The 57,671-nt window shown below is 60.0% G+C and carries 48 protein-coding genes and 8 tRNA genes (2 of these 56 cut by a window edge); 11 read left to right on the top strand and 45 right to left on the bottom strand.

Annotation, left to right across the window (positions count from 1 at the left end; genetic code table 11):
* The 3 genes from ACYZT6_RS08930 to ACYZT6_RS08920 all read right to left on the bottom strand — a co-directional run.
* A protein-coding gene (locus tag ACYZT6_RS08930) for a sugar ABC transporter ATP-binding protein (RefSeq protein ID WP_462026557.1) crosses the window boundary here: on the bottom strand, positions 1 to 620 show its start. Its footprint begins 934 nt before the window's first position; 620 of the gene's 1,554 nt are visible here — the first part of the coding sequence; it begins with the start codon at positions 618 to 620; its stop codon lies off the left edge, out of view.
* Positions 621 to 675: 55 nt separating this feature from the next.
* Complete coding sequence (locus ACYZT6_RS08925; protein WP_462026556.1) at positions 676 to 1,632, bottom strand: substrate-binding domain-containing protein; 957 nt, start codon at positions 1,630 to 1,632, stop codon at positions 676 to 678.
* 188 nt (positions 1,633 to 1,820) lie between these two features.
* Positions 1,821 to 2,258 (bottom strand): hypothetical protein, encoded by a 438-nt coding sequence (locus ACYZT6_RS08920; RefSeq protein WP_462026555.1) that lies wholly within the window; start codon positions 2,256 to 2,258, stop codon positions 1,821 to 1,823.
* A 349-nt stretch (positions 2,259 to 2,607) separates the two neighbouring features.
* Here ACYZT6_RS08920 and ACYZT6_RS08915 point away from each other — a divergent pair, with 349 nt between their 5' ends.
* The 3 genes from ACYZT6_RS08915 (at position 2,608) to ACYZT6_RS08905 (ending at position 4,850) form a co-directional block, all read left to right on the top strand.
* The gene (locus ACYZT6_RS08915) at positions 2,608 to 3,696 is read left to right on the top strand and encodes an asparaginase (RefSeq protein ID WP_462026554.1); all 1,089 of its coding nucleotides are present in this window, start codon (positions 2,608 to 2,610) and stop codon (positions 3,694 to 3,696) included.
* A 169-nt stretch (positions 3,697 to 3,865) separates the two neighbouring features.
* Positions 3,866 to 4,156 (top strand): DUF1654 domain-containing protein, encoded by a 291-nt coding sequence (locus tag ACYZT6_RS08910; RefSeq protein ID WP_017337660.1) that lies wholly within the window; start codon positions 3,866 to 3,868, stop codon positions 4,154 to 4,156.
* 4 nt (positions 4,157 to 4,160) lie between these two features.
* On the top strand, positions 4,161 to 4,850 hold the full coding sequence (locus ACYZT6_RS08905) for an endonuclease (protein WP_462026553.1): 690 nt from the start codon (positions 4,161 to 4,163) through the stop codon (positions 4,848 to 4,850).
* Positions 4,851 to 4,908: 58 nt separating this feature from the next.
* Here ACYZT6_RS08905 and ACYZT6_RS08900 read toward each other — a convergent pair whose 3' ends face one another.
* Together ACYZT6_RS08900 and ACYZT6_RS08895 are read right to left on the bottom strand one after the other, a co-directional pair.
* Positions 4,909 to 5,820, bottom strand: a complete 912-nt coding sequence (locus ACYZT6_RS08900) for a siderophore-interacting protein (RefSeq protein WP_462026552.1) — start codon at positions 5,818 to 5,820, stop codon at positions 4,909 to 4,911.
* Positions 5,821 to 5,921: 101 nt separating this feature from the next.
* Positions 5,922 to 6,287: an SPOR domain-containing protein gene (locus tag ACYZT6_RS08895; protein ID WP_462026551.1), complete on the bottom strand. Its 366-nt coding sequence runs from the start codon at positions 6,285 to 6,287 to the stop codon at positions 5,922 to 5,924.
* Positions 6,288 to 6,538: 251 nt separating this feature from the next.
* Between ACYZT6_RS08895 and csrA the strand changes: the two genes are divergently transcribed.
* A complete protein-coding gene (csrA, locus tag ACYZT6_RS08890) occupies positions 6,539 to 6,733 on the top strand; it encodes a carbon storage regulator CsrA (protein ID WP_007938114.1) in 195 nt (64 codons plus the stop codon).
* Between the two features lie 194 nt (positions 6,734 to 6,927).
* On the opposite strand, the gene ACYZT6_RS08885 is transcribed toward csrA, so the two are convergent.
* Complete coding sequence (locus tag ACYZT6_RS08885) at positions 6,928 to 7,383, bottom strand: DUF2214 family protein (RefSeq protein ID WP_462026550.1); 456 nt, start codon at positions 7,381 to 7,383, stop codon at positions 6,928 to 6,930.
* 107 nt (positions 7,384 to 7,490) lie between these two features.
* Here ACYZT6_RS08885 and ACYZT6_RS08880 point away from each other — a divergent pair, with 107 nt between their 5' ends.
* On the top strand, positions 7,491 to 8,201 hold the full coding sequence (locus ACYZT6_RS08880) for an alpha/beta fold hydrolase (protein WP_462026549.1): 711 nt from the start codon (positions 7,491 to 7,493) through the stop codon (positions 8,199 to 8,201).
* Positions 8,202 to 8,486: 285 nt separating this feature from the next.
* Here ACYZT6_RS08880 and ACYZT6_RS08875 read toward each other — a convergent pair whose 3' ends face one another.
* Together ACYZT6_RS08875 and ACYZT6_RS08870 are read right to left on the bottom strand one after the other, a co-directional pair.
* Entirely contained in the window at positions 8,487 to 8,681 is a 195-nt protein-coding gene (locus ACYZT6_RS08875) for a hypothetical protein (RefSeq protein ID WP_462026548.1), read from the bottom strand.
* A gap of 718 nt (positions 8,682 to 9,399) precedes the next feature.
* Positions 9,400 to 9,476 (bottom strand) — tRNA-Val (locus ACYZT6_RS08870).
* A 183-nt stretch (positions 9,477 to 9,659) separates the two neighbouring features.
* Between ACYZT6_RS08870 and ACYZT6_RS08865 the strand changes: the two genes are divergently transcribed.
* Positions 9,660 to 10,943: an NAD(P)/FAD-dependent oxidoreductase gene (locus ACYZT6_RS08865; RefSeq protein WP_462026547.1), complete on the top strand. Its 1,284-nt coding sequence runs from the start codon at positions 9,660 to 9,662 to the stop codon at positions 10,941 to 10,943.
* Positions 10,944 to 11,085: 142 nt separating this feature from the next.
* Here the strand turns inward: ACYZT6_RS08865 and ACYZT6_RS08860 are convergent, their stop codons facing one another.
* From ACYZT6_RS08860 to leuC, 26 genes are all read right to left on the bottom strand, one after another.
* Positions 11,086 to 12,057, bottom strand: coding sequence for an XdhC family protein (locus tag ACYZT6_RS08860; protein ID WP_462026546.1), 972 nt, complete (start codon positions 12,055 to 12,057; stop codon positions 11,086 to 11,088).
* A 1-nt stretch (position 12,058) separates the two neighbouring features.
* Positions 12,059 to 13,294: a c-type cytochrome gene (locus ACYZT6_RS08855; RefSeq protein WP_462026545.1), complete on the bottom strand. Its 1,236-nt coding sequence runs from the start codon at positions 13,292 to 13,294 to the stop codon at positions 12,059 to 12,061.
* Between the two features lie 2 nt (positions 13,295 to 13,296).
* On the bottom strand, positions 13,297 to 13,836 hold the full coding sequence (locus ACYZT6_RS08850; RefSeq protein ID WP_010455997.1) for a (2Fe-2S)-binding protein: 540 nt from the start codon (positions 13,834 to 13,836) through the stop codon (positions 13,297 to 13,299).
* The gene (locus ACYZT6_RS08845; RefSeq protein ID WP_462026544.1) at positions 13,829 to 16,660 is read right to left on the bottom strand and encodes a xanthine dehydrogenase family protein molybdopterin-binding subunit; all 2,832 of its coding nucleotides are present in this window, start codon (positions 16,658 to 16,660) and stop codon (positions 13,829 to 13,831) included. Before ACYZT6_RS08845 ends, ACYZT6_RS08850 begins: the two co-directional genes overlap by 8 nt.
* A 427-nt stretch (positions 16,661 to 17,087) precedes the next feature.
* Positions 17,088 to 19,511, bottom strand: coding sequence for a TonB-dependent siderophore receptor (locus ACYZT6_RS08840; protein WP_462026543.1), 2,424 nt, complete (start codon positions 19,509 to 19,511; stop codon positions 17,088 to 17,090).
* A gap of 67 nt (positions 19,512 to 19,578) precedes the next feature.
* The gene (locus tag ACYZT6_RS08835) at positions 19,579 to 20,529 is read right to left on the bottom strand and encodes a FecR domain-containing protein (RefSeq protein WP_462026542.1); all 951 of its coding nucleotides are present in this window, start codon (positions 20,527 to 20,529) and stop codon (positions 19,579 to 19,581) included.
* Positions 20,526 to 21,035, bottom strand: a complete 510-nt coding sequence (locus ACYZT6_RS08830; protein WP_462026541.1) for a sigma-70 family RNA polymerase sigma factor — start codon at positions 21,033 to 21,035, stop codon at positions 20,526 to 20,528. Before ACYZT6_RS08830 ends, ACYZT6_RS08835 begins: the two co-directional genes overlap by 4 nt.
* A 248-nt stretch (positions 21,036 to 21,283) precedes the next feature.
* Positions 21,284 to 21,360 (bottom strand) — tRNA-Asp (locus ACYZT6_RS08825).
* A gap of 105 nt (positions 21,361 to 21,465) precedes the next feature.
* Positions 21,466 to 21,542, bottom strand: a tRNA-Asp gene (locus ACYZT6_RS08820).
* 55 nt (positions 21,543 to 21,597) lie between these two features.
* Positions 21,598 to 21,673: transfer RNA gene (locus ACYZT6_RS08815), tRNA-Val, on the bottom strand.
* A 183-nt stretch (positions 21,674 to 21,856) separates the two neighbouring features.
* Positions 21,857 to 22,630 (bottom strand): SDR family oxidoreductase, encoded by a 774-nt coding sequence (locus tag ACYZT6_RS08810; RefSeq protein WP_462026540.1) that lies wholly within the window; start codon positions 22,628 to 22,630, stop codon positions 21,857 to 21,859.
* Positions 22,627 to 23,838, bottom strand: coding sequence for an O-succinylhomoserine sulfhydrylase (locus tag ACYZT6_RS08805; RefSeq protein WP_462026539.1), 1,212 nt, complete (start codon positions 23,836 to 23,838; stop codon positions 22,627 to 22,629). Before ACYZT6_RS08805 ends, ACYZT6_RS08810 begins: the two co-directional genes overlap by 4 nt.
* A gap of 107 nt (positions 23,839 to 23,945) precedes the next feature.
* The gene (gene purF, locus ACYZT6_RS08800) at positions 23,946 to 25,451 is read right to left on the bottom strand and encodes an amidophosphoribosyltransferase (protein WP_462026538.1); all 1,506 of its coding nucleotides are present in this window, start codon (positions 25,449 to 25,451) and stop codon (positions 23,946 to 23,948) included.
* 41 nt (positions 25,452 to 25,492) lie between these two features.
* Positions 25,493 to 26,053: a CvpA family protein gene (locus ACYZT6_RS08795; RefSeq protein ID WP_109633196.1), complete on the bottom strand. Its 561-nt coding sequence runs from the start codon at positions 26,051 to 26,053 to the stop codon at positions 25,493 to 25,495.
* Between the two features lie 272 nt (positions 26,054 to 26,325).
* Positions 26,326 to 27,009, bottom strand: a complete 684-nt coding sequence (locus tag ACYZT6_RS08790) for an SPOR domain-containing protein (protein WP_462026537.1) — start codon at positions 27,007 to 27,009, stop codon at positions 26,326 to 26,328.
* Entirely contained in the window at positions 26,993 to 28,300 is a 1,308-nt protein-coding gene (gene folC / locus ACYZT6_RS08785; RefSeq protein WP_462026536.1) for a bifunctional tetrahydrofolate synthase/dihydrofolate synthase, read from the bottom strand. The genes ACYZT6_RS08790 and folC overlap by 17 nt, the downstream gene beginning before the upstream one ends.
* Positions 28,297 to 29,217 carry an acetyl-CoA carboxylase, carboxyltransferase subunit beta gene (accD, locus tag ACYZT6_RS08780; RefSeq protein WP_462026535.1) on the bottom strand — a complete coding sequence of 307 codons (921 nt, stop codon included), beginning with the start codon at positions 29,215 to 29,217 and terminating at the stop codon, positions 28,297 to 28,299. The genes folC and accD overlap by 4 nt, the downstream gene beginning before the upstream one ends.
* A 209-nt stretch (positions 29,218 to 29,426) precedes the next feature.
* Positions 29,427 to 30,050: a phosphoribosylanthranilate isomerase gene (locus tag ACYZT6_RS08775; RefSeq protein WP_462026534.1), complete on the bottom strand. Its 624-nt coding sequence runs from the start codon at positions 30,048 to 30,050 to the stop codon at positions 29,427 to 29,429.
* 63 nt (positions 30,051 to 30,113) lie between these two features.
* Entirely contained in the window at positions 30,114 to 30,968 is an 855-nt protein-coding gene (gene truA, locus ACYZT6_RS08770; RefSeq protein ID WP_461958152.1) for a tRNA pseudouridine(38-40) synthase TruA, read from the bottom strand.
* 299 nt (positions 30,969 to 31,267) lie between these two features.
* The gene (locus ACYZT6_RS08765; protein WP_462026533.1) at positions 31,268 to 33,910 is read right to left on the bottom strand and encodes a FimV/HubP family polar landmark protein; all 2,643 of its coding nucleotides are present in this window, start codon (positions 33,908 to 33,910) and stop codon (positions 31,268 to 31,270) included.
* Between the two features lie 208 nt (positions 33,911 to 34,118).
* Complete coding sequence (locus tag ACYZT6_RS08760; RefSeq protein ID WP_462026532.1) at positions 34,119 to 35,129, bottom strand: aspartate-semialdehyde dehydrogenase; 1,011 nt, start codon at positions 35,127 to 35,129, stop codon at positions 34,119 to 34,121.
* A 251-nt stretch (positions 35,130 to 35,380) separates the two neighbouring features.
* Positions 35,381 to 36,493 carry an aspartate-semialdehyde dehydrogenase gene (asd, locus tag ACYZT6_RS08755; RefSeq protein ID WP_462026531.1) on the bottom strand — a complete coding sequence of 371 codons (1,113 nt, stop codon included), beginning with the start codon at positions 36,491 to 36,493 and terminating at the stop codon, positions 35,381 to 35,383.
* A 69-nt stretch (positions 36,494 to 36,562) separates the two neighbouring features.
* Complete coding sequence (leuB, locus tag ACYZT6_RS08750) at positions 36,563 to 37,645, bottom strand: 3-isopropylmalate dehydrogenase (RefSeq protein WP_046047738.1); 1,083 nt, start codon at positions 37,643 to 37,645, stop codon at positions 36,563 to 36,565.
* A 51-nt stretch (positions 37,646 to 37,696) separates the two neighbouring features.
* Positions 37,697 to 38,464 carry a class I SAM-dependent methyltransferase gene (locus ACYZT6_RS08745; RefSeq protein ID WP_462026530.1) on the bottom strand — a complete coding sequence of 256 codons (768 nt, stop codon included), beginning with the start codon at positions 38,462 to 38,464 and terminating at the stop codon, positions 37,697 to 37,699.
* 156 nt (positions 38,465 to 38,620) lie between these two features.
* On the bottom strand, positions 38,621 to 39,265 hold the full coding sequence (leuD, locus tag ACYZT6_RS08740) for a 3-isopropylmalate dehydratase small subunit (RefSeq protein WP_462026529.1): 645 nt from the start codon (positions 39,263 to 39,265) through the stop codon (positions 38,621 to 38,623).
* An 11-nt stretch (positions 39,266 to 39,276) separates the two neighbouring features.
* A complete protein-coding gene (gene leuC, locus ACYZT6_RS08735; RefSeq protein WP_462026528.1) occupies positions 39,277 to 40,695 on the bottom strand; it encodes a 3-isopropylmalate dehydratase large subunit in 1,419 nt (472 codons plus the stop codon).
* Between the two features lie 147 nt (positions 40,696 to 40,842).
* On the opposite strand from leuC, the gene ACYZT6_RS08730 reads away from it, so the two are divergent.
* Together ACYZT6_RS08730 and ACYZT6_RS08725 are read left to right on the top strand one after the other, a co-directional pair.
* Positions 40,843 to 41,733, top strand: coding sequence for a LysR family transcriptional regulator (locus ACYZT6_RS08730; protein WP_462026527.1), 891 nt, complete (start codon positions 40,843 to 40,845; stop codon positions 41,731 to 41,733).
* A gap of 66 nt (positions 41,734 to 41,799) precedes the next feature.
* Positions 41,800 to 45,078 carry a sensor domain-containing protein gene (locus ACYZT6_RS08725; protein WP_462026526.1) on the top strand — a complete coding sequence of 1,093 codons (3,279 nt, stop codon included), beginning with the start codon at positions 41,800 to 41,802 and terminating at the stop codon, positions 45,076 to 45,078.
* 233 nt (positions 45,079 to 45,311) lie between these two features.
* Here the strand turns inward: ACYZT6_RS08725 and ACYZT6_RS08720 are convergent, their stop codons facing one another.
* From ACYZT6_RS08720 to gltX, 10 genes are all read right to left on the bottom strand, one after another.
* Positions 45,312 to 45,755, bottom strand: coding sequence for an Hsp20 family protein (locus ACYZT6_RS08720; protein ID WP_462026525.1), 444 nt, complete (start codon positions 45,753 to 45,755; stop codon positions 45,312 to 45,314).
* 131 nt (positions 45,756 to 45,886) lie between these two features.
* Positions 45,887 to 46,846: a tRNA dihydrouridine synthase gene (locus ACYZT6_RS08715; RefSeq protein ID WP_462026524.1), complete on the bottom strand. Its 960-nt coding sequence runs from the start codon at positions 46,844 to 46,846 to the stop codon at positions 45,887 to 45,889.
* 192 nt (positions 46,847 to 47,038) lie between these two features.
* Positions 47,039 to 47,476, bottom strand: coding sequence for an acyl-CoA thioesterase (locus tag ACYZT6_RS08710; RefSeq protein ID WP_122838202.1), 438 nt, complete (start codon positions 47,474 to 47,476; stop codon positions 47,039 to 47,041).
* Between the two features lie 48 nt (positions 47,477 to 47,524).
* Positions 47,525 to 48,358 (bottom strand): alpha/beta fold hydrolase, encoded by an 834-nt coding sequence (locus ACYZT6_RS08705; protein ID WP_462026523.1) that lies wholly within the window; start codon positions 48,356 to 48,358, stop codon positions 47,525 to 47,527.
* A 31-nt stretch (positions 48,359 to 48,389) separates the two neighbouring features.
* Positions 48,390 to 48,929 carry a TetR/AcrR family transcriptional regulator gene (locus ACYZT6_RS08700; RefSeq protein WP_008028313.1) on the bottom strand — a complete coding sequence of 180 codons (540 nt, stop codon included), beginning with the start codon at positions 48,927 to 48,929 and terminating at the stop codon, positions 48,390 to 48,392.
* A 182-nt stretch (positions 48,930 to 49,111) separates the two neighbouring features.
* Positions 49,112 to 49,187 (bottom strand) — tRNA-Glu (locus ACYZT6_RS08695).
* 80 nt (positions 49,188 to 49,267) lie between these two features.
* Positions 49,268 to 49,343, bottom strand: a tRNA-Ala gene (locus ACYZT6_RS08690).
* A 53-nt stretch (positions 49,344 to 49,396) separates the two neighbouring features.
* Positions 49,397 to 49,472: transfer RNA gene (locus ACYZT6_RS08685), tRNA-Glu, on the bottom strand.
* Positions 49,473 to 49,551: 79 nt separating this feature from the next.
* Positions 49,552 to 49,627, bottom strand: a tRNA-Ala gene (locus ACYZT6_RS08680).
* Positions 49,628 to 49,866: 239 nt separating this feature from the next.
* Complete coding sequence (gene gltX / locus ACYZT6_RS08675; protein WP_462026522.1) at positions 49,867 to 51,348, bottom strand: glutamate--tRNA ligase; 1,482 nt, start codon at positions 51,346 to 51,348, stop codon at positions 49,867 to 49,869.
* A 219-nt stretch (positions 51,349 to 51,567) separates the two neighbouring features.
* On the opposite strand from gltX, the gene ACYZT6_RS08670 reads away from it, so the two are divergent.
* Entirely contained in the window at positions 51,568 to 52,617 is a 1,050-nt protein-coding gene (locus ACYZT6_RS08670) for an HlyD family secretion protein (RefSeq protein WP_462026521.1), read from the top strand.
* Complete coding sequence (locus ACYZT6_RS08665) at positions 52,607 to 54,157, top strand: MDR family MFS transporter (protein ID WP_462026520.1); 1,551 nt, start codon at positions 52,607 to 52,609, stop codon at positions 54,155 to 54,157. Before ACYZT6_RS08670 ends, ACYZT6_RS08665 begins: the two co-directional genes overlap by 11 nt.
* Before the next feature lie 131 nt (positions 54,158 to 54,288).
* Here the strand turns inward: ACYZT6_RS08665 and uvrB are convergent, their stop codons facing one another.
* Positions 54,289 to 56,304, bottom strand: a complete 2,016-nt coding sequence (uvrB, locus tag ACYZT6_RS08660; protein ID WP_462026519.1) for an excinuclease ABC subunit UvrB — start codon at positions 56,302 to 56,304, stop codon at positions 54,289 to 54,291.
* A 351-nt stretch (positions 56,305 to 56,655) separates the two neighbouring features.
* Between uvrB and ACYZT6_RS08655 the strand changes: the two genes are divergently transcribed.
* Positions 56,656 to 57,671, top strand: partial view of an amino acid aminotransferase gene (locus ACYZT6_RS08655; protein WP_462026518.1) — the 5' portion only. The gene runs 181 nt beyond the window's last position; 1,016 of the gene's 1,197 nt are visible here — the first part of the coding sequence; its start codon is at positions 56,656 to 56,658; the stop codon falls past the right edge of the window.

Genomic DNA, 57,671 nt, shown 5'->3' with positions numbered 1-57,671 from the left:
TCTTCGAGGCGGTGGGAAATGTAAATGATCGACACGCCGCGCGCTTGCAGGCGGGTGATTTGTTCGAACAACATTTCGACTTCGCGGGCGGTCAGCATCGCGGTCGGCTCGTCGAGGATCAGCACATGACAATCACCGATCAGGTTGCGCGCGATCTCGACCATTTGTTGGTGACCGATGCCGAGTTCGCCGACCAGGGTGTCCGGGTCGATCGCGTCGAGCCCGACCTGGGCCATGGCCTCGATCGCGGCTTTGCGCAGTTGTTTGCGACTGATCCAGCCGCCATTGCTGGGCAGATTGTCGAGAAACAGGTTTTCCGCCACCGACAGGGTTGGCAACAGATTGAGTTCTTGCATCACCATGCGGATGCCCAGGTCTTCGGCCTGGGTGCGGCTGCCGGGGCGGTAATCCTGCCCCTGGAATTGCATCTGGCCGGTGGTCGGCGTGACCAGTCCGCCAATGATTTTGGACAGCGTGCTTTTGCCGGCGCCGTTCTCGCCGGTCAACGCCAGCACTTCACCGCGCATCAGCGTCAGGTCAATGCCGGTCAGGACGGGTTGGGCGTAGGTCTTGCCGATGCCGCTGACCGAGAGGACAGCGTTCGGGGCGGAAACTGACATAAAACTCTCCATGCGCTCGCCCGGACGGGCGAGCACCGTTGTGTCGCCAGAAGGGTTACTTGGTGACGAGCTCTACCGGAGTTTCGATCACGCCGTTGGTGCCGCTGTCGACCTTCTCACCCTTGATCATTTTCAGCGCAGTCTCGATACCGAACACGGCTTGCCTGGCGGCAAACTGGTCAGCGGTCGCCAGGACCCGGCCGTCTTTCAACATTGGTTTGATGGCGTTGATGTTGTCGTAACCGACCACTTGCACCTTGCCAGCCTTGCCTGCCGCACGCACGGCGGAAACGGCACCGACGGCCATACTGTCGTTACCGGCCAGCAGCGCTTTGACGTCCGGGTATTCGCTAAGAATCGAGGCGGCAACCTTGTTGCCCTTGTCGATCTCCCAGTCACCGGACTGCAACGAGACAACCTTGATCTGCGCCGCTTCCATCGCGTCTTTGAAGCCTGCGGTGCGGGCCTGGGCGTTGGTGGTGGTGGACACGCCTTCAATGATGCCGACTTCGTCACCGGCCTTCAGTTGCTTGGCCAGGTACTCGCCGACCAGACGCGCGCCTTTGCGGTTATCCGGGCCTACGAACGGGACGGTGATGTTTTTGCTTTTGACCACGGCCGGGTCCAGCTGGTTATCGATGTTGATCACGGTGATACCGGCATCGATGGCTTTTTTGATCACCGGAACCATGGCCTTGGAGTCAGCCGGCGCGATGACCAGCGCATTGACCTTGGCCAGAATCATTTGCTCGACGATGCGTGTCTGGCCAGCGGTATCAGTTTCGTCCTTGATGCCGTTGGAGATCAGTTCGAAATCGCCGGAATGGTCTTTTTGATACGCCTTGGCGCCGTCTTCCATGGTCAGGAAGAACTCGTTGGCCAGGGATTTCATGACCAGCGCGACTTTGGGTTTTTCAGGAGTCTCGGCGAAAGCCGAAGAGACAGGCAGCGCGGCGGATGCGGCGGCCAGCATAGCGACAGCAAGAAGACGTCCAGCGAATGGCAGCTTCATGGGTTCACTCCGATCTTATGATTATTGTGAGCAACGCTTGCGCTGGCGTAGGCTTCATTGCGTCCGTCAATGGTTCAAGCCATCGCGAACAGCGCGCAAACGTTTGCGTAGACCGAACTATGCGAACCCTGCTGTGATTTGTCAACGACCTGTTTTGTGTCCGGGTTGGCAAAAACCAACCCTCCACGTTAAGCCGTCGTGCTGACCAGACTGCCAGTGCCGGAGTCTTTCGCCAGTTCCGTCACCAGATTGCCCGCCACCTCGGCCAGCGCGCCATTGGTTTCGCCGATCTGCCCCTGGATCGCCATGACGACTGTGGCTTTGGCTTCCTCGGTTGGATAGGACGCCGCCTGAGCGGCTGCCAATTGCTGCTGCTGTTCGCGCAGTTGCTGTTGCAGTTCCTGCATGCGTTTGAGCAGCATCTTCACCACGATGCTGTGGGTGCTTTGGCTCTCGGAGGTGCTTTCTTCCTGAGCAGCACCACCGGTCCTGACCTGGTTTTCTTCCTTTCCAGTCAGCTGCGTCGACGTCTCTTCCGTCGCTTCATTCAAGGCATTGATCGTCGACGGCGTCTTGCCACCGATGGTGATTGCGCCCGCATTTGGAAAACCGACAGAAAAAGACATGTGAACTCCCGAAAATAAAAAATCCGTTGAAAGAGCATCGACCTGTGCGCGGGTTTCTTTAGCACGGATTTTTTATCTGGCAAGGGGATGTGTTCACCAAAGGTCGTAGGCCTTTTCGGAGAGCCGAACACGAAACCTCAACTTATTCGGAAAGCCGGACACGAGGCTGTTTAACACTGCTCGCCCATTGGATAAATATTGATATAAATCATCATGTTAAAAATTTTTCTCATTCAACGTATGGCTGGTACAGATCCTGCTCTTCACCTATACCCCAAGCGTTCAGATCTGCCTGGGGCGTATCTAGATGAACTTGCATCAGCACCGTCTCACTACTAGAGAGAAAATAATGAAATCTGCCTTCAACACTTTTATTCCGGGCGCTTTGGCCCTCCTGCTGCTCCTGCCTACCGCCCTTCAGGCAAAAGAAGTCGAAACCCAGCAGAAACTGGCCAACGTGGTGATCCTCGCCACGGGCGGCACCATCGCCGGCGCTGGCGCGAGCGCTGCTAACAGTGCGACCTACCAGGCGGCGAAAGTCGGTATCGAGCAACTGATCGCCGGGGTTCCGGAACTCAGCCAATTGGCCAACGTTCGTGGTGAACAGGTCATGCAGATCGCCTCGGAAAGCATCACCAACGACAACCTGCTGCAACTGGGTCGTCGCGTCGCCGAACTGGCCGACAGCAAAGACGTCGATGGCATCGTGATCACCCATGGCACCGACACCCTGGAAGAAACTGCCTACTTCTTGAACCTGGTTGAAAAAACCGACAAGCCGATCATCGTCGTCGGCTCCATGCGCCCGGGCACCGCAATGTCCGCTGACGGCATGCTCAACCTGTACAACGCCGTCGCCGTCGCCAGCAGCAAAGACGCCCGCGGCAAAGGCGTTTTGGTGACCATGAACGATGAGATCCAGTCGGGTCGCGATGTCAGCAAAATGATCAACATCAAAACCGAGGCGTTTAAAAGTGCCTGGGGCCCGCTCGGCATGGTGGTTGAAGGCAAATCCTACTGGTTCCGCCTGCCGGCCAAGCGCCACACCATGGACTCGGAATTCGACATCAAAACCATCAAGAGCCTGCCTGACGTCGAAATTGCCTATTCCTACGGCAACGTCAGCGACACGGCCTACAAGGCACTGGCTCAGTCGGGCGCCAAAGCGATCATCCACGCCGGCACCGGCAACGGTTCGGTTTCCTCGCGTGTGGTCCCTACCCTGCAAGCCCTGCGCAAGGACGGCGTACAAATCATTCGCTCGTCCCACGTCAACGCAGGCGGTTTCGTACTGCGTAACGCTGAACAACCTGACGACAAGTACGATTGGGTCGTGGCACATGACCTGAACCCGCAAAAAGCCCGCATCCTGGCCATGGTCGCGCTGACCAAGACCAACGACAGCAAAGAGCTGCAGCGGATGTTCTGGGAATACTGATTCACCCTCGCCTGACCGGTTCCGGCCGGGCACAGCATTAACCACTCGCCAGCCTTGGCGAGTGGTTCATAGCCCTTCCGATATTCCGCTAAAAATTTTCCCTTCTTCCTACACCAAACGGAAAAAACTGCTGTCAGAGGATTTTCTTGAATTTTAAGCAGTTGCGAAAATGCCTACAGTTAAATACTGTATGCACGTACAGCTTAATAAGGATAATTCCGTGGCCACCACCTCTGCCTCTCCTGACGCCTATGAACGCATGGGTATGCGCGTTCAGAAAATCATCAATTCCCCCACCGCTCAGAAAGCCAAAGCCGCGCTGATCTTCCGTCTACCGGACGAACCTGTGGATGAGTGGGAGCAATTGCTCGAAGAAATCGATGAAAACGACAACGTCACCCTCGCCTATCGCGACGATGGCGGTGTGCAGATTTTCTGGGTTGTGCCGAAGGAAGATTGAGTCAATGAGTGTCCGCTGGTTTGCTTTGCTGTTTCTGTTCATCACTCTTGGCGCCCAGGCTGGCGCCCCACGCACCTTCAACGAAGCCAAGAAAGTCGCCTGGAAGTTGTACGCGCCGCAATCCACCGAGTTCTATTGCGGCTGCAAATACACTGGCAACAAGGTCAACCTCGCCGCGTGTGGGTATGTGCCGCGCAAGAACGCCAAGCGCGCCGCCCGCATTGAGTGGGAGCACATCGTTCCGGCCTGGCAGATCGGCCATCAGCGTCAGTGCTGGCAAGAAGGCGGACGCAAGAACTGCACACGCTACGATCCTGTCTATCAAAAGGCCGAGGCTGATCTGCACAACCTGGTGCCGAGTATCGGCGAGGTGAACGGGGATCGCAGTAACTTCAGTTTTGGTTGGCTGCCGGCCCAATCGGGTCAATACGGCTCGTGCCTGACCCAGGTCGACTTCAAGGCGAAGAAGGTCATGCCCCGCCCTTCCATTCGCGGCATGATCGCCCGGACGTATTTCTACATGAGCAAGCAGTACGGTTTGCGCCTGTCGAAACAGGATCGCCAGCTGTACGACGCATGGGACAAGACCTATCCGGTTGAAGCCTGGGAGCGTCAGCGCAACCAGAGCGTGGCGTGCGTGATGGGTCGCGGCAACGAGTTTGTCGGGCCCGTGGACATGAAAGCCTGCGGCTGATCGACCGCTGAAAAACAAAAAGGCCTCGGGGGTAATACCCGAGGCCTTTTTTTCGTTTCTATCCGCCGCTTTTGTTGTAGCGCCAGTAGCCCATCAGATTGAGTGACTCCCGAGCGATGCCGCGTTCCTTGATCAAGTATTTGCGCAGGTTCATCACGGCCACCGTTTCTCCGGCGATCCAGCCGTAAAAACCGTCACCGGTCGACTCGGACGTTTCCCAGAGAATCTCTTCGTCGACATCGACTTCCGCCAGTTCCACCGTTTCGTGAGCCAGCGAAGCAGTGACCGGTAGCTCCGCCTGACGTACCGCTTCGACCATCAGCGCACCTGCTGCCCTGTCGCTGGAATGTTCCCGGACCAACCACCGCACTGACAGACCCGGCCACTCAGGCACCGGCAATGCGTCTTCGGCGCTGTCCACCTCGAAAAATGCCTGAGTGGCCGGCGGCTCGGCCAAGGCAGCCATCTCGTCCAGAATGCCGAGAGCGGCGGGCAATGCCGTGGCATCGGCCACCAGTAACAGATGCTTGAGTGTGTGTGGCGGCTTCCACTCGAAACCTCCTGCGTCTTGCGCTGAAAACTGCCGATCAGGTGCAACGATCTGGATAGGCTCGCCCGCTACTGCACGGATCGCCCAGCGGGAGGCCGGACCGGTTTCACCGTGCAAAACGAAATCGATGTCCACTTCGCCTTGCTCGGCCCGCAAATGTCGAATGGTGTAAGTGCGCATCGCCGGACGCTGGGCGACCGGCGTTGAACGGTAGCGCGCATACCAATCCGGGTCATGAGCCAGCCTGGCAGGCGACCCATTCTCGGCCGGGAAAAACAGTTTTACCCGCTGATCCGGCGCCCAGGTGGCCATTTCGGTGACCATCGGACCGGCCAGGGTCACTCGCATCAAATGAGGACTGAGGTTTGTTTTGTGCGCAAGGACCGCGTCGAAGATTTTGTAAGGGGTGGCGGAGGCCATGGAGAGCTCCTTCTGGGAATCGACAGTGACTACGCTTAGAGACGAGTCAATGTGGATTCCCTTTAAGGCGCTTCGACAGAAGGCTTGCGTGAAAAGGGCTGTTACTGGACTACGGGACGCTCAAGCACCAGCAATTCGATGTTCTGTTTCTTGGCCCGGACAAGCGCTGCAGCTACCTCGGCCTGTTTGGCGTCGGCCTCGGCTTTCGAATTGAATGGCCCGACCAGAATTCGGGTCTTGCCGTTTTCCTTGACGACGCTGGGCACAAAGCTGTGTTCGATCAGCCAGCCGCTCAGGTCGCTGACAGCCTGTGTTGTTTGGCCTCGCACTTCGAGATCCCATTGCGGCCCGATGGCTGCCGCCGGTGCAGAAACAACTGCCGGCTTAGGCTTTTGAGCGTCAACGCCCGTGCCTGCATCGCACCCAACCAACGCCAGTACTGCGATTACCAAGACCATTTTGCGCACAACGTGTCCCTCTGAATGCTGAAAGCGGCGATTTTACCATTCATGAATACTTCCCGAGTGCCGCAAAATGGGCGCAAAACAACGAGAATGATGGTTGCGGCCTCTGTATAGTTACGCCTTGGGAATTAATGCAGCATCTGCGCGTCAGAAAGAGGCACCCAAACCGTGAGACTTCGCACTAATCTATACATACCACCGACCTCTGCACTGTTCGAATCAGGTGCCCTAATAAAGCAATCAAGGAGAAGACCATGCTGATACTCACCCGCAAAGTCGGTGAAAGCATAAATATCGGTGACGACATTACGATCACCATTCTGGGCGTGAGCGGCCAGCAAGTCCGGATCGGCATCAACGCGCCGAAAGACGTCGCAGTCCATCGCGAAGAAATCTACCAACGCATTCAGGCTGGCCTGACCGCTCCAGACAAGCCACAAACTCCCTGAATCCTGTTGCAGTCAGTAGCCAGCCCGTTCAACCCCGGACAACGGCTGGCTAAAGATTAAAGCGTCGTAATGCCATCCGTTGATTCGTTCGCCTCTTCCTGCCAAAAACGTGACGCCGATATTAACGGCACGTCCTCTGCTCTGACTGTCAGACGTTTCGGATTAATCCCGAGGAAGAGTGTGATCAGACTCGGCTAACCAAACGTCACGCCGCGCGCCATGCCCGTGGCAGCCACGACCATCAGCAACACCAGCAACCCTTCGACATGACTGATCCGTGCAAACAGCTTCGCGCGCCCGGTATCGATCGCCGCGCCACGGCTCAGTGCGATCCGCCATTTGATCAGCGTGATCATCGGCGCAACTTCAAGCAGAAGAATCAGAACGAAAAGCGTCATCTTGAGATGGAACAATGGCTGCTGAAGGTAGTAATCAGTCCCTTTTTCGTACCCGCCGAAAGCACGCATCCCACCAGTTACCAGGAGGATGACGGCAGAGATGCCCCACAGGTTATCGGCCATCAACACACGGCGAGCCTCCCCCGCCCCGGCCGCCAGACGGCTGAATGCCGTGCCCCGCGTCAGTACAGCCCAGAACCCCAAGGCAAAAGCCAGCAGGTGAATTGCCGCAAGCGACCAATGAACCAGCATCGATATACTCCCATCAGACTGAGTTTGAGTTTGGCCAGTCAGTAGTAGACCAAAAAACCGGGGTTCGCCCGATTCGCACAGGTGGCGTTTCGCAAAGGATTGAGTACATGGATCGACCAAAAGCACCCACGCTTGTACTGCTGCCAGGGATGGACGGAACCGGCGAACTCTTCGACCGGTGTTTACCGGCACTGAAAGCGGATTTCGAGATCGTCGTCGTGACCTATCCTTGCGACATCCCCTTGAACTACGCAGAGCTTGAGGCAATCGCCCGCCAGTCGCTGCCAACCGACAGGCCGTTCGTCTTGCTCGGCGAATCGTTCTCGGGCCCTATCGCCATTTCACTGTCGGCGTTGCGTTTGCCGCAACAGGTGGGGCTCGTCCTGTGCAGCACATTTGCGAGCAACCCGCGACCTCTCTTCAGGCACCTGAGTTTTCTGATAGCCGCGATGCCGATCCGGTATCTGCCTGTCGGCTGGATCAGCAACGTTTTACTCGGCGGTTTTTCCTCCAGGGCTTTGCGCACTGCCCTGTGCCAGGCCATCAAGCAAGTCCGCCCCGCAGTGATGCGATCAAGATTAAGCGCGGTTCTCGCCGTCGATGTGTCCGAAAAACTGGCCAGGATCAACGTGCCCACGCTTTATCTTCGCGCCACCCGAGACTGGGTGGTTCCGGAGACTGCGTCGAGACTTGTCTCATCGATCAAGCCAGACGTAAATGTCATCGATGTCCAGGCTCCGCATTGCCTGCTGCAGGTTTCACCCAGAGAAGCAGCACGGCATATCGGCGATTTTTTCAGAGCGCAGGGAAATAGCTGAGGATCTGTGTGATGGTCGAGTGAACCAGGACAAATTCAAGGCAAAAAAAAATCCCAAGCAGCTGATGGAAGCTTGGGACTTAAAAATGCATAAACCGTGGTGGTGAACGCGGGGCGATAATAGCCCAACCGCTCACTTGTAACAATATATTTTCCATCACTGCCTGGTTAAAAAATGTCGTAACCCATTAAATATCCACACTATTTTTATGGATCCTAGACACTCGCGCATCGCCCGTCATTGATGGCCGAATGCGAAGAGCCCAGCGCGATGGCTGGGCTCTGGTTATTTTCGGTTTTTCATCATCTTGTCGGCAAGCGCCTTGGCCCTTTCGATCAACAGGTTCTGCCTGTCTTCGTGAGTAGCCCCTCCTACAACCGGTGCCGTCAGATTGCTTTCCGCAATCAACGCAGCGCAGAAGTATTGATCCCAAACAGCCCTGTCTTCAGATGCCTGTTTGTTCATTTGGTCGGCGATCATATGCGGCTCCTTTTGGTGAGGTAGCACCGCCAGTTTACGCCTGAATTGCAGGTTTCCACGTTTCTGAAAACACCTTGCGGACTGCCGTAAATTTGTTGGCAGGAACAGGCGCCGAAGCCCAGCATCAATGAGAGAGCAGAAACACACGATTGACCAATCTTATTTTTTGACCCAGTAAGACGCAGAAACGACAAGCCCGTCTACCTGGAGATTGTCATGGGCCAAGCACTCGGGAAGTGGTCATGGAGTGCATGCGGTCGCCTGTCGTCTGCCCGTACCTGATCCATTATTCACCTAAGGCGCGCAAGCGGACCCAGCTCGACGTGAAGTTGCACTGGAACTCTCTGACGGCGGGCTACCTAACCAACTCCTTCGCTCAGGCACGTGACGATTCGAAGGCCTACGAAGACGCGCCGGCCGGAGAGCGGCCTACTTTTCACGAGATCCGCGCTTTGGGGGCGTGGCTGTACGAACAGCAAGATTTCCCGCAGTAGTACATTCAAGCATTGATGGGGCATGCGGACGAGAAGATGACGAAGCACTATCAGGAGGGGCACGACGAAAAGAAGATCGAGTACTTGGAGGTGAGCGCCGAGTTGGCGTTCTGAGGTGGGAGTTTTGCAAAAGTTTTGCAAAAGTTTTGCAAATCGCAGAAAGCAAAAAGGGGTTACCATTTCTGGTAACCCCTTCTAGACCGCCCAGCAGAGCGGATTTTGTTTGGTAGGCGCGATTGGACTCGAACCAACGACCCCCACCATGTCAAGGTGGTGCTCTAACCAACTGAGCTACGTGCCTGCTGTGAGGCGGCATTCTACGGAATTCCGGAGGGGTGTCAACACCTTTTTTCGAGCTAACCCTATGAATATGCAAAATATTTAATTTCGCGGCGGTTAAGAAGATTTTCCGGTGGCTGGCGGTCGATTTTTAACTCGGGTAGGATCGATGCACTCGTAAAATATATTAAACAGAGGCAGCCGGATGGCGAACACCCCCTACCCCGAATCCTATTACGCCGCGTCGGCGAATGCGGTCCCGCCGCGTCCGGCCTTGCAGGATGACGTGGAGACTGATGTCTGTGTGATCGGCGCGGGCTACACCGGGCTGTCCTCTGCCCTGTTTCTGCTGGAAAACGGTTTTAAGGTCACGGTGCTGGAAGCCGCCAAGGTGGGCTTCGGCGCGTCGGGCCGTAACGGTGGCCAGATCGTTAACAGTTATAGCCGTGACATTGATGTGATCGAGCGCAGTGTCGGCCCCAAGCAGGCTCAGTTGCTGGGGCTAATGGCGTTTGAGGGTGGGCGGATCATTCGTGAGCGGGTCGCCAAATATAATATCCAGTGCGACTTGAAGGACGGCGGCGTATTCGCTGCCATCACCGCCAAGCAGATGGGGCATCTGGAATCGCAGAAGCGCCTCTGGGAGCGTTTTGGTCATACGCAGCTGGAGTTGCTGGATCAAAAGCGCATTCGTGAAGTAGTGGCCTGCGATCAATATGTCGGCGGCATGCTCGACATGAGCGGCGGGCACATTCATCCGCTGAACCTGGCGCTGGGCGAAGCGGCGGCGGTCGAGTCGCTGGGCGGCACGATTTATGAGCAGTCGCCGGCGGTGCGCATCGAGCGCGGCGCGAATCCGGTGGTACATACGCCACAGGGCAAGGTCAGGGCCAAGTTCATTATCGTTGCCGGCAATGCTTATATCGGCAATCTGGTGCCGGAGCTGGCGGCCAAGTCGATGCCCTGCGGTACTCAGGTCATCACTACCGAACCTTTGGGTGATGAACTTGCCAAGCGCCTGCTGCCTCAGGATTACTGCGTCGAGGACTGCAATTACCTGCTCGATTACTACCGACTGACCGGCGACAAGCGCCTGGTCTTCGGTGGCGGCGTGGTCTATGGAGCGCGGGATCCGGCGAACATCGAAGCGATCATCCGGCCGAAGATGCTCAAGGCGTTCCCTGAGCTCAAGGACGTGAAGATTGACTACGCCTGGACCGGCAATTTCCTGCTGACCCTGTCGCGCCTTCCCCAGGTCGGACGGATCGGCGACAACATCTACTATTCCCAGGGTTGCAGCGGCCACGGTGTGACGTACACGCATTTGGCGGGCAAGGTGCTGGCCGAAGCGTTGCGTGGCCAGGCCGAGCGTTTCGACGCGTTTGCCGATCTGCCGCACTACCCGTTCCCCGGCGGACAATTGCTGCGCACGCCGTTTGCCGCGTTGGGCGCATGGTATTACGGGTTGCGGGACAAGTTCGGGTACTGACCGGCACAACAACGATTTTGTGGGAGCGAGCCTGCTCGCGATGAGGCCGTCACATTCAACATCAATGCTGCCTGTCAGTCCGCTATCGCGAGCAGGCTCGCTCCTACAGGGGTAATTGTGTCTTCCCTGCGGGTAATGGTGCTTAGAGCCGATCCCGCGCGATGCCGCTGCGGATTCGCAGGATGTCGGCGAGAACGGCCAAGGCGATTTCTGCCGGGGTCTTGCTGCCGAGGTTCAGGCCGATCGGAGCATGAATCCGGGCGAGTTCTACATCGCCCAAACCACCAATCCTGCGCAACCGCTCGAAGCGCTTTTGCGAGGTCTGCATGGAGCCCATCACGCCGATGTAAAACGCCTCGGTGCGCACGGCTTCCATCATCGCCAGATCGTCGATGCGCGGATCGTGAGTCAAGGCCACCACCGCGGTGTCGCTGTGGCAGCCGCCGTCAGCAATGAACACCGACGGCAATTGACGACGAATCTCGACGTTTTCCAGCACGACGCCTTCCAGCACTTCGTCCCGCGGATCACAGAGAATCACCTCGAACCCCAAGCCAACCGCAAACTCTGCACACGCCTGAGCGACGCTGGAATACCCCGCCAACAACAAACGCTGAGCCGCGCCGATCCGCACGCGCACCCGGTCAATCTCACGTTCGATGCGCACGCCCTGTTCGCGATCGACAAACAGACCGCGCGCACCGCTGGCCAGATCGACCTCGCGGATCAGCCGACGCTGGCCCAGCAACGCCAACTCCAGTTCCCGCAGATGAGCCTGAACCTCGCAATCGGGTTCAAGCTTCTCCACCAGCACATCGAGCACGCCGCCGCAGGGCAGACTCACGCGAGAACGCGGATCATCGCCTTCGCCATAACGAATGACGCTGACCACATCAAAAAACGCCCCCTCAGCGACGCGTTCGAGAAAGTCCTCCTCGACGCAGCCGCCGGACAGCGAGCCGATCCATTGTCCATCCGCGTTCACCGCCAGCAGCGAGCCCGGCGCACGCGGTGCCGAGCCATAAGTGGCGAGCACCGTGCACAGCCAGATACGCCGGCCAGCGATCGACCATTCCAGCGCCCGTCGCACGACTTGCAGATCGAGATGCTGCATGTCAGTGCGCCTTGTGCTCGAGCGGCGGTGCATCGGCCCGCAACGTCTGCACGTCCTTCACCGCGAGATCACCCGGCTGACCACCCCACCCCTGACGCAGGTAGTTCAGCAGATCGGTGAGTTGCTCGTGGCTGAGTTTTTCGGCGAACGCCGGCATCGGTTGCATGTGTTCGAACCCGGCAAATTTCTGCTCACCGATACCGTCGTCGATCACTCGCACCAGGTTGCGTGGATCTTCCAGGCGCAGCGTGGTGTTGCCGCGCATGGCCACGGCGATGTGTGGTTTGCCTTCGCCGCCGACCGCGTGGCAACCGGCGCAGACATTCAGGTAGTCCTGACGACCGCGCTGGGCGCTGGCACTGAGTTTGTCCAGCGGCACGTCCGTCAGCACCTTCGCCGCCGGCGGCTGATCGCCGAGCAAGAAGGTCGCCATCGCCGCCAGGTCTGGATCATTGAGGCCTTGGGTGCTGTTGTGGAACACCGGGAACATCTCGTTGAACATCGTGCCCTGGGCGCTCATGCCGTGCTTGAGGAACGAGCTCAGGTCCTGAGGATTCCAGCCGCGAGCGGCCAGGTCATTGGCCAGCAAGCTCGGCGCCAGGTAGCCGTTGAGCAGGCCGCCAGTCATGCGTTTGTCCTGCTGCATCGCACCCGGCAAACCGCGCGGCGTGTGGCATTCGCCGCAGTGACCGAGCACGTCGACCATGTACTGGCCACGTTTCCAGGCTTCGCTTTTGCCTTCGGCCGGTTCCAGTTTCACGTCCTTGCCGTAGAGCATGTTCCAGCCCATCAAGCCCTGGCGCACGTTGAACGGGAAGCTCAGGCTGGTGACCGGCGCCGCACGTTCGATGGGCTCGACGGTTTTCAGGTAGGCGTGAATCGCGTCGGAATCGGCGCGCGGCATCAGGTGATACGAGGTGTAAGGCATCGCCGGGTACAGGTTCGCGCCATCGCGACGCTTGCCTTCGGTGAGCGCGGCGAAGAACTCGTCATCGGTGTACAAACCGATGCCGTGCTCTTTGCTCGGGGTGATGTTGGTGCCGTAGATCGTGCCGAACGGCGAGACGATCGGCAGACCGCCCGCGTACGGCGCACCACCCGGCGCGGTGTGGCAAGCCATGCAATCGGCGGCGCGAGCGAGATAGGCGCCGCGAACAACCTGATCATCCGCATGAGCCGACAACACAGGCGCAATAAGACCGACCGCCAACGCCAGGCGGGAAAGTAAACGCTTCATGCTTAACCCTCCTTGACCAGGCCGAGATCGGTCAGCACGTTGCGCGTCGCGCTGTAGTAGCGAACGTATCCGGTGCAGCGGCAGATGTGGTGACCGAGGCTGTCTTCGATGACTTTTTCCAGCTGGCTTTTGACGATGGGCTGGCGCTGCAGCTTCTCCACCAACACCGTCGCGGCATTCACGAAACCCGGTGCGCAGTAGCTGCACTGGAAGGCGAATTCATCGACAAAGCGCTGCTGGATCGGATTGAGTTCGGTGACCTGGCCCTGCTCGTCGCGGGTCGCGTGGCCTTCAATGGTCCGCACCTTTTTGCCCTCGAAATAGTGCGCGCCGGTGATGCAGGTGCGCACTTCTTCGCTGGTGCCGTCCGGGTTATCCACGATCACTACGCAAGCGTGGCAAATGCCTTGGCCACAGCCGAGGCGCGAGCCGGTGAGGTTTTTGTATTCGTGCAGGTAATCGATCATCGGCAGGTCATCAGGGATGTCCACCGGGCCGACGGATTGACCGTTGAGGGTCAGTTGAAGCGGACGGTTAGCCATTGAGGGCCTCCTTGATGCGTGCGGAAGTGATGGGCAGGTCGCGGACCCGTTTACCGATGGCGTGCGCCACCGCGTTACCGATGGCGCCGACCACCGGGATCATCACCACTTCGGCAATGCCCTTGGATGGATCGCTCGGCGACAGCGGCGGGAGGATCTCGGCCGTCTGTTTCCAGACCGCAACGTGGCGTGCCATTGGCAAGCGGTAACGGTTGAAGTTCCAGTCACCCTCCCCCGGCCCGCCTTCGTACAGCGGCATCTCTTCCATCAACGCATGGCCGATGCCCATGGCGATCCCGCCTTCGAGCTGACCCTTGACCAGCTCTTCCACCAACACCCGACCGCACTCGACCCACGAGTGATGGTTGAGCACCTGGACTTCGGCCGAACCCTTGTTCACTTTCAATTCCACCAGGGTCGCGACCGGGCTGTAATAAGTCACCGCCGCGTTGTTCAACTGAGTGTCCGGGTAATGGATGTTATGGCGGTCGAGCAGGTGGAAACCGGCGCTGTTCATTTGCGCCTTTTTCACGTTCGGAGCGCCGTCACCGTACTTCACTGCCAGACCATCAAGGGGCAATCGCTCGCGCACGCCGTCGATGCTGAACTCGGCCTCGGCCCAGCTCCAGCGGTTGAAACCGTGCACCGTCGCGCCGGTCACCAGGCCTTTTTCGTGGGCGTGTTTGGCCAGTTGCTCAAAGCTCAGCGGCTGCATGCCGTTGGCGGTGAGTCGGCCGTCGACCCAATGCGCATCTTCGCGGCGCACCACATACGGATTGGCCTGGCCGCCGTAAGGGCCTTGCCCCCAAATCTGCAACGCCGCCGGCCACAAGCCGTGGTTGAACAGCACGCGCGCCGCTTCACGGGTGGCGTGGCTGAAGTAGTACGCGGAGTTGGTCGCCGACGAAGCCGAGGCGAGCTTGCCGACCCAGCGAGGGTTGCGCAGGAAATTGTCCTGCTCGGCCTGGCTCATGATGTACGGGTTGCCCCCGGTGATCAGCTGCAACTCTTTCCATTCGGTCTCGCCGGTCTTCACTTCAGTCGCGGGAACGCCGAGGAAATCAGCCACGACCAAGGCTTGCGACGTCGACATGCCGGTGCCGATTTCGATACCAATGTGGCGCAGGGTGATGTGCCCATCAGCGGTGAATTCGATGCTGGCCATCGGCGCTTCGGAACCGGTGCCGAAGTCTTTCTGGCAGATGGCAAAACCGACGCCGTACCAGTTGTCCGGGTCCTGGGCTTCACGCTGCTTTTTGATCGCGTCGCGGTTCTTCCAGACTTCGTGCACGGCTGCCTTGTCGAGAATCTCGTGCAGACGCAACGCACCCGCCGGCACTGCACCCTGGGTGTTTTTCATGCCCGAGACCATGGCGTTTTTCTTGCGCAGATCGATGGCGTCGATGCCGAGGCGATCGGCGATTTCGTCGACCATCATCTCGGTGGAGGCCATGCTTTGCAGCGTGCCGTAACCGCGCATCGATCCGGCTTCAACGGCGCGGGAATGGTAGGCGGTGACCTGCAAATCGTTCTGCGGCATGTAGTAGATCGACTGCGCCGCCGTGGCGCCAACCGCCGCTACTGAAGGGCTGTAGTTGATCCGTCCGCCGCCGTCGACGTTCATCTCGGCGCGGAAAATCTTGAAGCTGTGATCGGTCTTGTCCACCGCCAATTGGTAGCGGATATCGAACGGATGACGCTTGATGCCACTCTGGAACTGCTCGTAGCGATCATTGGCCAGACGCACCGGCACACCGGCGCCGTACAACGCCGCAAGCGCCGCGTAGTAGACGAAAATGTTGTGGTCTTTGGAGCCGTAGCCGACGGTATAACCCGGGTGCATGTTCAGGTTGGCTAGGCCGAAACGCGACGGCGCGATCATCTTCGCGGTTTCAGTCGCGGTCTCCAGCGGGCACTGGGTGGCGACGACGAAATGCAGGGTCTTGGTCGCCGGGTCGTACCAGCCGTTGCCGTTGTCCGGTTCCATGGCAGCCGGCTCGATCGACGGGGTTTTGTAGCGCTCGTCGAACACCAGCCAGTTGTCGGGCGGGGTGTCGATCTGCTGCTTCATGCGCTCGGCGTAAAACAGCCCGCGCTCGGTCAGGTTGCCGTGCAGGTTCGGTTGGGAATTCCACACCGGACGACGGTTGCGCAGCATCGGGAACAGGATCGAATCCTTGAGGCTGGCGAATTCATCTTCGTCGGCCGAGGTCGCGCCGCCGACCCGCACGTAGCGGAAGCTGCCGTACGGGTCGCCTTCGTAGAACGGCACTTTGTCGCCGTAACGAATCGCTTTGTCATTGAATTTGAGTTTGGCCTTGGCCTGACGGAAACGCTCGAAGTCGTTCCAGATCAGGATAGCCACGGGATGACCGATGAACATCGGCACCTTGCCTTCGGGTAGCAGCGGATCCGGAGCGTGCTCTTCCGGAAACGCGATGCCGTCCTTGTCCAGGTCGGCGGCAGTGACGATGCGGTCCGGCTGCAACTCGGCGCCGAGCCACGACAGGTCATAACCTGCGTAGATTCGATCGGCCTTGGTGGTTTTCAGCAGCATGGCGTGGCCTTGCTGCTGCGGCCAGCCCGGCATGTCCTTGGCACGGATGTCGCGGGCAAAGACTTTGCTGCCGCAGACCTTGGACAAGGCATCGTTACGCGAGCGCGCCTTGCCGTTGTTGCCGAGCCATTGCTCGGACGGCACGGTCACGCTGTTTTCCATCAAGGCCGCCAGCGCCTGGCTGCTGAGCGGTGTGAGCGTCACGCTCACACCCGCCACCAGCCCGCCCTGAAGGAACGAGCGCCGGGATATTTCACGGTTGGACATGGATCATCCTCTGGGCGGTTATGGGTCCGCCCTTCTGGTTATGTTCTGGGGATCTCGAGTCTTGCAGAAGCCCTTTTTGACGATGCAAAGGGCTGTGTTGACAGTGCAAAGCTGACCGAAAGGTTAACTTTAAAGGTTTATGCGCTCGCGGCAAACAACCAGTTACAAAAAAACTGACCGAATGATCAAATCAGCACGGCATTGCGCCGCAATAACTCAATCATCAGCCCAAGCAGCCCCTGTGCTCACCTGTAGCAGCTGTCGAGCCCCAGCGAGGCTGCGTCCGGCTGCGAAGCAGTCGTAGAACCACTGCCCCAACTTTTCAGGAAGGTCAGGGTGTCAGGATTTACGACTGCTTCGCAGCCGGACGCAGCCTCGCTGGGGCTCGACAGCTGCTACAGGTGAGCCCGGGCTCGCTGTGATCAATTCAGAAATCGACGGTCGCTGAAAGCAGGTAGGTGCGCGGGGTCGAGAGCGTCAACCCAGGCTCGCTGTCATCCGACGCCCCGGCCGAACTCCAATAACGCTTGTCCGCCACGTTCTCGATATTGGCGCGCAAGGTGATGTTCTTTTCCTCGACCTTGAATGCGTAGCGTGCGCCCACGTCGAAGCGCTCCCAGGAGTCGATTTCCTTGTTGTTGGATTGGTCCAGGTACTGCGAGCTGGAATAGATGCCACGGCTGGTGAGAGTCAGGCCCTCTACGGTCGGCACGTCCCACTCGGCGCCCAGGTTGATGTTGTATTTCGGCGTGGCCGGCGCCCGGTTGCCGTCGAAGGTGCCATTGGCGGTGTTGGTCAACTCGCTGTCGATGTACATGACACCGCCGAGCAGGCGGAAACCGTCGAGCGGTTCACCGAACACACTCAGTTCCACCCCTGTGTTCTCACGCTTGCCGTTCGGGCCGAAGACGCGCGTCGTGGCGTTGGTCTCATAAGCTGGCTGCTTGATCCGGAATACCGCGGCGGTCACGGCAAATGCACCCGCGTCATACTTGGCGCCGACCTCGACCTGACGGCTGATGAACGGCGGGAAGATTTCGTCCTCGTTCACCGAAGTCGACGGCGCGATCTTGCCCTGGCTTAGGCCTTCCATGTAGTTGGCGTACAGCGACAGCTTATCGGTGGCCTTGAACAGGATGCCGCCCGACGGCGAAACCTTTTCCTCATCGTAGGCCGTGTCGCCTTTGACGTTATCCGACCAGTCGTCAACCTTCACCCGCTGCCAGCGGGCGCCGAGGGTCAGCAGCAACCGGTCATCGAAGAAACCCAAGGTGTCGGACAATGCCACGCCGCTGAAGCGGTTCTCGGTATAGACCTTCGCATCCTGCCGCGTGGGTCTGACCGGCGTCGGTGTTTCCACCGGGTTATAGAGGTTGCTGGGCGCCGCCGCATAACGGGCTCCACCGTTCTCGAAGTCCATGTAGAAATAGCTGGCGGCCAGGTTGACCTCATGGCTTACCGGACCGGTATGAAACCAGTTGCGCACCCCTGCCGTGGCCGTCCGGACATTTTCGTCGCGGGTGAAATCACGTGGCTGAACACTGAAATCCCCCGCGTTGTTTGTGACCGCAACGGCATGCCGGAGAAAATCATGGTTGCTTTTGCGCGCGCCCACACCGCCATACAGCATGACGGAATCGTTGACATCGAATTCGCCGTTCACCGTGCCAAACGTGTCGTTGGTGCTCGCCTTGCTCCACGGCTGCGCATAGTTGTGGCGCACATCGCTGGCACGCGGAACCTGCGCGTTGGCGTTGACCTGCACGCGTTCTTGCGGCGCGTCGGTGTCACGCTCGGTACGCCCGATATCCGTCGAAAGCCGCAAGCGCTCACCGCGAAAATCCAGGCCCAGCACAGCCATCTCGCGGTCGACATTCTGGTGGTCCCAATCGGTGTCACCAGACTGCTTGACCCCATTGAAGCGAAGACCGAACTTGTTGTCTTCACCAAAGCGCCGGCCGACATCCACGGCACCGCCGACCTGGCTGTCGGACGCGTAGGTGCCGGTGAACGAAGTAATGGGCTTGTCGGTGGCACGCTTGGGCACCACGTTGATCCCGCCACCCACGCTGCCCCTTGGTGAGATGCCGTTGATCAGCTGGCTCGGTCCCTTGAGGACGTCGACACGGTCGGCCATTTCCATGTCGATCGTGTAGGTCGGCAGGACGCCGTAGAGACCGTTATAGGCAACATCACTGTTGAACAGGCTAAGCCCGCGAATGGTGAACTGCTCATAACGCCCACCCGCCGGGTTGGTGGCACGAACCGACGGATCGTTGGCGATCAGGTCGCCCAAGGTACGCGCCTGCTGGTTTTTGACCACCTCGCTGGTGTAGGTGGTCATGCTGAACGGCGTTTCCATAAAGTCTTTCGAGCCCAGCAGGCCTTGCGAACCACGGCGCGCCACCTGGCCGCCGGCATACGGATCGCCGTCCACCGGGTCGATGGCACCGAGAATCGAGGTGGCGCCCAATTGCAGGCCGCTGCCTTCTGGCACTGGCGTCAGGATGTACGCCTGTTCACCCACCGGCTGCAGTTGCAGGCCGGAACCCTGCAACAGTCGAGCAAAGCCCTCCTCCACTGCGTATTCGCCGGACAGACCGGGGCTGTTGCGACCGCTGACCAGCGCCGGGTCAACCGAGAGGTTGACGCCCGCCAGCCCGGCGAAACGGGTCAGCGCTGCGCTGAGACTGCCGGCCGGCACCTGATAACTGCGTCGAGGCGCGTCTTCGGCCCAACCGGCGGTGATGAACAACGGACAGGTGCTGAGGCTCAGCAACAGACTCAAGTGCAATAACGGGCGCAGGCGGGATGAAGCCAAACGCGGACTGGACGGGAACACTGCGGGCATTGAAGAAGCTCTCTTAATTCGTTCACTTGCCTTGAATGACAAGCGAGGCGAAAAAAGGGGACACGCTTCAAACACTATTTTTGCGCGGCAGCAGCGTTACCCAATAACGCGTACGCGAATGCACCTCCAGCGGCAGGCTGGCCGCCAGCAGCGCGAGGATACGATCGGTGTCCTCCAGGCGAAAACTGCCGGTGACACGCAGGGATTCCAGCTCCGGCTCCCAGCGCAACACGCCCGGGCGATAAGTGCTGAGCTCGCGCAAAAAATCCCCCAGGGGCTGGTTCTGCGCCATCAGCACACCATCGCGCCAGCCTGGCGCGAGCACGTCGAAAGGCTCTACAGCGCCGGCACCCGTTGCCTGAAGGCTGACTTGCTGGCCTGCGCGCAACGAAAAGACCGGTCCGTGCAAAGGCTGCAACTGCACCGTGCCCTTGAGTGCCGATACCTTGCACCCCGTCTGCCACTGACGAACACACACTTCGCTTTGACTGACGACCACCTGGCCGAAGTGCGTCTGGATCGTCATCGGCGAAGTGCCGGGGACTTTCAGGGCTATTTCGCCCTCAACAAGTTTGAGTAGCCGGTTGCTCAGATCGATATCGACGGCGCTCGCGGTGTTCAATTGCAGCAAGCTGCCATCGGCCAACTGGACTTTCTTGCCCTCCCCGGTCGCCGTCCGTAGGTCGGCGCTCCAGACATCCAACGGCAACTGTCGACTGATCAGCCAGGCGGCCGGCACCAATGCCACCGCGCCGACGGCGCGCTTGAGCACGGTGCGCCGGCTCGGCTGCGGTCGATCCAGACTGGCCATCGCCAGTGCTGACGGCAGCTCGGCAAAGCGTTGACGCAGCAGTTGCGCTTTTTGCCAGGCCTGCTCGTGGCTGGAATGGCTGTCGCGCCAACTCTGCAATTCGGCTCGATCCCGCTCATTGGCAGTGCCCGACTCCATGAGCGCCAACCACTGCGCGGCCGACCGTATAACCTGGCGGGCGTCGGCCGAAGGTGCGGAAGCGCTCACAGTGTCACCAGCAGGCAATGCTCGTAGGCTTGGGCCATATAGCGCTTGATCGTGCGCTCCGAGACTTGCAGGCGCTCGGCGATTTCTTGATAACCCAGGCCTTCCAGTTGGCTCCAGAGAAACGCCCGTCGTACCGGGGTCGGCAATCCATCGAGCAATTCGTCGAGGGCTTGCAAGGTTTCCAGCAGGATCCAGCGCTGTTCGGGGGATGGCACGCAGTCTTCTGGCAAAAGCGCCAGGGCATTCAGGTAAGCCTGCTCCAGGCTGCGGCGCTTGTAGAAGTTGGTGAGCAACCGTTTGCCCACGGTCGCCAGGTAGGCGCGAGGTTCTTGCAGGTCAGCAATGCGCTGGGAGCTAGCGAGCAAACGCACGAACGTATCCTGGCTCAGGTCCGCCGCATCGTGACCATTGCTCATGCGTCGTCTCAACCAGCTTTCGAGCCAGCTGCGATGGTCGCGGTACAAATCGTGGAAGGTTTGCTCCTCCGGCATCGCTGCATCACTCATTTCAAGAAGCCCTGTGCCAGGAGTTATCGTAAATGAGAGTGATTCTAATTAATGTCGGGCGTGTGAAGGAAGCCCTTTATGCATCGGCTGAGCAGAAAGGTTGGATTGGCAGGGTATGGCGGGAGGAAAAGCCAAATCGCAGACACAAAAAACCCCGGTCTTTCGACCAGGGTCTTTGCTATCGACTCGAAGACAGCCAGTGGCTTTCTTCGTAGCTCCAAGGCGTTCAGTGGGCCTTGAAGCAGATATGGCGCAGCGGACGGGACTCGAACCCGCGACCCCCGGCGTGACAGGCCGGTATTCTAACCGACTGAACTACCGCTGCGTATCGCTTTGGACTTGCGTCCAAGTAACTCGTCTGATTAAAAGCTCTGAGACTTTTCAGTCTCTCTTTCAATCTCGAATCAGGACAAGCCTGACTCGGAAAATATGGCGCAGCGGACGGGACTCGAACCCGCGACCCCCGGCGTGACAGGCCGGTATTCTAACCGACTGAACTACCGCTGCGCGTCGGTGGAGGCTTTTAAAAGCTTCCATCTTGCTTTCGCAAGACTCTCGGATTTGGTGGGTGATGACGGGATCGAACCGCCGACATTCTGCTTGTAAGGCAGACGCTCTCCCAGCTGAGCTAATCACCCGTTTGCATCTCCGAGGCCGCGAAATTTACGCAGGTAGCGAACCTAAGTCAATAGCAGGATTGAAGTTTTTTCAAAACAGCTTCAAGTCACAAGCTTCAAGCGGCAAGTAAAAGCAGGACTGCGTATTCAGGGCCTGCACGAGCTCGCATTTACTTGCCGCTTGCAGCTTGAGGATTGCAGCTTCTACTTGTAGACCATCTTCTTGGTCATGCCGCCATCGACCACAAACTCCTGCCCCGTGACAAAACCGGCATTCTTCGACAGCAGCCAAGCCACCATCGCCGCAACGTCTTCGACGGTCCCTACCCTGCCCGCCGGATGCTGGGCATGGTCGGCCTCGGTCAGGGGTTCGGCCCGTCGTGCCACCGGGTCTCGCGCATCGATCCAGCCGGGGCTGACCGCGTTGACGCGAATTTCCGGCCCAAGGCTGATGGCCAGCGCGTGAGTCAGGGCCAACAGACCACCCTTGCTCGCCGCGTAAGCCTCTGTGTCCGGCTCGGACTGCGCAGCGCGGGTCGAGGCCAGATTAACGATCGCACCACTGTGAGCGCGCAGATACGGCGCACAGTGCTTGGCCAACAGCATCGGCCCGCTGAGATTGACCGCCAACACCCGATTCCAGTAAGCCAGATCGAGGCTTTCCAAAGTGATGTTGTGCGGGTCGGCAATCGCCGCGTTACACACCAGCGCATCCAGACGCCCAAACTGCCCCAACACTTCAGCGACGCCCAACGCCACTTGGCCCTCGTTCGAGACGTCCATGGCGATGAACCAGGCGTTTTCGCCCAGCACTTTCGTCACTTTCGAACCGCGCACTCGATCCAGGTCGGTCAGCACTACCTGCCAGCCTTCGCTGATCAGCCAGGCCGCAATCCCCAGCCCGATGCCGCGTGCGGCACCGGTGACCAGTGCAACGCGGCCATGGGTGCCCGTACCCGGCGTCGACAACTCGATCACAAGGCAGCCAACCCGCGCGCCAGATCGGTTTGCAGGTCAGCCACATCTTCCAGACCAACCGCGACGCGGATCAGGCTGTCACGAATGCCTGCCGCTTCACGCTCTTGCGGCGCCAAACGGCCGTGGGAGGTGGTGCTCGGGTGCGTGATGGTGGTTTTGCTGTCGCCCAGGTTGGCGGTGATCGAAATCAGGCGGGTCGCATCAATAAAACGCCAAGCGCCCTCTTTGCCACCCTTGACCTCGAAACTCACGACCGCACCGAAACCCTTCTGCTGACGCAGAGCCAGTTCGTGCTGCGGATGGCTCTTGAGGCCGGCGTAATGGACTTTCTCGATGCCGTCCTGCTGCTCCAGCCACTCGGCCAGTTGCTGGGCGTTGGCGCAATGCGCTTTCATCCGCAGGCTCAGGGTTTCCAGGCCCTTGAGGAAGATCCAGGCGTTGAATGGGCTCAGGGTCGGCCCGGCGGTACGCAGGAAACCCACCACTTCTTTCATCTGCTCGCTGCGACCGGCGACAACGCCGCCCATGCAACGACCCTGGCCGTCAATGAACTTGGTCGCCGAGTGCACGACGATGTCCGCGCCCATCTTCAGTGGCTGTTGCAACGCAGGGGTGCAGAAGCAGTTGTCGACGACCAGCATCGCGCCTTTGGCGTGAGCGATTTTCGCCAGTTCGGCGATGTCCACCAGTTCGGCCAGTGGATTGGACGGCGACTCGACGAACAGCAATTTGGTGTTGGCCTTGATTGCCGCGTCCCAACCGGACAAGTCCGCCAGAGGCACGTAGTCGACTTCGATACCAAAACGCTTGAAGTACTTCTCGAACAGGCTGATGGTCGAGCCAAACACACTGCGCGACACCAACACATGGTCGCCGGCGCTGCACAGGCTCATCACCACCGCCATGATCGCTGCCATGCCGGTTGCCGTGGCCACCGCTTGCTCGGCGCTTTCCAGCGCGGCAATGCGCTCTTCGAACGCACGCACGGTCGGGTTGGTGTAGCGCGAGTAGACGTTGCCCGGCACTTCACCGGCAAAACGTGCCGCCGCGTCGGCAGCGGTACGGAAGACATAGCTGGAAGTGAAGAACATCGGATCACCGTGTTCGCCTTCCGGCGTGCGGTGCTGACCGGCGCGTACGGCCAGGGTATCGAACGCTACGCCTTCGAGGTCGCTGTCCAGCCGACCGGCATCCCAATCCTGACTCATGCTGTCACTCCTTGCCTTGCTCGGTAATAGATACAAAACCGGCCTGGAGGCATGACACCTTGTAGGAGCGGTCATTACAGACAGGTCGCTACTAGGCCGGTAGTTACTCAGTTGTTATACAGATCGATGATCGCGCTGACTGCCTGCGTCTTGACCTTGGAGGCATCGTTCCGTGCCTGCTCGATCTTGTTCAGGTAAGCCTCGTCGACGTCGCCGGTCACGTAGTGGCCATCGAACACCGCGCAATCGAACTTCTCGATCTTGATCTTGCCGCCACCGACCGCTTCGATCAAGTCGGGCAGGTCCTGATAGATCAACCAGTCAGCGCCGATCAGGTCAGCAACGTCCTGGGTCGAACGGTTGTGGGCGATCAGCTCGTGGGCGCTCGGCATGTCGATGCCGTAGACGTTCGGGTAGCGAACGGCCGGGGCTGCGGAGCAGAAGTAGACGTTTTTCGCGCCGGCTTCACGGGCCATCTGGATGATCTGCTTGCACGTGGTGCCGCGAACGATCGAGTCGTCCACCAGCATCACGTTTTTGCCGCGGAATTCCAGTTCGATGGCGTTGAGCTTCTGGCGTACGGATTTTTTCCGCGCAGCCTGGCCCGGCATGATGAAGGTGCGGCCGATGTAGCGGTTCTTCACGAAGCCTTCGCGGAACTTGACGCCCAAGTGGTTCGCCAGCTCCAGGGCCGCGGTGCGGCTGGTGTCCGGGATCGGGATGACCACGTCGATGTCGTGATCCGGACGCTCGCGCAGGATCTTCTCGGCGAGTTTCTCACCCATGCGCAGACGGGCCTTGTAGACCGACACGCCGTCGATGATCGAGTCCGGACGCGCCAGGTAGACGTGTTCGAAGATGCACGGGGTCAGGGACGGGTTGGTCGCGCACTGACGGGTGTGCAGCTTGCCGTCTTCAGTGATGTAGACCGCTTCGCCTGGGGCCAGGTCGCGAATCAGGGTGAAACCGAGCACGTCCAGGGAGACGCTTTCGGAGGCGATCATGTACTCGACGCCTTCGTCGGTGTGACGCTGGCCGAAGACGATCGGGCGGATGCCGTGCGGGTCACGGAAACCGACGATGCCGTAACCGGTCACCATCGCGACGACCGCGTAACCACCGACGCAACGGTTGTGCACGTCGGTGACGGCAGCGAACACGTCTTCTTCGGTTGGCTGCAACTTGCCGCGCTGGGCCAGCTCGTGCGCGAACACGTTGAGCAGCACTTCCGAATCGGAGTTGGTGTTGACGTGGCGCAGGTCAGATTCGTAAATCTCCTTTGCCAGCTGTTCAACGTTGGTCAGGTTACCGTTGTGCGCCAGGGTAATGCCGTAAGGCGAGTTGACGTAAAACGGTTGAGCTTCGGCCGAGGTCGAGCTGCCCGCGGTCGGGTAACGCACATGGCCAATGCCCATGTGACCGACCAGGCGCTGCATGTGACGCTGATGGAACACGTCACGCACCAGGCCATTATCCTTGCGCAGGAATAACCGGCCATCATGGCTGGTCACGATACCGGCAGCGTCCTGGCCGCGGTGCTGGAGGACGGTTAGCGCGTCATACAGCGCCTGATTGACGTTCGACTTACCGACGATACCGACGATGCCACACATGCGACGCAACCCCTACTTAATGGATCTGAACTGAGCACAACTCACTGAGGCGTTTTGGCCATCGGCAAGAGGTGCTCCTTGAACGGTATCTCAGCGGGTACGCTGATACCGCTGGCAAGCCACTGACTGCTCCACCCGAGGATCAGGTTTTTGGACCAGTCTGCGACCAATAGAAATTTTGGCACGAGCTGTGACTGTTGCCACCACCCGTCCTGCTGTACCGGCCCCAGGCTCAACAGCCCGACCGCCACGACCACCAGCAACACGCCACGCGCAGCGCCGAAGGCCATGCCGAGGAATCGATCGGTCCCGGACAATCCGGTGACGCGAACCAACTCGCCGATAAGATAATTGATCATTGCGCCTACGATTAAAGTGGCGACAAACATGATGGCACAGCCCGTGATCACACGAGCCGATGGCGTTTCGATGTATCCGGCGAGGTACTCGGACAATGCACCACCGAACATCCAGGCGACGACTCCTGCGATGATCCAGGTCACCAGCGATAATGCTTCTTTGACGAAGCCGCGGCTCAGACTGATCAATGCGGAGATGGCGACGATTGCAACGATCGCCCAGTCAACCCAGGTAAATGGCACAGTGCAGCCTACAGACGGATAAGGCGGCGCATTTTAGCAGAGCCCATGGCTATCGGTAAGCTGCGATTGTCAGTGCATTTCAAATCGGGGCGATAGTTTTAAAGTACACCGGCCCCTGTAGCAGCTGGCGAAGCCTGCGTCCGGGTGCGCAGCAGCCGTAAATCCAGGCAATTCGGTGCATCAGGCACACCGTGGAAGCAGGGTTTACGGCCGCCTCGCAGCCGGACGCAGCCTCGCGGGCTCGGCAGCTGCTACAGAGATGAGCGTCGGTGTCAGCCGCGTTCAGGCTGGAAACGCACCACAAACCCCTTGAGGTTCTTCTGGCGGCCCAACAAGTCACGCAGACGATCGGCTTCGGCGCGCTCGATCAGCGGTCCGACAAACACCCGATTCTTGCCATCGGCCGTACGGATGTAGGCGTTATAGCCCTGACTGCGCAGGTCTTTTTGCAGGCTTTCGGCACTTGCACGGCTCGACAGGCTGGCCAGTTGCACCGACCAGCTGACCGACAGGCCGTTGGCATCGACGCGACTCTGAGTCGTGTCCGGCTTGCCCGGCGCAGGAGTGATTGGCTGAGACGGCGCGGTTGCAGGCTTGGCAGCCATAGCAGGAGCAGGAGCAGGAGCAGGTGCTGGCGCGACCGGCTTGGCAGCAGGCACAGGCGCCACTGGCGCACTCGGTGCAATCGCAATCGGCGCGGACGGCGCTTCTTGCTGAGCGATCTCATCATCGCTCGGCACCGGTTCTTGAGGCAGCGCTTGCGGCTCAGGCACCACCACCGGCTCGACCTGCACTTGCGGCACCGACGGTGCTTGCGGTGCAGTCGGGGCTTCGACCGTCACTTGACGCTGCTCATCCTGACGGGAAAACAGCATCGGCAGAAAAATAACCGCCAGCGCCACCAGAACCAGGGCGCCAACCATGCGCTGTTTGTATGCCTTATCCAGCAATGCCATTTGCCGCTTCCTCCGTGGAGCGCCGGGCCAGCCATTCAAGGGCCTCGGCAACACAATAAAATGATCCGAACAACAGAATCTCGTCGTCGCTCGTCGCCAGTGCGCACTGCCCTTCCAGGGCGGCGGCCACACTGTCATAGGACGTTACCGCGGCGCCAAGGTTCTGCAACGCCGCCTGCAAATCGGCAACCGGGCGCGCACGCGGTGAATCCAGCGGCGCGACAGCCCATTGCTGGACACTAGCATTCAATTCACCGACAACACCATCCAGATCCTTGTCCGCCAACAATCCAAACACCGCCAGGCGCTTGCCGACCGGTGGACGGCTGGCCAGACGGCGTGCCAGATACTCGGCCGCATGCGGGTTATGCCCCACATCCAGCAACAGGCTCAGGCGCTTGCCCTGCCAGTCGAACTGACGGCGATCGAGACGACCGACCACCCGCGTCGCTTTCAGGGCCTCAATAATCTGTGCATCCACCCACGGCAAACCGATCAACAGGTATGCCTGCAAGGCGAGTGCAGCGTTTTCCATCGGCAGGTCGAGCAACGGCAGATCGCGCAACTCAACCACACGCCCTTGAGCGTCTACACCGCGCCACTGCCAGTTGTGATCGGTGATACCAAGATCAAAATCGCGGCCACGCAGGAAAAACGGGCAATTGAGCTCGCGGGCTTTATCCAGCAAAGGTTGCGGAGGATTGAGATCGCCACACAGCGCAGGTGCGCCCTGACGGAAGATGCCGGCCTTTTCGAACGCTACGGATTCACGGGTATTTCCCAGATAATCCGCGTGATCGACACCGATGCTGGTGACCAACGCCATGTCGGCATCGACCACGTTGACCGTGTCCAGACGCCCGCCCAGGCCGACCTCCAGCACCACGGCATCAAGCCCGGCCTGCTGGAACAGCCAGAACGCCGCCAGGGTGCCCATTTCGAAGTACGTCAGGGACGTCTCGCCACGGCCCGCCTCGACCACAGCAAAGGCTTCGCACAGCTCGGTGTCAGTTGCTTCGACGCCGTTGACCTGCACCCGCTCGTTGTAACGCAGCAGGTGCGGAGAATTGTAGACACCGACGTTCAGGCCTTGAGCCCGCAGCAACGAAGCCACGAATGCGCAGGTAGAACCCTTGCCGTTGGTGCCGGTGACCGTGATCACCCGAGGCGCCGGCTTGCCCAGTCCCATGCGGGACGCTACCTGTTGTGAGCGCTCAAGGCCCATGTCGATGGCCGAAGGGTGCAACTGCTCAAGGTAGGCGAGCCACTCGCCAAGGGTACGTTCGGTCATAGGTTGGCAGGTACCGGTGGAACCACGATCGGCTCGATGGGTGCGGCGACGAATTTCGGCGTCGGCAGGCCCATCATTTGTGCCAGTAGGTTACCCAGGCGTGGACGCAGTTCCTGACGGTGAACGATCAAGTCGATCGCGCCGTGTTCCAGCAGGAACTCGCTGCGCTGGAAGCCTTCCGGCAGTTTTTCGCGCACGGTTTGCTCGATAACGCGCGGACCGGCGAAACCGATCAGGGCTTTCGGCTCACCGACAATCACGTCGCCCAGCATTGCCAGACTGGCGGACACACCGCCATAGACCGGGTCGGTCAGCACGGAGATAAACGGAATGCCTTCTTCACGCAGACGCGCCAGTACCGCAGAGGTCTTGGCCATTTGCATCAGGGAGATCAGGGCTTCCTGCATCCGCGCACCACCAGAGGCGGCGAAGCAGATCATCGGGCAACGGTTTTCCAGCGCATAGTTGGCGGCGCGGACAAAACGCTCACCGACGATGGCGCCCATCGAACCGCCCATGAAGGAGAATTCGAAGGCCGAGACCACCACCGGCATGCCCAGCAAGGTGCCGCTCATGGAGATCAGTGCATCTTTTTCGCCAGTCTGCTTCTGGGCAGCGGTCAGGCGATCCTTGTACTTCTTGCCGTCGCGAAATTTCAGCCGGTCAACCGGCTCCAGGTCCGCGCCCAATTCGGCACGGCCTTCGGCGTCAAGGAAGATGTCAATGCGCGCACGGGCGCCGATACGCATGTGGTGGTTGCACTTGGGGCAAACGTCCAGGGTCTTTTCCAGCTCCGGACGATACAGCACAGCCTCGCAAGACGGGCATTTGTGCCACAGACCTTCAGGCACCGAGCTCTTCTTGACCTCGGAACGCATGATCGAAGGGATCAGTTTGTCTACTAACCAGTTGCTCATGCTTTCTTTCTCCAGTACCGGCGGCCCGAACGCTCTGGTTCGCAGCCCCGCGTATGCCCTTGAGCTAAATTCATGTGTGTGGCGATGATCGGTGGATGGCCGGGTCAGTGAAGCGTGACCTGCGTACAACCCATCAATCCTCAGCCGTGCCTGCTTTGTGCAGCGCAGTGCATTTTGGGACGGCGGCAGTCTGCCAGCCGTCACATCAACTACGTGCTACTGCGTACCGCCTTGATGAATGCCTGAATCTTTGCGTGATCCTTGACGCCCTTGCTCGCCTCTACCCCACCGCTGACGTCCACCGCGTAAGGCCGAACCCGGGCGATTGCCTGCGCAACGTTATCCGGGGTCAGGCCACCGGCGAGGATGATCGGCTTGCTCAAGCCTTGCGGTATCAGAGACCAGTCGAACGCTTCACCGGTTCCGCCGGGTACGCCTTCAACGTAGGCATCGAGCAGGATACCGCTGGCGCTCGGAAATGCATCGCATGCCGCCGCGATGTCGTCGCCGGCCTTGACCCGCAGCGCCTTGATATACGGGCGGTGCCAGCCTTCACAGTCGGCCGCGGTTTCGTCGCCATGGAACTGCAACAGGTCCAGCGGCACGGCGTCGAGCAGTTCGCCCAACTCGCAGCGGCTGGTGTTGACGAACAACCCCACAGTGGTCACGAACGGCGGCAGCGCTTTGATAATCTCGCGCGCCTGCTGGAACGTCACCGCCCGCGGGCTCTTGGCGTAAAACACAAACCCGATGGCATCCGCCCCGGCCTCGACCGCCGCCAACGCATCTTCTATGCGGGTAATCCCACAAATCTTGCTGCGAACGGCTGACATGTCGATAAAACCTCAGGGCAAATCCGAGAAAGTCCCGGATGGTAACAAATGCGTTCGAGGGCGTCAGCCGTCAAGTTCAGAGAAGCCGGTGAGGAAGTGTGGGCCGATGTAACGCTCAGGCAATTCGAACTCGTCGCGATATTCGACCTGCACCAGATACAGACCGAATGGATGCGCCGTCACCCCGCCAGAACGACGGATCCGGCTCTCCAGCACTTCCTTCATCCACTCCACCGGGCGCTCGCCGGCACCGATGGTCATCAATACACCGGCGATGTTGCGCACCATGTGGTGCAGGAAGGCGCTGGCGCGGATATCCAGCACGATCATCTTGCCGTGGCGCGTGACACGCAGGTGGTGCAGTTCCTTGATCGGCGACTTGGCCTGGCACTGGCCGGCGCGAAAAGCGCTGAAATCATGAGTGCCAACCAGATATTGGGCCGCCTCGGCCATACGCTCGACGTCGAGCGGACGGTGGTTCCAGGTGATTTCTTCGTTCAGGTGCGCCGGGCGGATCTGATCGTTGTAGATCACGTAGCGATAGCGCCGGGCGATGGCCTTGAAGCGCGCATGGAAATGCGCCGGCATGACCTTGGCCCAGCTGACACTGACGTCGTGGGGCAAGTTGATATTGGCGCCCATGACCCAGGCCTTCATCGAACGCTCGACCTGGGTGTCGAAATGCACCACCTGGCCGCAGGCATGCACGCCAGCATCCGTGCGCCCGGCACAGAGCAACGACACCGGTGAGTCGGCGACTTTGGACAAGGCCTTTTCGAGGGTTTCCTGCACGGTGAGCACGCCGGAGGCCTGGCGCTGCCAGCCGCGATAACGCGAGCCTTTGTATTCAACGCCCAGCGCGATCCGGAAAAAGCCGTCGGCCGCCAGTTCGGCGGCCGGGTTATCTATATTTGCCAAGGAGTAACAGCCTGCTGATATGCGCAAAGGCGGGCATTATAAGGCTGCGGCACCGGGATGCCAGAGGCGCGTCATTTTTGGAACCTGTCGGGCAGGATTTGCGCCGGCACTGAGGGCCTCATCGCGGGCAAGCCCGCTCCCACAGGATCGGGACTGTCCGCATCACTTGTATCCGACCCGATCCCTTGTGGGAGCGGGCTTGCCCGCGATGGCAATCGCCCAAACACCATTACACCACCGGCTAAAACAAAAACGGCAGCCTCAATGGGCTGCCGTTTCATTTACTGCCTACCGATTACTCAAGCCAGATGCGAAAGCATCTCCTTGGCTTCACTCTTCTGGCCAGAGTTGCCCTCGGCCACTACCTCATTGAGGATGTCCCGAGCGCCGTCGTTGTCGCCCATGTCGATGTAGGCCTGGGCCAGATCGAGTTTGGTAGCGACTTCATCGGTGCCGGAGAGGAAGTCGAAATCCGGCTCGTCCGCCGCGGAAGCCATCGCGTCTTCTGCGGTAAAGGTCGGCTCACCCATGCTCTGGGACAGACGATCCAGCTCGGCGTTGACGTCTTCCAGCTCAGCGGCGAAGGCGTCCGGCTCAGCCGGGGGGGTGGTGGCGCTGTCCATTTCATCGGCCAGCGACAAGTCGAAATCGGCCGGCAACTCCAGGTCGTCCTGCGGAACTTCAGGTTTCACAGGCTCGACAGGCAAGTCCTTCACGCCTTCGTCCAGATCCAGCAGGAAGTCATCTTCAGCGAGCATCGCCGGCGATGGGTCTGCGCCCAGATCCATGTCCAGATCGAAGTCCGACAGGTCGTCGAGGTTTTCCTTGATGTCGGTCTGTTCCTTCAACACCGACTCAAAGCTCAGGTCGTCATCCAGCGGGAATTCTTCAAGGTCAGCTGCCGATTCCGGTTCTGCTGCAACCACCGCCGGAGAAGCGTTCTCCAGATCATCCAGGCTCAGATCGAAGGCGCTGTCGAAGTCATCAGGCACTGCCGGTGTCGGCGCTTGCGGCTCGTCCAGCAGCAGATCCTTGACGTACTGCGCGTCCAGCTCGGCAGCGATGGCGGCAGCGGCGAGACCACCGGTAGCTGCGATAACCATCGCAGGGAAACGGGTTTTAAGCTGTTCGACCTGGGCGAAGTTGTCACCGTTGGCCACCAACTGGCGCTCCTGAGCGACAAATGCATCACGATCGCCCTGCTGGCCGTAGACTTCCATCAGCTTCAGACGCAGGTCGCTTCGCTGTGGTTCTTGCTTGATGCCGTCCTCGAGCAACGCGGCTGCCTGGTTCAAACGACCGGCGGCAATGTGCGACTGAGCCTTGGTCAGTACGTCGTCATCGCGGTCGGCTGCTGGCGAGACCAGTGGCGCGGCGATCGGCGTCGTCATTACGTCCGGAGTTGGCGCTGGCGCAGGTGCAGGTGGTGGTGTTGGTATCGGCGCGGGAGCGAGCGTCACGCTCGGCGGCGGAACTTCCAGGCCTTCGAAGCTGCTTTCCGGCAGGTCCTGTTCGGCGGAGAACTCCTTCTCTTCTTCCAGGGCACGAGCCATGCGCAGGTGTTTCTCGGCTTCTTGCTGCGCTTTGCGGCGACGTGCCAGCAACAGCAACAACAGCAGCAGAACCACTGCACCGCCGCCCACCAGACCCAACAGGACCGGATTGGTCAGCAGCTCGTTGAATTTCTGGTCGTCGGAAGCGACTGGCGTCGGCTCGACTGCCGCCTCGGCAGGCACTGGCGCCGGGGCGGCCTCAGGCGTTGCCGCCTCTGGCGCAGGCGCTACCGGAGCCGGAGGCACTTCCGTCGGCGCTACCCCAGGGTTGGCGGCCAGTTCAGCAGACATCGCCGGAGCGGTCGCTGCTGCAGCCGGCGCATCAGCAGCGCCTTCGGCCTGCAACTTGGCCAATTGGTTGTTCTTCAGCTCGATCAGGCGTTGCAGCTTTTCCATCTGACTTTGCAGATCGGTCATGCGGCTTTTCAGTTCGGCATTGTCACGACGGGTCGTGTCGAGGCTTTCCTGGGTGACAGCCAGTTTGTTGCCCAAGGCCTTGGCATCGCCTGCAGCGCCTTTGCCACGGGCTTTGCCGGTTTCTGCAGAGACCAGGCTCAGATTGTCTTTTGCTGCTTGCGTCGGAGCGGCGTCAGCTCGGCCACGCTTGGTAGCATCGAGTTGCTGCTGCCCGGTGCCGGGCTTCGCCACATAACGACGACCCTGGCGCCACGCGGTGTTCTGCGCCGCAACCTCAGCGATTGCCTTGGGTTGCGTCAGGTTGGTGCTCTGCGCCTGATCGGGCATGCGCAGCACCTGACCGGTTTTCAGCCGGTTGATGTTGCCGTCGATAAAGGCGTCCGGGTTCAGCGCCTGGATAGCCAGCATGGTTTGCTGGACCGACCCGCCATTACGCGCCTTCGCGGCGATTTCCCACAGGGTATCGCGCGGCGTGGTGGTGTATTGGGCCGGCTGGGTGGCACCGGTCACCGGCGCAGTGACCGCTTGGGTCGGCGCAGGCTGCGCAGCCGCTTCAGCGGTCTGCGGGGAGAATTTGGATGGATCGAGCAACACGCTGTAATCGCGCAGCAGTCGACCGTTGGGCCACATCACCTGAACCAGGAATTTCACCATCGGTTCGGACAGTGGCTTGCTGGACGTCACACGCAGGATGCTTTTACCGCTGGCGTTGAGCACGGGCGTGAAGGTCAGGTCGTTGAGAAACGCCTGGCGATCGACACCGGCCTTGGCGAAATCTTCGGGCGAAGCCAGGCTCGGCACCACTTCCGCGGCGGTGAGGTCCTTGACGTCGAGCAGCTCGATTTCCGCCACCAGAGGTTGGTTCAGCGTCGACTTCAGGGTCAATTCCCCGAGCCCGAGGGCATGCGCCATACCGGAGGACAGCGCCGAGGCGGCCGCTATTGCTAACACCAGTTTGCGAACTTGAACCATAGCCTCATCCTTTGTTTGAACATTCCTCGGCCAGCGAGAAGGTGTTGATAGCCGCTGCCGTAAGGCATTGCGCGCGGCGACGAAGGGTCGTCACGCGCGATCGTTTCATTCATGCCCCGGAAAGCCCCGCAGGGTGGCTCGCCATCAGCAATCCGGCCAAGCATAACGCTCGACCGGACTCATTCGAAAAATTGTTGCCAAGTATCTTTTACAGCAGGTCTTTTATCAACAATTCAGCCACCTGCACAGCATTGAGCGCGGCGCCTTTGCGTACGTTATCTGACGTCAGCCACACATTAAGTTCCGACGGGTCGTCGATTCCGGCACGAACCCGACCGACGTAAACCACGTCCTGCCCTACCGCATCGCCTACCGCTGTCGGGTAATCGCCGGCTTCCACCAGTTCGATACCCGGCGCGTCTTCCAGAGCTGCGTTGATTTTCGCCAGGTCCACAGCGCTCGCAGACTGCAAGGTCACGCTAAAGCTATCGCCAAAAAACACCGGGGCTTGAATGCAAGTGACGGAAATCTTTAATAAAGGCAGGGCCATGACCTGACGCAGCTCACGCACCAGGCGTTTTTCCAACAGCGTGTGACCCTGCTCATCAGGCTTGCCGACCTGAGCCAACAGGTTGAACGCCATTTGCCGATCGAAGAAGGTCGGCTCCAGCGGACGCACGTTCAGCAGCTCGGCGGTTTGCCGGGCCAGCTCGGTCACCGCTTCGCGGCCCTGAGCGGAGACGGCCAGGCTGGCGGTCAGGTTGATGCGTTGCAGGTCGAGCAAACCGAGCAACGGCGCCAGCACCACGGCCAGCGTCGTGGCCGACGGGCTTGGGCTGCTGACCTGGAAGGGCTTTTTCAAACCGGCGAGGATGTTGGCGTTGGCTTCCGGCACCACTTGCGGCGCCTGATCGGCCGGCAACGCGCCGGACAGGTCGATCAGCGAGCAACCGGCGGCGGTGGCGCGCGAGGCGAAACTCAGGGTCACCGCCGGGCCGGCGGCAAAGAACACCAGCTGGACTTTGCTGAAATCGAATTCGTCGACTTCACGCACCCGCACGTTCTTGCCGCGAAACGGCACCGAATGCCCGGCGGATTCGCTGCTGGCCAGCAGGTGCAGGTTACCGACCGGGAAGTCGCGCTCTTCGAGAATCTGCACGAGCGTTTCGCCGACAGTACCGGTGGCGCCGATCACGGCAATATCAAAGGACTGGCTCATGGTTCTACCTCTGGCGAAACGGGGGGAGCGGCACTTTACCGGGTGGGGGGCATGCAGGCAATTCGGCTGGGGATTTGCGGTGCCTGTACCGGCCTCTTCGCGGGCAAGCCTCGCTCCTACAGGCTATGTGGACGCCCGGATCTCTTGTAGGAGCGAGGCTTGCCCGCGAAGAGGCCCTCACTGGCGACGCACCGGGCGAAAAAAAACCCGCACCTCTTTCAAGGCACGGGTTCTTTCGTTACTTCAATCAATCAACGCTCAAGCAGGATCCGCAGCATGCGACGCAGCGGTTCGGCCGCACCCCACAGCAGTTGGTCGCCGACGGTGAACGCGCCGACGTACTGCGTGCCCATGTTCAGCTTGCGCAGACGCCCCACAGGGACGTTCAGGGTGCCGGTGACTTTCGTCGGGCTCAGTTCCTGAATGCTGGCGTCGCGGTTGTTCGGCACCAGTTTGACCCAAGGGTTGTGCTGGCTGATCAGCCCTTCGATGTCGGCGATCGGCACGTCTTTGTTCAGCTTGATGGTCAGCGCCTGGCTGTGGCAACGCATGGCGCCGATGCGCACGCAGATGCCATCGACCGGGATCGGGCTCTTGAAGCGACCGAGGATCTTGTTGGTCTCGGCCTGGGCCTTCCACTCTTCGCGGCTCTGGCCGTTCGGCAGTTCCTTGTCAATCCACGGGATCAGGCTGCCGGCCAGCGGTACGCCGAAGTTTTCGGTCGGGTACGCGTCGCTGCGCATGGCTTCGGCGACACGGCGGTCGATGTCAAGGATCGCGCTGGCCGGGTCGGCCAGTTGATCGGCGACAGCGGCGTGTGTGGCGCCCATTTGCTTGATCAGTTCACGCATGTTCTGCGCGCCGGCACCGGAGGCCGCCTGATAGGTCATGGCGCTCATCCACTCGACCAGACCGGCTTCAAACAGACCGCCCAGGCCCATCAGCATCAGGCTGACGGTGCAGTTGCCGCCGATGTAGTTCTTGGTGCCCGCGTCGAGCTGCTGGTCGATGACCTTGCGGTTCACCGGGTCCAGCACGATCACCGCATCATCCTGCATGCGCAGGCTGGAAGCGGCGTCGATCCAGTAACCCTGCCAGCCGGCTTCGCGCAGTTTCGGGAAGACTTCGCTGGTGTAGTCGCCACCCTGGCAGGTCAGAATCACATCGAGGGTTTTCAGCTCTTCAATGCTGTAAGCGTCCTTGAGCGGAGCAATGTCCTTGCCCACGGACGGGCCTTGGCCACCGACATTGGAAGTGGTGAAAAACACCGGCTCGATAAGATCGAAATCCTGCTCTTCCAGCATCCGCTGCATGAGCACGGAACCGACCATACCGCGCCAACCGATCAGACCTACACGTTTCATCGCAACTACACCTTCTTTAAAAAGTGGGCCGCTGCTTTCTAGAGTGAAAGTGGCAGCGGGCCCGAGAGATTACAGATTCCGCAGCGCGGCGACTACTGCGTCACCCATTTCCTGCGTACCGACTTTAGTGCAACCGGCCGACCAGATGTCGCCCGTGCGCAGGCCCTGGTCCAAAACCAGACTGACGGCCTTCTCGATGGCATCGGCGGCGTCCTGCAGATTGAAGCTGTAACGCAACATCATCGACACCGACAAAATGGTCGCCAACGGGTTGGCAATGCCCTTGCCAGCAATGTCCGGCGCCGAACCGTGGCACGGCTCGTACATGCCTTTGTTGTTGGTATCCAGCGACGCCGACGGCAGCATGCCGATGGAGCCGGTGAGCATCGACGCCTGGTCGGACAGGATGTCGCCAAACAGGTTGTCGGTGACGATCACGTCGAATTGCTTCGGTGCGCGCACCAGCTGCATGGCGGCGTTGTCGACGTACATGTGGCTCAGTTCGACTTCAGGATAATCCTTGGCCACTTGCTCGACGATTTCACGCCACAGTTGGCTGGAAGCCAGTACGTTGGCCTTGTCCACCGAGCACAGCTTCTTGCCGCGCACCATGGCCATGTCGAAACCGACACGGGCAATGCGACGGATTTCGCTTTCGCTGTACGGCAGCGTGTCGTAAGCCTGACGCTCGCCGTTTTCCAGGGTGCGGGTACCGCGTGGCGCGCCGAAGTAGATGCCGCCGGTCAGTTCACGGACGATCAGGATGTCCAGGCCCGCGACGATCTCTGGCTTCAGGCTCGAGGCTTCGGCCAGTTGCGGGTAGAGGATCGCCGGGCGCAGGTTGCCGAACAGGCCCAGTTGCGCACGAATTTTCAGCAGGCCGCGCTCAGGGCGGATGTCACGCTCGATGGTATCCCATTTCGGGCCGCCCACGGCGCCCAGCAATACCGCGTCGGCGGCGCGGGCACGGTCCAGGGTTTCGTCAGCCAGCGGCACGCCGTGCTTGTCGATGGCCGCGCCACCGATCACGTCGTGGCTCAGCTCGAAGCCCAGGCTGTACTTGTCGTTGGCCAGTTCCAGCACCTTGACCGCTTCGGCCATGATTTCCGGGCCAATACCGTCACCTGGGAGAATCAGAATCTGCTTGCTCATGCTTTCCTCATGTCATCAGTCGGTGCGCCCTGGGGCACGCCCGGAAAAATTCTATCGTTCGGCGATCAGTACCAGCACATCTGTACTGAACGAACCATCGGCCTCAATCTCAAAATATTCGCTTACTTCGTTGCCCATCGACTGCTGCAACTCGCGGATCGCCGCGCGCATCACTTGCGGGGTGCGCATGCGCTCGACCCAGCTGGTGTACTCCAGACGCAGACGTTGACGGGTGGTGCTGCGGGTATGCAACCCCGCTTCGCTGACCTGACGCAACCACTCGCCGGCGGAATAATCGCGCACATGGCTGGTGTCGCGCAGCACTTCGACGCTTTGCAGGTAAGTGTCGAACAACGGACTGCCCGGTGACAACACATCGATGAACGCCGCCACGCCACCCGGTTTCAGCACCCGGCGCACTTCGCGCAGCGCCAGGCCGAGATCACTCCAATGGTGCGCCGAGTAACGGCTGAACACGAAGTCGAACTCGCCGTCGGCGAAGGGCAGCCGCTCAACGGCGCCGAGGACCGTGGTCACATTGCTCAACCCTCGGTCGACAGCAGCGGCGGTGACCACGTCGAGCATCTGCTGGGACAGGTCGTAGGCCACGACTTCCTTGACCAGCGAAGCCACGTGAAAACTGACGTGGCCGGCGCCGCAACCCAGGTCCAGCACCCGTGCATCACCCTGCCCGACCAGCTCGGCCTGTAGCAGCGCGAATTCGGTGCCTTGAGCGTGTACGGCGCTGCTCAGATAGGCCGAAGCCTGTTCACCGAATTGCTTTTGGACTACCTGGCTGTGCTGGGCGGTGCGGGTCATCGGGACTTCCTTTTGGGGGGTGAGTCTTGGGGTGCCTCTACTGCCGCCATCGCTAGCAGGCTAGCTCCCACATTGGATCTATGGCGTACACAAATCCCTGTGGGAGCTAGCCTGCTAGCGATGAGGCCGGAGCGGCCTACATCAATCTCGGCTCAATCACGCGTCGCGAAACAACCACGGCTGGCTCGAACGATGCTTGGCTTCAAACGTTGCAATCGCCTCGTGGTCCATCAACGTCAGGCCGATATCGTCCAGACCATTGAGCAGGCAATGCTTACGGAACGCGTCGATTTCAAAGCTCAACACTTTGCCATCCGGACGGGTCACGGTCTGGGCTTGCAGATCAACCTGCAACTGATAACCCGGAGTCGCTTCAACCTGCTGGAACAGCTCATCCACGTCGGCATCGCTCAAGATGATCGGCAGTAAGCCGTTCTTGAAGCTGTTGTTGAAGAAGATGTCGGCGTAGCTCGGCGCGATGATGCTGCGGAAACCGTATTCTTCCAGGGCCCACGGCGCGTGCTCACGGCTGGAGCCGCAACCGAAGTTCTCGCGGGCCAGCAAGACGCTGGCGCCTTGATAACGCTCGGCGTTGAGCACGAAGTCCTTGTTCAGTGGACGCTTTGAGTTGTCCTGGTACGGTTGCCCGACATCCAGGTAGCGCCATTCGTCAAACAGGTTAGGGCCGAAACCCGTGCGCTTGATCGACTTCAAGAACTGCTTCGGGATGATCTGGTCGGTGTCGACGTTGGCACGATCCAGAGGCGCGACAAGACCAGTGTGCTGGGTAAAAGCTTTCATGCTGCGCTCCTTTAGATCAATTCACGGACGTCGACGAAACGACCGTTCACAGCGGCGGCGGCGGCCATGGCCGGGCTCACGAGGTGGGTACGGCCACCGGCGCCCTGACGGCCTTCGAAGTTACGGTTGGAGGTCGACGCGCAATGCTCGCCCGACTCCAAACGGTCCGGGTTCATCGCCAGGCACATCGAGCAACCCGGCTCGCGCCACTCAAAGCCGGCGTCGAGGAAAATCTTGTCCAGGCCTTCCGATTCCGCCTGGGCCTTCACCAGACCCGAGCCCGGCACCACGATGGCCTGCTTGATGGTCGAAGCGACTTTGCGGCCCTTGGCGATCACGGCGGCAGCGCGCAGGTCTTCGATTCGCGAGTTGGTGCAGGAACCGATAAAAACGCGGTCCAGCTGGATATCGGTGATCGCCTGATTGGCGGTCAAACCCATGTATTTCAAGGCGCGTTCGATGGAGCCACGCTTGACCAGGTCCATCTCCTTCGCAGGATCAGGCACGTTTTGATCCACGGCCAAGACCATTTCAGGCGAAGTGCCCCAGCTGACTTGCGGTTTGATCTGGGTCGCGTCGAGCTCGACGATGGTGTCGAACTGGGCGTCTTTATCGGTCACCAGGTCTTTCCAGGCTTCGACGGCCAAGTCCCATTCCGCACCTTTCGGGGCGAATGGACGGCCCTTCACGTAGGCCACGGTTTTTTCGTCAGCGGCCACCAGACCTACACGAGCGCCGGCCTCGATGGACATGTTGCAGATGGTCATGCGGCCTTCGACCGACAGATCACGAATCGCGCTACCGGCGAACTCGATGGCATGGCCGTTACCGCCGGCGGTGCCGATCTTGCCAATCACGGCGAGGACGATGTCCTTGGCCGTCACGCCGAACGGCAATTTGCCTTCGACCGAGACCCGCATATTCTTCATCTTTTTGGCGACCAGGCACTGAGTGGCGAGCACGTGCTCGACCTCGGACGTGCCGATACCGTGAGCCAGAGCGCCAAACGCGCCGTGGGTCGAGGTGTGGGAGTCGCCGCAGACCACGGTCATGCCCGGCAAGGTTGCGCCCTGCTCCGGGCCAATGACGTGGACGATGCCTTGGCGCACGTCGTTCATCTTGAACTCGACGATGCCATATTCATCACAGTTGTCGTCGAGGGTCTGAACCTGCAAACGCGAGACCTCGTCGGCAATGGCTTCGATGCCGCCCTTGCGCTCCGGGGTGGTCGGTACGTTGTGGTCCGGGGTCGCGATGTTGGCATCGATGCGCCAAGGCTTGCGCCCGGCCAGACGCAGGCCTTCAAAGGCTTGCGGCGACGTCACTTCGTGGATGATGTGACGATCGATGTAAATCAGCGCGGAGCCATCGTCGCGCTGTTTGACCAAGTGCGAATCCCAGAGCTTGTCGTAGAGCGTTTTGCCGGCCATCAGACGGTTCCTCATCAGCGTATTTCTATGCCCCGGGTCTTGAGACATTCAATAACCCTTTGGCTTGTGAGGTCGATCCTAGGGGGTTACATTAAATAACTCAAATTCATATTTTTTATGCTTTGGATAACCAACTGGAATACCGCAATGGACCTTGCCAACCTCAATGCCTTTATCGCGATTGCCGAGACCGGAAGCTTCTCTGGCGCGGGAGAACGCCTGCACCTGACGCAACCGGCGATCAGCAAGCGCATCGCCGGGCTGGAGCAGCAATTAAAGGTGCGGCTGTTCGATCGCCTGGGCCGTGAAGTCAGCTTGACCGAGGCCGGTCGCGCCCTGTTGCCGCGGGCTTATCAGATTCTCAATGTGCTGGATGACACCCGCCGCGCCCTGACCAACCTGACTGGCGAAGTGACCGGTCGCCTGACGCTGGCCACCAGTCACCACATTGGCTTGCACCGTTTACCGCCCTTATTAAGGGAGTTCACCCGGCGTTACCCCCAAGTGGCGCTGGATATTCAGTTCCTCGATTCGGAAGTGGCCTACGAAGAAATCCTCCATGGCCGCGCCGAACTGGCCGTCATCACCCTGGCGCCGGAGCCCCACGCACTGGTCAAGGCCACACCCGTGTGGGACGACCCGCTGGATTTCGTGGTCGCCCCGGAGCACTTCTTGGTCACCAACGGTGCGGTCAGCCTGGCGGACATCGCCCTGCACCCGGCGGTGTTCCCTGGCGGCAACACCTTTACTCACCACATCGTCCATCGGTTGTTCGAAGCCCAAGGCCTGACGCCGAACATCGCCATGAGCACCAATTACCTGGAAACCATCAAGATGATGGTCTCGATCGGCCTGGCCTGGAGCGTGTTGCCGCGCACCATGCTCGACGATCAAGTTGCACGAATACCTTTACCGGGCATACAACTGACTCGCCAGCTAGGCTATATCCTGCACACCGAACGGACGCTGTCGAATGCGGCACGGGCCTTCATGGCCCTGCTGGATGCACAAATCGATCTGCCAGGGACTCAAGGCTAACCTGTGCTACTGCCATAGAGCCGCGAATTCCTGTGCCTAACGCCCAATTCAGCCCAAGGCTTGCCAATGCCGAAATCTGTTGACCGTATTCCGCCGATGCCACGTATTCAGGCGCTTGACCCGAAACGGTCCGAGCAGAGCTGGGAAAGCGCACCGCAGTTGCTGGCCGCCCTTAACGGTGCGCGCTTGGGCGCCTGGTATTGGGACATCGAGCGCGGGCAGATCAGCTGGTCGCGGGGTACTCAGGCGTTGTTCGGCTTCGATCCCCGGCAACCGTTGCCGGCCGATCTGGAATACCTCGACTTGCTGCCCCCGGAGGATCGGGCCAAAACCATCCGCGCCTTTCATGCCGTGATTGCCGGCGCGCCGCTGGAACAGGCGATGCATCACCGCATCCGCTGGCCCGACGGCAGCCTGCACTGGCTGGAGATCAACGGCAGCCTGCTGCCGGACAAACACGGCCGGCCACGGATGATTGGGGTCATCCGCGAAATCACCCACCAGCGCCAGCGGGAGCAGGCGCTAAGCAGCTCGGAAAAACGCTTTGCCACGCTGTTTCACCTGTGCCCAAACATGGTGCTGCTGACCCGTCAGGAAGACGGCCTGATTACCGAAGCCAACCAGTATTTCGAAAGCCTGTTCGGCTGGCCGGTGCAGGACGCGATTGGCCGAACCACCGTCGAACTGGGCCTCTGGGTGAATCCGGAGCAACGCGCGCAACTGGTCAAGGCCACCAAGGCCAAGGGCGATCTGATCAGCATGGAGGTGCAGTTTCGCGCCAGCAACGGCCAGATCCACGACGGCATCCTCAGCGCACAGAAAGTCGAACTCGAAGGCCAGCCGTACCTGCTGAGCACTTTCCTCGACACCACCGAACGCAAAGCCGCCGAACACGCGCTGAAGGACAGCCAGGAACGCCTCGACCTGGCGCTGGATTCGGCGCAACTCGGCACCTGGGACTGGCACATTCCCAGCGGCATGTTGTATGGCTCGGCGCGGGCCGCGCAGTTGCACGGGCTGGAGGCCATACCCTTTCATGAGTCCTTCGACGCGTTTTTCGAAGGTGTGCCCGACGAAGAGCGCGGCTCCATGCGCGATGCTTACCGCAGCCTGCGCGAAGGGCCGGCCGGCAATTATCAGCTGACCTATCGGGTGCAGCTGGCGGATGGAAGTTCACGCTACCTGGAAAGCCGCGCCCGCCTCTACCGCGATGAAAACGGCGCGCCGCTGCGCATGGCCGGCACGTTGCTGGACATCACCGATCAGGTCGAACGGGAGCAGCGGCTGGTGGCCTCGGAAGAGAAATTCGCCACGCTGTTCCAGGTCAGTCCGGACCCTATCTGCGTCACGCGCCAGGACACCGGCCAGTTCATCGAGATCAACTCCAGCTTCACCCAAACCTTTGGCTGGAGCGCCGACGAGGTGATCGGTCGCAGCGCCGACGAGATCGGCCTGTGGGACGCTTCGTCGAAAAGCCTGCAGCGGATCGAGCAGGTCATCCGCGAACAGGGACTGAACAATGTAGCGATCGTCGCCCAGCACAAAGACGGGCAGTCCCTGACCTGCGTGATTTCCAGCCGGCAGATCAGCGTCGGCGAACAGCCGTGTATCGTCACCACCCTGCGCGACATCACCCAGCAGCAACGCTCCGAAGCGGCACTGAAGGCCAGCGAAGAGAAGTTTGCCAAGGCGTTCCACTCGAGCCCCGACGCGATCACCATCACCGAGCGCGATACCGGGCGCTACCTTGAGGTCAACGATGGCTTCTGTCGCCTGACCGGTTACCGCGCCGACGAAGTGGTCGGCCGCACGGTGTATCAGGTCGGCATCTGGGCTGAAGAGAAACAACGCTCGGCACTGCTGGCCGAGCTGCAGATCAAGGGCCGTGTGCACCACCAGGAAATGCTCGGCCGCAATAAACGCGGCGAGTTGCTGACCGTCGAAGTCTCGGTGGAGCCGATCACCCTCAACGAGACCGCGTGCCTGTTGCTGACCGCCCGGGACGTCAGCCTGCTGAAAAATGCCGAGGCGCAGATCCGCCACCTGGCCTACCACGACCCCTTGACCAACCTGCCGAACCGCGCGCTGCTGATGGATCGCCTGAGTCAGCAGATCGCCCTGCTCAAGCGCCACAACCTGCGGGGCGCATTACTGTTCCTCGACCTCGATCACTTCAAGCACATCAACGATTCCCTCGGTCACCCGGTGGGCGACACAGTGCTGAAAATTATCACGGCTCGCCTTGAAGCCAGCGTGCGCATGGAAGACACCGTGGCGCGCCTGGGTGGCGACGAGTTTGTGGTGTTGCTCAGCGGTCTTGAGGGCTCGCGCAACGAAGTGAGCGCTCAGGTCCGGGGCCTGGCAGACACGTTGCGCGAGCTGCTGTCGGAGCCGATGTTCCTCGACGGCCAGCGCCTGCAAGTCACGCCGAGCATCGGCATCGCGCTGATTCCCGACCACGGCTCGACGCCGACCGACCTGCTCAAACGTGCCGACATTGCGCTTTACCGCGCCAAGGACTCAGGCCGCAACACCGCGCAGATGTATCACAACACCATGCAGAAGGCCGCCAGCGAACGCCTGCGCATGGAAACCGACCTGCGCCTGGCCCTTTCCCGGGGCGAGTTTCGTGTGCATTACCAACCCCAGGTCGACGCCCGGGGCAACCGCATTGTCGGCGCCGAGGCGCTGGTGCGCTGGGACCATCCGGAACTCGGCCCGCAATCACCTACCGAGTTCATCAAGGTGCTGGAGGACAGCGGACTGATTCTGGAAGTCGGCACCTGGATCATCGACGAGGCCTGCGCGGCCTTCAAAAAACTGATCACAAAAGGCTTGATCAACCCGCTCAGCTTCAGCCTGTGCGTCAACATCAGCCCGAGGCAATTTCGTCAAAACGATTTCGTTGAACGCATCGAACACAGCCTCAGCAGCCACGGCCTGCCCTGCTCCCTGCTGAAACTGGAAATCACCGAAGGCATCGTCATCCAGAACCTGGAAGACACCATCAACAAAATGCGCAGCCTGAAAAAACTCGGCGTGAGTTTTGCGATGGACGACTTCGGCACCGGCTACTCCTCGCTGACCTACCTCAAGCGCCTGCCTGTCGACACGCTGAAAATCGACCAGTCATTCATCCGCGACGCCACTACCGACCCCAACGACGCCGAAATCATCCGCGCCATCGTGGCCATGGCCCGCAGCCTGGAACTGAAAGTGATCGCCGAAGGAGTGGAAACGCCGGAGCAGCTAGAGTTTTTGCAGGGGCTGGGGTGCCATTTTTATCAGGGGTATTTGCATAGCCGGCCGTTGCCGGTGGAGGAGTTTCAGAAGCTCTTGAAATAACCCGCTTTCCTGTAGCAGCTGCCGAGCAACGCGAGGCTGCGTTCGGCTGCGAAGCAGTCGTCAAACCTGAGCACACAATTTTCCTGAAACACCGCATCGCCTGATTTCACGACTGCTTCGCAGCCGAACGCAGCCTCGCGCTGCTCGGCAGCTGCTACAAGTCGTGCGTCGAGCACGAGGTGATTGACACAAAAAAGGGCGCCAAATGGCGCCCTTCTTGTTGCTCTGATTTGTTACTGCAGAGCTGGTTTTTGCGTCCCGTTGATCGGGATGCGTTTGGCTTTCGCCTCTTCCGGCACGATGCGCAGCAGGTCGATACTCAGCAGACCGTTGCGCAGGTCAGCGGCCTTGATCTCGATGTGATCGGCCAGGCGGAACGACAGCTTGAATGCACGCTGGGCGATGCCCTGATGCAGGAAGGTCACGCCTTCCGTCGCGTCACGTTTGCCGCCACTGATGGTCAGCACACCCTTCTCGACTTGCAGGTCCAGGTCTTCTTCCTGGAAACCGGCCGCGGCCACGACGATGCGGTATTGGTCATCACCGCGTTTTTCAACGTTGTAGGGTGGGTAGGTGCTGCCTGGCTCGTTGCGCAGGGCGGTTTCGAACAGATCGTTGAAACGGTCGAAGCCTACCGAGGAACGGAACAGTGGAGCCAGGGAAAATGCAGTAGTCATGGTTCAAATCTCCTGAAAACAATCAGCAAGGTTTATGTCTCCGCGACCCGAATTCGGCATCGCGTAATCCCTAGATAGGGATCGCTGATTGCTTTTCAAGAGATTATTTGCAGATTTTTTTCAGTTTTTTCTCAGGCTGCTTCAGCCACCTGCAGCCCCAGCAAACGTGAGACTTGATCCAATTCGGTTTCCCGGCGAAGGACGGTGAACAGCTCGACCGCCTCAGGGTAATTGCGGGTCAACATCGCCAGCCATTGCTTCAAACGACCCGGCGATTGGCGTGCAGTCATCTGCGCCTTGGCTTGCAGCCAGAAGTCCTGAACCAGTGGCAGCAACTCTGCCCACGTCATCTCGACCACTTCTTCACCGGCCCGCGCCGCGGCGATTTGCCGGGCCAGGTCCGGACGCGAAACCAGGCCGCGACCGAGCATGATGTCTTCCACGCCGCTGATTTCGCGGCAACGACGCCAGTCCTCAACGCTCCAGATATCGCCATTGGCGAACACGGGGACCTTGACCACTTCCTGCACCCGGGGGATCCATTCCCAATGAGCGGGCGGCTTGTAACCGTCGGTTTTGGTCCGCGCGTGAACCACAATGTGCGCCGCGCCGCCTTCGGCCAGCGCGGTTGCGCAGACCAGCGAACCGTCCGGGCTGTCGAAGCCCAGTCGCATTTTTGCCGTGACCGGGATGTGCGCAGGCACCGCGCGGCGGACGTGTTCAACGATTTCGTTGAGCAGTTCAGGTTCTTTAAGCAGGACGGCGCCGCCACGGGACTTGTTGACGGTCTTGGCCGGGCAGCCGAAGTTCAGGTCGATGACCTCGGACCCCAATTCACAGGCCAGCGCGGCGTTTTCTGCCAGGCACACCGGATCGGAACCGAGTAACTGCACCCGCAGCGGTACGCCGGACGCTGTGCGGGCGCCGGTCAACAATTCCGGGCCGAACTTGTGGTAATAGGCAGGCGTGAGCAGTTGATCGTTGATCCGAATGAACTCGGTCACGCACCAATCGATACCGCCAACACGGGTCAGCACGTCCCGCAGGATGTTGTCGACCAACCCCTCCATGGGCGCCAAAGCAATTTGCATGAAAAAAACACTCAACGAAAAACGTGCGGCAGTTTACTGGTTTCAGGGCGCAGAAGGTATTTCGTCTGACCGTGCGATGGTGTTTGTGCTGACGCCTTCGCGGGCAAGCCTCGCTCCTACAGATTTGCGTCGTACACCTATTGGGTGAACGACAAAATCTGTAGGAGCGAGGCTTGCCCGCGAAGGGATCAATTAGATCGCGACTTGCAACGCCGGGCCGTAACCTTCGATGAACTCGGCCGGCATGCGCTTGGGCTTGCCCGTCGACAGCTCGATGCAGACGAAGGTGGTTTGCGCACGCAGCAACGTGGTGTTGTCGCTCGGGCGCTTCAACTGGAAGTGTCGGGTCATTTTCAGGCGCTGATCCCAATCGACAATCCAGGTTGCCAATTGCAACCCGTCGCCTTCATAGGCGGCGGCCAGGTAATCGATCTCATGCCGCACCACCGCCATTGCCCGATCCAGCCGACGGTATTCGACCAGGTCCAGGCCCAGCCGCTGCGAGTGGCGCCAGGCACAGCGTTCGAGCCAGGTCACGTACACCGCGTTGTTCGCGTGCCCCAGCCCGTCGATGTCCTCGGCGCCGACTTCCAGATCAATGATAAATGGCGTTGCCCGATCCCAGCCCATGCCCCACTCCCGGTCAGATGATGTCGACCGGGGCAGTGTAACGGATGCTTATGCCGATTGGCGCGATTGCAGACTGCGACCGGCCAGCAGTGACAGCACGCCATCAATTACCCGAGGATCCGCCAGCACGCGCTGATGACCGCCCTCTTCCAGGCGTAACAGCCGGCTGTCGAACCAGGCCTCGTTGATCAGCTGGGATTCCTTGACGGGGACATAGCAGTCATCTTCGGCGTGAACGATCAGCCCGGGCATATCGAGCTGATAGTGCGCAACATCCAGCGTCGCAGCGCGCATGCCGACGTCTTTCTCGACCTGGCGAATAAACGCAGAACGCGCTTTGGGCGGCAGTCGTACATAACGGGCAAAACCGCGTAACACGCCGAGAATCCGCGCCGGTGCGGCGATGGTCACCAGGGTTTCGGTGCGCAAGCCCAGCTGCACGGCGAGCATCGCACTGGCGCCGCCCATGGAGTGACCGATGACCGCTTGCAGCGGCGGTAACTCGGCAGCCGCTTCGAGCATGGCCCTGGCAAACAGCACGACATTCGCTTCGCTACCCGGCGAGCGGCCATGAGCCGGACCGTCCAGCGCGACCACCGTATAGCCGGCATCGACCAGCGCCGTGATGAGACTCGCAAACTGCGTCGGCCGGCCTTCCCATCCGTGCATCAGCAACACGGCCGGACCTTGCCCCCAGCGCAGCGCCGAGAGGCCGAAGCGCAAGGTGATTCGTTCGGATTTTGCCAGCAGCGGCAATTCCCAATCACGCGGTGGCAGGTCCCGCGGCGTCATGAACGCCAGTCGCATTTTGCTCGCGACCAGTTTCGGTGCGAACCAGCCCAAGGTGCCATTAACGCCACGAACCCACTTCAACGTGCTCATCGCTCTCACTCCTCAGGCCAATGCCTTCAGGTCATAGCACCGCCGATTTGGCGGCGCGCAGCAATCGATCGGACAACTCTCCTGGCCCCAGCGCCCGCGCCAGAGCCAGACCACCGACCATCAAGGCCATGTCGGCCAAGGCTTTGTCGGTGTCTTCCGGGCTGGCCGCCAACTGCGCGACCATCATTTCCACATGCTCATTCAACGCCACGCGAAACGCGTCCGGCAGGCGACCCAGCTCACCGACAGACGCCGGGATCGGGCACGCTGACTCAGAGGAGTCACGGTGTTTGCGCGACAGATAAAACGCAGCCACCAACGCGCGACGTTCTTCGCCGGTCAATTCGGCGTCCATGTCGGCGATCAAGCCACGGCGGTGACCGAGTAGTTGCTTGAACGCTTCCAGCATCATTGCGTCCTTGCTTTCGAAGTGTGCATAGAAGCCGCCAACCGTCAGGCCGGCGGCGCCCATCACTTCGCCCACGCTCGGTTCGGCCGGGCCACGCTGAATCAGCGCTGCGCTGGCGGCCTTGAGAATGCGTTCGCGGGTTTGAGCTTTTTTATCGTTCATCGTTGCCTCCGAATATTACGACTAGAATATTATTCTCATAATAATTTTCCGCAAGTCGTGGATGTGACCGCTGGTCTGAAGAACAGTTTGAAAGAAAGGGGGATTTGGCCAAACGCCAGACAAACAAAAGGGCCATTCAATAATTGAATGACCCTTATAAAATCCCGCAGAGCGGGTAATCGTGGCGTCCCCTAGGGGACTCGAACCCCTGTTACCGCCGTGAAAGGGCGGTGTCCTAGGCCACTAGACGAAGGGGACGCAAAACCTTCTATACAACTGATCAGTGCTGAGAGCTGATCGATTCAAGGCCGGTGTGGCCAGACCTTGAACTGTAAAATTGGTGGAGCTAAACGGGATCGAACCGTTGACCTCTTGCATGCCATGCAAGCGCTCTCCCAGCTGAGCTATAGCCCCGGATTTTTCGCCTCGCGGCGGAGCGACATCTTGCAACATCGCTTCTGTAAAACTGGCGTCCCCTAGGGGACTCGAACCCCTGTTACCGCCGTGAAAGGGCGGTGTCCTAGGCCACTAGACGAAGGGGACGTAAACCCTTCTATACAACAGATCAACGCTGAGTGTTGATCGCTTCAAGGCCGGTGTGGCCAGACCTTGAAGTGTAAATTGGTGGAGCTAGACGGGATCGAACCGTCGACCTCTTGCATGCCATGCAAGCGCTCTCCCAGCTGAGCTATAGCCCCTCATCGCTGAGGACGGGGCGAATCTTAATGGCGCATCGGAAGGCTGTCAAACTTATTTTTAAAATATTTCAAAGTTTTTTGCCGACATAACAATCACTTACCGCCCTCCCCCCATAATTCCGGGGTATACCTAGATCTGTAGGAGCCAGGCTTGCCGGCGAATGAGACACCTCGGTGTGTCTGATACACCGCGTCATCGTTCTTCGCGAGCAAGCAACGCTCCTACAGAACCGTGGTGATCAGGCGATGTTGCCCAGAAGTTTTTCCCACTCCTTGTTTTCCTTCTTCGTCACGCCGCCCAGCAGATCGATGGCCTGGCGCAGACGGAAACGGGTCAGGTCCGGGCCGAGGATTTCCATCGCATCCAGCACCGATACCGAACTGGCCTGGCCCGTGATCGCGGCGAACATCAGCGGCATGGCGTCACGCAGCTTCAGCTCCAGAGATTCAACCACCGCCTGGATCGTCGCGGTGATGCTGTCTTTCTCCCACTGACGCAGGCTTTCCAGCTTCCACAGAATCAGTTGCATCAGCTGACGTACCTGATCGCCCGAGAGTTTCTTCGATTCGAACAGCTTGGCATCCGGGTTCACGCCACCGGCAAAGAAGAAACCGGCCAGCGGTGCAACCTGGCTAAAGGTTTCGACGCGGCCCTGCACGTGCGGCGCGATCTTCATCATGTATTCAGGGTTGAGTGCCCAGGTTTGCAGGCGCGAAGCAAACTCTTCCACTGGCAGATCACGCAGCCATTGGCCGTTGAGCCACGACAGTTTCTCGATGTCGAAAATCGGCCCGCCGAGGGAGACGCGGCTCAGGTCGAAGTGGTCGACCATTTCCTGCAATGAGAACTTCTCGCGCTCGTCCGGCATCGACCAGCCCATGCGGCCGAGGTAGTTGAGCATCGCTTCCGGCATGAAGCCCATGCGCTCGTAGAACGTCACCGAGGTCGGGTTCTTGCGCTTGGACAGCTTGCTCTTGTCCGGGTTACGCAGCAGCGGCATGTAGCACAACTCTGGTTGTTCCCAGCCGAAATACTCATAAAGCAGGATCAGTTTCGGCGCCGATGGCAGCCACTCTTCACCGCGCAGCACGTGGGTGATGCCCATCAGGTGGTCGTCGACCACGTTGGCCAGGAAGTACGTCGGCAGGCCGTCGGTCTTCATCAACACTTGCATGTCCATGCGATCCCACGGGATTTCGACATCGCCACGCAGCATGTCCGGCACCACGCAAACGCCTTCGCTCGGCACTTTCATGCGGATCACGTGCGGCTCGCCAGCGGCCAGGCGGCGTGCGACTTCTTCTTTCGACAGCAACAGCGCACGGCCGTCGTAACGCGGGGTTTCGCCACGGGCCATTTGCTCGGCGCGCATCTGGTCCAGCTCTTCGGCGGTGCAGAAGCACGGGAAGGCATGGCCCATTTCGACCAGTTGCTGGCAGTATTTCTGATAGATGTCGCCGCGCTCGCTTTGACGATACGGGCCGTGCGGGCCACCAACGTCCGGGCCTTCGCTCCAGTCGATACCCAACCAGCGCAAGGCATCGAAAATCTGCTGCTCGGACTCGCGGGTCGAGCGCAATTGGTCGGTGTCTTCGATCCGCAGGATGAACTCACCGCCATGCTGCTTGGCAAAGCAATAGTTGAACAAAGCGATGTAAGCGGTACCTACGTGGGGGTCCCCGGTAGGCGATGGCGCGATGCGCGTGCGGACGGTGGTCATGGCAAGTCTCGAATGAAGATAAAACAAAGGGCGAATGGTAACAGGCGACAGCCGCCCGGCTCCAGTCAGCAGGGCATTTAAGCCAAGGTTGCGTCTACAACGGGCCTGAGCCGCGATGAATGATGGATTATCAGCCGATGGCATTTACCCACTACCGACTGTATGCCAGATTCGCCTGCTGATAACTTTCCTTACAATTTCTCGACTACAGTCTGCCCCATGCCTGCCCAGCTCAAGCGTCGCCTGTTTATTTTCCTGCTGATCGTCCTGCTGATTGCCGGGGGCTTTTTTGCCCAATGGTTTTTCAAGGGGCGGTTTTATGAAAGCACCGACAACGCCTATGTCCAGGGCGAGATCACCCGTGTCTCGAGCCAATTGGGCGCGCGCATCGATCAGGTGCTGGTGCAGGACAACCAGCACGTCGAGAAAGGCCAGTTGCTGATCAAGCTCGAAGGCGATGACTTCCACCTCGCCGTCGACCGCGCCAACGCCACCCTCGCCACCCGCCAGGCCGAACGCCTGCAAGCCCAGAGCAAACTGACCCAACAAGCCAGCCTGATTGCCGCCAGCGAGGCGCAAGTCGCCTCCAGTCAGGCCAGCCTTGGGCGTTCACAGATCGATTTGTCCCGCGCACAAACCCTGCGCAAACCCGGATACGTGTCGGAAGAACGGGTGACCACCCTCTCCGCCGACAACCACATTGCCCGCTCGCAGGTAACCAAGGCCCAGGCCGATGCGCAAAGTCAGCGCCAGCAAGTGAACTCCCTGAGCGCCGAGATCAAGCGCCTCGACGCCATGATCGCCAATGCCAAAACCGACCTCGCCCAGGCCGAACTGAACCTGACCCGCAGCGAAATCCACGCGCCCATCAGCGGTTTGATCGGCCAGCGCGCGGCTCGCGAAGGCCAATACGTGCAGGCCGGCGCTTACCTGATGTCGATTGTCCCGGACCAGGACATCTGGATTCAGGCCAACTTCAAGGAAACCCAGATCGGCCACATGCAGCCCGGCCAGAAGGCCAAGCTGACCTTCGACGCCTACAGCGACACGCCGATCGACGCGCGGGTCGACAGCCTGTTCGCCGCCTCGGGCGCGCAGTTCAGCCTGTTGCCGCCGGACAATGCCACGGGCAACTTCACCAAAGTCGTACAACGGATTCCGGTAAAACTGACCTTCGCCGCGGACAACCCGCTGCACGGCAAGATTCGCCCGGGCATGTCGGTCACCGCCAAAGTGAACATCAAAGACGCCCCTAACGATGGCCGGTGATCAACTGATCCGCCCGGTCGGCGAACCGACCCGGCGGGACTGGATTGCGGTGATGAGCGTGATGCTCGGCGCCTTTATGGCGGTGCTCGACATCCAGATCACCAACTCGTCGCTCAAGGACATTCAGGGCGCGCTGTCGGCAACCCTGGAAGAAGGCTCGTGGATTTCCACCTCCTACCTGGTGGCGGAAATCATCATGATCCCGCTGACCGCGTGGCTGGTGCAGTTGCTGTCGGCGCGACGCCTGGCAGTCTGGGTCTCGCTCGGATTTCTCGCCGCCTCCCTGCTCTGCTCCATGGCCTGGAGCCTGGAGAGCATGATCATCTTCCGGGCGCTGCAGGGCTTTACCGGCGGCGCGCTGATCCCGCTGGCATTCACCCTCACCCTGATCAAACTCCCGGAACACCACCGCGCCAAAGGTATGGCGATGTTTGCCATGACCGCGACGTTCGCGCCCTCCATCGGCCCGACGCTGGGCGGCTGGCTGACGGAAAACTGGGGCTGGGAATACATCTTCTACATCAACATTCCGCCGGGGCTGATCATGATCGCTGGCCTGATGTACGGCCTGGAGAAGAAAGAAGCGCACTGGGAATTGCTCAAAAGCACCGACTACATGGGCATCCTCACGCTTGGTGTCGGCCTCGGTTGTTTGCAAGTGTTTCTGGAGGAAGGCCATCGCAAGGACTGGCTGGAGTCGAACCTGATCGTAACCCTGGGCAGCATCGCGCTGGTCAGTCTGATTACCTTTGTAATCGTGCAGTTTTCCAAGCCCAATCCGCTGATCAACCTCGGCATCCTGGGTAATCGCAACTTCGGTTTATCGAGTATTTCCAGCCTCGGGATGGGGGTCGGCTTGTACGGCTCGATTTTCCTGTTGCCGCTGTACCTGGCGCAAATCCAGAACTACAACGCTTTGCAGATCGGCGAAGTGATCATGTGGATGGGCGTGCCACAGCTGTTTCTGATTCCGCTGGTGCCGAAATTGATGAAGTACGTGTCGCCGAAATGGCTGTGCACGCTGGGCTTCGGGCTGTTCGGGTTGGCGAGTTTTTCTTCAGGGGTGCTGAACCCGGACTTTGCCGGACCGCAGTTCAATCAGATCCAGATCATCCGCGCACTGGGTCAGCCACTAATCATGGTGACCATTTCGTTGATCGCCACCGCTTACATCCTGCCGCAGGACGCGGGGTCGGCGTCGAGTCTGTTCAATATCCTGCGCAACCTCGGCGGCGCGATTGGCATCGCCCTCCTCGCGACCTTGCTGGATGCACGAACCAAGACGTACTTTGATTATTTGCGTGAATCCATCGTGCCGAGCAATGCGCAGGTGGCGGAGCGGATGGCGTCGATGACGGACCGGTACGGCAGTGAGACGGCGGCGCTGGGCAAGCTGAGCGAAATTGCGCATCAGCAGGCGTCGATCATGGCTTATAACGATGCGTTTCACTTTGTCGGGATTGCGTTGGGGATCAGCATGATTGCGGTGTTGTTGACCAAGGCGTTGCCGGCGGGACTCAAGGCTGGCGAGGCACATTAAGACCGAGTCGCCCCTTTCGCGGGCAAGCCTCGCTCCTACAGGGTTTTGCGTCGATCACCCATTTTGTGAACGACGCAAAACTGTAGGAGCGAGGCTTGCCCGCGAAGAGGCCAGTAAAGGCACCGCAAATCTCAGACAGTAATCAACCGCTCCCGCAACTTGGTGATTTCGTCACGCATCTGCGCCGCCGCTTCGAATTCCAAGTCGCGGGCGAGCTGGTACATCTTCTCTTCCAGCGCCTTGATGCGTTTGGCGACTTCCCCTGGCGAACGCAATTCCGCTTCGTACTTGGCGCTCTCCTCGGCAGCCTTGGCCATGCCTTTGCGCTTCTTGCTGCGTGAACCCGGTACGGTGGCGCCTTCCATGATGTCGGCCACGTCCTTGAACACCCCTTTGGGCGTAATGCCGTTGGCCAGGTTGAACGCGATCTGCTTGTCGCGACGACGCTCGGTTTCGCCAATCGCCCGTTCCATGGAACCGGTGATGCGATCCGCGTAGAGAATCGCCCGGCCATTGAGGTTACGCGCCGCACGGCCAATGGTCTGGATCAGCGAGCGCTCGGAACGCAAGAAACCTTCCTTATCCGCATCAAGGATCGCCACCAGCGACACTTCCGGCATGTCCAGGCCTTCACGCAGCAGGTTGATCCCCACCAACACATCGAAGGTGCCCAGACGCAAATCGCGGATGATTTCGACCCGCTCCACGGTGTCGATGTCCGAGTGCAGGTAACGCACGCGCACGCCGTGGTCGGCCAGGTAATCGGTCAAGTCTTCGGACATGCGTTTGGTCAGGGTCGTGACCAGCACCCGCTCTTCCAGCGCCACGCGCTTGCCGATTTCCGAAAGCAAATCGTCGACCTGGGTCAGCGCCGGGCGGATTTCGATCTGCGGGTCCACCAGGCCAGTCGGGCGCACCAGTTGCTCGACCACGCGACCGGCGTGTTCCGCCTCGTAATTGCCCGGGGTTGCCGAGACGAAAATCGTCTGCGGGCTGATGCCTTCGAATTCGTCGAAACGCATCGGCCGGTTATCCAGCGCTGATGGCAGGCGGAATCCGTATTCCACCAGCGTCTCTTTACGGGACCGGTCGCCCTTATACATGGCGCCGACCTGCGGCACGCTGACGTGGGATTCGTCGATCACCAGCAAGGCGTCGGCCGGCAGGTAGTCAAACAACGTTGGCGGCGCCTGGCCGGAATCACGGCCCGACAGGTAGCGCGAATAGTTTTCGATGCCGTTGCAATAACCCAGTTCGAGGATCATCTCCAGGTCGAAACGAGTGCGCTGTTCCAGACGCTGCGCTTCCACCAATTTGTTGTTGGAACGCAGGTAATCCAGGCGCTCCTGCAACTCGACCTTGATCCCTTCAACGGCGCCGAGCAGGGTTTCCCGTGGCGTCACGTAGTGGCTTTTCGGATAGAAGGTGAAGCGCGGCAACTGACGGGTGACTTCGCCGGTCAACGGATCGAAGGCGGAAATTTTCTCGACTTCATCGTCGAAGAGTTCGATGCGGATCGCTTCAAAGTCAGATTCCGCCGGGTGGATATCGATCACATCGCCGCGCACCCGGAACGTCGCCCGGGCAAAATCCATGTCGTTGCGGGTGTATTGCAAGTCTGCCAGGCGGCGCAGCAACGCGCGCTGATCGAGCTTGTCGCCGCGATCCACGTGCAGAACCATCTTCAAATAGGTTTCCGGACTGCCCAGGCCGTAGATGCACGACACCGTGGTGACGATGATCGCGTCTTTGCGTTCCAGCAGCGCTTTGGTCGCGGACAGCCGCATCTGCTCGATGTGGTCGTTGATCGAGGCGTCTTTCTCGATGAAGGTGTCCGACGACGGGACGTAGGCTTCGGGCTGGTAGTAGTCGTAGTAGGAAACGAAGTACTCGACGGCGTTGTTCGGAAAGAACGCCTTGAATTCACCGTATAACTGCGCGGCCAGGGTCTTGTTCGGCGCCAGCACCAGGGTTGGACGCTGGACCTGGGCGATCACGTTGGCGATGCTGAAGGTCTTGCCCGAGCCGGTCACACCGAGCAACGTCTGGTGCGCCAGGCCGGCTTCGATGCCCTCGACCATCAGGCGGATGGCTTCCGGCTGATCGCCGGCGGGCTCAAAGCGGGTGACTAGCTGGAATTCAGACATGTATACCTCTCGATTCTCGAAGCAGGGTATCGCGCCAGCGCGGTCAAACCGGCAGCAACGAGAAAGGCCGCAAACGACGCACGTCGCCCGAGGAAAAAACTGGATTGTGCTCAATGTGGTGCCGATTGCCCGCGCTTTCAAGGCAAACGTCCTACATCCCTTGAAGTCTTTGATGCCGACATTCGACTAATGGTCGAAAAATAATCGAAAAAACTTAACCTAAAAGCCGAATCGTCTGTCGCCATCAATCGCAGATGGCCTCTATACTAGCTCCCCGTTTGTGCACCGCTCTAGTGCATTCGGCTGGAGCGCGACACGTCCCTCCACACTCCATTCAGAGCCGCCGCAAAAATGAGCCTGTTCTCCGCTGTCGAAATGGCACCACGCGATCCAATCCTGGGCCTCAACGAAGCATTCAACGCCGATCCACGTACCACCAAGGTCAACCTGGGGGTCGGTGTTTACTGCAACGAGGAGGGGCGAATTCCACTCCTGCGCGCCGTTGTCGAAGCCGAGACGATTCGCGTCGCTCAACACGCTTCCCGTGGCTACTTGCCAATCGACGGCATCGCCGCCTACGACCAGGCCGTGCAGAAATTGCTGTTTGGCAACGACTCGCCGCTGATCGCTGCAGGCCGGGTCATCACCACCCAGGCCGTTGGCGGTACTGGCGCGCTGAAAATCGGTGCCGACTTCCTCAAGCAACTGCTGCCGAACGCTGTCGTGGCGATCAGCGACCCGAGCTGGGAAAACCACCGCGCGCTGTTCGAAACCGCCGGTTTCCCGGTTCAGAACTATCGCTACTACGACGCTGCGACCCACGACGTTAACCGTACCGGCCTGCTGGAAGACCTGAATGCCTTGCCGTCCGGTTCGATCGTTGTGCTGCACGCGTGCTGCCACAACCCGACTGGCGTGGACCTGAGCCCGGCGGACTGGAAAAACGTTCTGGACGTGGTGAAAGCCAAAGGTCACGTGCCGTTCCTCGACATGGCCTACCAGGGTTTTGGCGATGGCATCGACGAAGACGCCGCTGCCGTGCGTCTGTTCGCTGAGTCGGGCCTGACGTTCTTCGTTTCCAGCTCGTTCTCCAAATCCTTTTCGTTGTACGGCGAGCGCGTGGGCGCCCTGTCGATCGTCAGCGAATCGAAAGAAGAAAGCGCGCGCGTGCTGTCGCAAGTCAAACGCGTGATCCGCACCAACTACTCCAACCCGCCGACCCACGGTGCAAGCATCGTCGCCGCCGTGCTGAACAGCCCGGAACTGCGCGCTCAATGGGAAGAAGAACTGGCTGAAATGCGCCTGCGGATTCGCGGCATGCGCATCCAGATGGTTGAGCAGTTGGCGAAGCAAGCGCCACAGCGTGA

This window comes from Pseudomonas sp. RT6P73, assembly GCF_054897715.1.
The sequence above is the reverse complement of the archived record's forward strand: the minus strand, read 5'-3'. Positions and strand labels throughout refer to the sequence as shown.

Bases quoted from the DNA above. Each gene is read 5' to 3' on its own strand.
- ACYZT6_RS08915 (WP_462026554.1), top strand. From the start codon at position 2,608: ATGAAATCTGCCTTCAACACTTTTATTCCGGGCGCTTTGGCCCTCCTG.
- ACYZT6_RS08715 (WP_462026524.1), bottom strand. From the start codon at position 46,846: ATGCAAATTGCTTTGGCGCCCATGGAGGGGTTGGTCGACAACATCCTG.
- ACYZT6_RS08850 (WP_010455997.1), bottom strand. From the start codon at position 13,836: ATGGCTAACCGTCCGCTTCAACTGACCCTCAACGGTCAATCCGTCGGC.
- ACYZT6_RS08880 (WP_462026549.1), top strand. From the start codon at position 7,491: ATGGATCGACCAAAAGCACCCACGCTTGTACTGCTGCCAGGGATGGAC.
- ACYZT6_RS08845 (WP_462026544.1), bottom strand. From the start codon at position 16,660: ATGTCCAACCGTGAAATATCCCGGCGCTCGTTCCTTCAGGGCGGGCTG.
- ACYZT6_RS08905 (WP_462026553.1), top strand. From the start codon at position 4,161: ATGAGTGTCCGCTGGTTTGCTTTGCTGTTTCTGTTCATCACTCTTGGC.
- ACYZT6_RS08805 (WP_462026539.1), bottom strand. From the start codon at position 23,838: ATGAGTCAGGATTGGGATGCCGGTCGGCTGGACAGCGACCTCGAAGGC.
- ACYZT6_RS08760 (WP_462026532.1), bottom strand. From the start codon at position 35,129: ATGAGCCAGTCCTTTGATATTGCCGTGATCGGCGCCACCGGTACTGTC.
- ACYZT6_RS08790 (WP_462026537.1), bottom strand. From the start codon at position 27,009: ATGGCATTGCTGGATAAGGCATACAAACAGCGCATGGTTGGCGCCCTG.
- leuC (WP_462026528.1), bottom strand. From the start codon at position 40,695: ATGGCCGGCAAAACGCTCTACGACAAGCTCTGGGATTCGCACTTGGTC.
- ACYZT6_RS08775 (WP_462026534.1), bottom strand. From the start codon at position 30,050: ATGTCAGCCGTTCGCAGCAAGATTTGTGGGATTACCCGCATAGAAGAT.
- gltX (WP_462026522.1), bottom strand. From the start codon at position 51,348: ATGACCACCGTCCGCACGCGCATCGCGCCATCGCCTACCGGGGACCCC.
- uvrB (WP_462026519.1), bottom strand. From the start codon at position 56,304: ATGTCTGAATTCCAGCTAGTCACCCGCTTTGAGCCCGCCGGCGATCAG.
- purF (WP_462026538.1), bottom strand. From the start codon at position 25,451: ATGTGTGGCATCGTCGGTATCGTCGGTAAGTCGAACGTCAATCAGGCG.
- ACYZT6_RS08765 (WP_462026533.1), bottom strand. From the start codon at position 33,910: ATGGTTCAAGTTCGCAAACTGGTGTTAGCAATAGCGGCCGCCTCGGCG.
- ACYZT6_RS08855 (WP_462026545.1), bottom strand. From the start codon at position 13,294: ATGAAGCGTTTACTTTCCCGCCTGGCGTTGGCGGTCGGTCTTATTGCG.
- ACYZT6_RS08885 (WP_462026550.1), bottom strand. From the start codon at position 7,383: ATGCTGGTTCATTGGTCGCTTGCGGCAATTCACCTGCTGGCTTTTGCC.
- ACYZT6_RS08925 (WP_462026556.1), bottom strand. From the start codon at position 1,632: ATGAAGCTGCCATTCGCTGGACGTCTTCTTGCTGTCGCTATGCTGGCC.
- csrA (WP_007938114.1), top strand. From the start codon at position 6,539: ATGCTGATACTCACCCGCAAAGTCGGTGAAAGCATAAATATCGGTGAC.
- ACYZT6_RS08665 (WP_462026520.1), top strand. From the start codon at position 52,607: ATGGCCGGTGATCAACTGATCCGCCCGGTCGGCGAACCGACCCGGCGG.
- ACYZT6_RS08720 (WP_462026525.1), bottom strand. From the start codon at position 45,755: ATGACTACTGCATTTTCCCTGGCTCCACTGTTCCGTTCCTCGGTAGGC.
- ACYZT6_RS08830 (WP_462026541.1), bottom strand. From the start codon at position 21,035: ATGAGTGATGCAGCGATGCCGGAGGAGCAAACCTTCCACGATTTGTAC.
- ACYZT6_RS08900 (WP_462026552.1), bottom strand. From the start codon at position 5,820: ATGGCCTCCGCCACCCCTTACAAAATCTTCGACGCGGTCCTTGCGCAC.
- ACYZT6_RS08910 (WP_017337660.1), top strand. From the start codon at position 3,866: ATGCCTACAGTTAAATACTGTATGCACGTACAGCTTAATAAGGATAAT.
- folC (WP_462026536.1), bottom strand. From the start codon at position 28,300: ATGACCGAACGTACCCTTGGCGAGTGGCTCGCCTACCTTGAGCAGTTG.
- ACYZT6_RS08730 (WP_462026527.1), top strand. From the start codon at position 40,843: ATGGACCTTGCCAACCTCAATGCCTTTATCGCGATTGCCGAGACCGGA.
- ACYZT6_RS08920 (WP_462026555.1), bottom strand. From the start codon at position 2,258: ATGTCTTTTTCTGTCGGTTTTCCAAATGCGGGCGCAATCACCATCGGT.
- leuD (WP_462026529.1), bottom strand. From the start codon at position 39,265: ATGAAAGCTTTTACCCAGCACACTGGTCTTGTCGCGCCTCTGGATCGT.
- ACYZT6_RS08875 (WP_462026548.1), bottom strand. From the start codon at position 8,681: ATGATCGCCGACCAAATGAACAAACAGGCATCTGAAGACAGGGCTGTT.
- ACYZT6_RS08700 (WP_008028313.1), bottom strand. From the start codon at position 48,929: ATGAACGATAAAAAAGCTCAAACCCGCGAACGCATTCTCAAGGCCGCC.
- ACYZT6_RS08745 (WP_462026530.1), bottom strand. From the start codon at position 38,464: ATGACCCGCACCGCCCAGCACAGCCAGGTAGTCCAAAAGCAATTCGGT.
- ACYZT6_RS08865 (WP_462026547.1), top strand. From the start codon at position 9,660: ATGGCGAACACCCCCTACCCCGAATCCTATTACGCCGCGTCGGCGAAT.
- ACYZT6_RS08725 (WP_462026526.1), top strand. From the start codon at position 41,800: ATGCCGAAATCTGTTGACCGTATTCCGCCGATGCCACGTATTCAGGCG.
- asd (WP_462026531.1), bottom strand. From the start codon at position 36,493: ATGAAACGTGTAGGTCTGATCGGTTGGCGCGGTATGGTCGGTTCCGTG.
- ACYZT6_RS08710 (WP_122838202.1), bottom strand. From the start codon at position 47,476: ATGGGCTGGGATCGGGCAACGCCATTTATCATTGATCTGGAAGTCGGC.
- ACYZT6_RS08670 (WP_462026521.1), top strand. From the start codon at position 51,568: ATGCCTGCCCAGCTCAAGCGTCGCCTGTTTATTTTCCTGCTGATCGTC.
- ACYZT6_RS08705 (WP_462026523.1), bottom strand. From the start codon at position 48,358: ATGAGCACGTTGAAGTGGGTTCGTGGCGTTAATGGCACCTTGGGCTGG.
- ACYZT6_RS08860 (WP_462026546.1), bottom strand. From the start codon at position 12,057: ATGCAGCATCTCGATCTGCAAGTCGTGCGACGGGCGCTGGAATGGTCG.
- leuB (WP_046047738.1), bottom strand. From the start codon at position 37,645: ATGAGCAAGCAGATTCTGATTCTCCCAGGTGACGGTATTGGCCCGGAA.
- accD (WP_462026535.1), bottom strand. From the start codon at position 29,217: ATGAGCAACTGGTTAGTAGACAAACTGATCCCTTCGATCATGCGTTCC.
- ACYZT6_RS08840 (WP_462026543.1), bottom strand. From the start codon at position 19,511: ATGCCCGCAGTGTTCCCGTCCAGTCCGCGTTTGGCTTCATCCCGCCTG.